Origin of the sequence: Robinsoniella sp. KNHs210, from assembly GCF_000686105.1 — a bacterium.
Lineage (GTDB): Bacteria > Bacillota > Clostridia > Lachnospirales > Lachnospiraceae > Robinsoniella > Robinsoniella peoriensis.
In genome coordinates this window covers 519,044-576,714 of sequence record NZ_JMLZ01000002.1, presented here as the reverse complement: position 1 = coordinate 576,714, position 57,671 = coordinate 519,044, and the positions used below count along the sequence as shown (strand labels likewise).

Sequence of the window (57,671 nt, the reverse complement as noted above, 5' to 3'; positions counted from 1 at the left end):
GCAAAAGCAATCATTCCACGCAGTTCTGTGTATAGAAAACTTAGTATTCTGCCGTGAATTTCTCCCAGTTTACTTACCGCATATTCCGGATTTCCGTAACTGTTATCGTAATGCTCCGGAAGTATGTCTTCATATAATGAATGATTCAGTTCCTCCCACTGTTCACAGCTGTATGCATTCAGTTCCCCGCTGCATAATTTTTCAAACAGAACTTTTATTTCCATGATAAAAGACGCCATTTTTTGAAAATAATCAATAAAGGGCGCCGCTACTGTTTCTTCTGCTGCTATTTGAGCGATACGCTCCATGGAAAGATCATAACGCTCCTGATAAATTTTCGCTTCTTCCAGGTCCATAACATCCTCCTTAACTCCATTAATACCTCTCAGATCGGGAATTTTATTTTCCGGACCTGATATTTCCATTCGCAATATTCCGGTCTATAATTTCTTCGCAGAAATCCCAAATTGCCTCAGAACCTTTATGGGTATCTTTATTGCGATCCATAATCTGCATTTCTTTTACTTGATGCTCTCTCCAAGCCTTGCCTTTTGATGCATCATTTAACATCACCGGCTGTACTTTATCCAAAGTCAGGGCAAATTTTGCTTCCGGCGTCTTGGCCGACTCAAATTCTTCCCACAACTCCCGCATATAAGCAGCCTGATCCTCAGGAAGGAGGTTGAAGATTCTGTCTGCCGCTTTCACTTCACGCTCACGCTTCGTCTCATTTCCTTTTTCATCATAAGCATAAGTATCGCCGGCATCTATTTCCACGATATCATGTATCAATACCATTGTAATCGTTTTTAAAACATCTATTTCTTCATTGGCATGTTCGCTTAAGACCGCACACATCATAGCTAAGTGCCAGGAGTGCTCCGTATCATTTTCATGCCTGCTGCCATCTGAAATATAACTTTGTCTTGTGATTTTTTTTAATTTATCCACTTCCATTATAAAATTCATCTGGGCTTCTAATCTGTTCATTTCATTCGCCTACTTTCCTACTCCAATCAAAAATATTGCTACCCATCCCAGAAATATTACACCATTCAAGATTGCTCCAAGCTTCGGAAAAAAAGATATGGAATTCTTTTCCGTCAAACTCAAAAATCCAAGAATTAAACCTGCAAAAGACATGATCATAGCGGTAAGTCCAATCGCTCCCAGGTACTGTCCCCCCTGTCCTCTGAAATAAAAGGACAGATAAGCCAGTACACAGAAGATCAAAAAGGATACACCGCCCAGGACTGAAGCTGTAATTCCACGCTTTGAATGTTTTTTTTCAGCAAATGAATACATTGGTTTCCTAGCCATATATATTTCTCCTCACTCTGTTACAAACACAAAACACCAGATAACCAATCATACCACCGATGGTATTCAATAAAAGGTCGTCTACATCAAAACTTCCCACCTTTGAAATAAGCTGGATGCATTCTACAATCAAACTGAACTGAAAACTCAGCAGAACAATTACCACAAAATGTCTCGTTTTTCGGTTCAGCACCGGAAAAATCGCTCCAAATGGCACAAAGCACAGTACATTTCCAATAATATTAGTAAACACCGCAAAAAATCCCAGCTGTTCTCTATATATCCAAAAGCGTTTAATTTCCTTTAAGGGCTGTAAGTTATAACTGTATTCCCGTTCTGATAATACTCTGCCATAACTTTCTGCAAAAAACAGGAAGTATGTCAGTAAGATAAGGTAGATCATAAATAATACTACGCTTATCCACTTAATCTTTCTTTTAGTTTCCTTTTTCACGAAAATACCTCGATACTAGAACATTACATTCTTTTTTGCCCTCAAAAGCTTTGCTCCATGTACAATTAACAAGATTCCACTTGCAATCCCTGTTACCATAACAGTAATGCCAACCACAATATTGCCTGCTCCTACACTGCTCATTGTTTTGTAAATCTTCTCATTCATGGTATAGCCTCCTTTTATATTGCAGCGCTGACCGCGCCTAATTATTCTGCTCCGTACTGTACATAATATGCATCAATTGCAGCTTTTAAGGCGTCATCAATAATAATTTTGCCTTTATATTCTTTGTTGTACAGATGTTCTACTACCTCTGCCATTGTAACAATAGCAGTTGTTTCTAGTCCGTATGTCTCCTGAATTTCCTGAAGAGCGCTTTTGCTTCCCTGTCCTTTTTCCATACGGTCTACAGAAACTACTAATCCCAGCGGCGTTACCGCTCCCTGTGCTTTGATGATTGGTAGTGTTTCCTGAATAGACGTACCTGCAGTGGTAACATCTTCGATAATTACGATCTTATCACCATCATTAATCGGACTGCCCAAAAGAATTCCTTTGTCACCATGATCTTTTACTTCTTTACGGTTAGAACAGTATCTGATATCTTTACCATAAAATTCACTAATTGCCATAGTAGTTGCTACGGTAAGCGGGATTCCTTTATATGCCGGTCCAAATAATACGTCAAAGTCAAATCCGAATTTTTCGTTGATGGCTTTTGCATAGTATTCTCCCAGCTTACGTAGCTGTGCGCCTGTCCGGTAAAAACCTGTGTTTACAAAAAACGGGGTTTTTCTTCCACTCTTCGTTACAAAATCACCAAATTTTAATACCTGGCAATCCACCATAAATTCTATAAACTCCTGTTTGTATGCTTCCATTTCATTATTCTCCTGTCTGCCTCTTGGCTTGCTATTTTACTGCTCCTATTAATTCTCGTATATCGTCGATTTTATTCTCAATCAGATACTCCTCAATGCCTTTTACTATCTCTGCAGTTGCTGTGGGATTATTAAAATTTGCCGTTCCCACTGATATGGCAGTCGCACCTGCAAGTATAAACTCCAGTGCATCTTCCGCAGTGGCGATTCCTCCCATACCGATGATTGGAAGCTTTACGGCATTTGCTACCTGATAGACCATGCGGACTGCAACTGGTTTTATCGCAGGTCCGGAAAGTCCGCCTGTTTTATTTGCCAGTGCAAAGCATCTTTTTTGTACATTAATCTTCATCCCGGTCAGTGTATTGATCAGGGAAAGTGCATCTGCACCTCCCGCTTCGGCAGCCTTCGCCATCACGGTTATATCTGTAACATTGGGACTTAATTTCATGATAATCGGCTGCTTTGCTCTTTTCTTTACTTCCCTGGTAATGTGTTCAACCGCTTTTGGATCCTGTCCAAAAGCAATACCACCTTCTTTTACATTCGGACAGGAGATATTTATCTCCAGAAGGTCAACCGGCTCTTCTGCAAGGCGTTCTACCACCTGGCAATAATCTTCTGTAGTTTTTCCACATACATTTACAATAATCTTTGTTGAAAACTGCTTCAGAAACGGAATATCTCTCTTGCAGAAAGTCTCCATTCCGGGATTCTGCAGCCCTATGGCATTTATCATTCCTCCATAGGTCTCTGCAATACGTGGAGTGGGATTTCCAGCCCATGGAACATTTGCCACACCCTTGGTCACTACCGCTCCCAGGGTATTCAAATCCACAAATTCGCTGTATTCCGAACCGGAACCGAATGTCCCGGATGCAGTCATAACAGGGTTTTTAAATTGCACCCCGGCAATTTCTACACTTGTATTTAACATAATTTCGCTTTTTCCTCCAATGCCGCATTTACTGCGGCTTTATATCCGGTACTGCGAAAGTGAATTTCTTTCGCTTTTTCCTCCAATGCCGCATTTACTGCGGCTTTTATAAATCTATTTCCGTTGATAAAAATACTGGTCCATCTTTACAGATACGTTTATTGTGTACCTGGGAGTGTTCATCCAATTCTTTGGACTGGCATACACATGCAAGGCAGGCACCTATTCCACATGCCATTCTCTCTTCTAATGAGAGCCAGCATTCGATACCATTTTCCTCTGCATATGATTTCAGTGCACGCAGCATCGGGGTTGGCCCACATGCGTAGATCACATCTGCCGTAAGTCCATTTTCTTTTATTGCATCCAGAACATTTCCCTTAGTGCCCGCACTTCCATCTTCGGTTGCGATATATACTTCTGCATAAGTATTCAATTCACCGGTTAAGAACAACTCATCCCGGTAACCCACGATGGCTTGTTTTTCCCCTTTTAATTCTTTTGCAAGCTGCACCATTGGAGGAATACCGATACCGCCGCCAATTAAAAATGCTTTCCTGCCTTCTTCCATACGGTCCAGGGGAAATCCATTTCCCAGAGGCCCCATAATTTCAATCTGGTCGCCTTCTCCTAATCCGGAGAACTCATCAGTGCCTTTTCCCACTACGCGATAGACAATGCGCAGCGCTTTTTTTTCTTTATTTACTTCACAGATACTGATGGGTCTTGGCAGCAGACGGCTCCCATCCCTGCTGAATACCGATATAAACTGTCCTGGTTTCGCGTGTTCCGTAATCTGTTCAGAATCCAGCCACATGCTGTATACATCCCCGGCAATTTTTTCCTGGCTTATAATTCTGCTTTTTTCTTTTATTTTTTCTTTCACTTTTTCTGCCATGTTAACTCCTTTCTGTTCCCTGGTAGTCCATAAAGCTTGAATTCCCAATAAATGCTAGTGCTCCACAGAACAGTAATGATAGTGACAGTGCTGAATATTTTGTAAGCCTGCAAGGCGAAGTATGGAAGCGGAGTGGTTCCTCCGCTGACTGACGACAACGCGGCAAATGGCAAAACAGGCAGTGCTGTCACTATTGTTACTGTTCGGATGGAGTACTAGAGCGTGTCTGAAAATTGCTTTCTGACAGCTGCGCGTCACAGTTTGTGGGAGATTTGTCCCGAATGAAGGGTGCGTAGCGGACTACGTAACCTGAATTTGGGGCAAATATGCCGCAAAGTGGGGCGTGCAGATGGCGGGAATGAATTTTAAGAAACGCTCTAGAGCTTGTCTGGTATCTTCCTTATTATATGATTGCTTTATCCGCGGTTCTTTAAAGCACCGTCAATGTCTGCTACCATATCTTCTACTGCAGCCCTGGAAGCTTCACCGAAGTTTTCTGCTCCGAATTTCAAATATTGTTCCTGCTTATAAGCAGCTATGATTCCCCTGGAGGAGTTTACGATAGCACCCAGACCATCTTCATTAAAGAAATGTACCAGATCTGCGCCTTTTCCACCTTGTGCTCCGTAACCGGGAACCAGAATATAAGCTTTCGGCATTATTTTACGAAGTACTTTTCCCATTTCAGGATAAGTTGCGCCAACTACAGCCCCAACGTAGCTGTAAGAATCGCCCATGCATTCTTCGCCCCATTGAGCTACTTTTTCGCCCACTAGTTCATAGAGCGGCTTCCCGTCGACCAACTGGTCCTGGAATTCCCCGCTGGATGGATTGGAAGTTTTCACCAAAATGAACAGCCCTTTTTTCTCTTCTTTGCAGACATCGATAAATGGCTTGATTCCATCTGACCCCAGATAAGGATTAACAGTTGCAAAGTCTTCATCAAAGGCTGTATATGTTTTACTTCCCACCTGTACTTTTCCAAGATGACCCACTGCATATGCTGCAGATGTAGAACCGATATCTCCTCTTTTTACATCTCCGATTACAACCAGGTCTTTTTCTTTACAATAATCTACGGTCTTTTTAAATGCTTTTAATCCTTCAATACCAAACTGCTCATACATGGCAATCTGTGGTTTTACAGCAGGTATGATATCATAAGTATGATCTACAATCTCTTTATTAAACTGCCAGATAGCCTCTGCAGCGCCTTCTAAGGTCTCTCCGAATTCTGCATATGCCTTGCTTTTAATATGATCCGGAATATAGCCTAACATCGGGTCTAATCCTACTACAATCGGTGCATGTGTTTTCTGTATTTTGCTTATTAATTTCTGAATCATTTCTTAAAAATCCTCCTGTTTTCCTGATTATTTATCCTTAAATACAATCTCACCGTCACAGATCGTAACTTTTACCCTGCCGGTTACTTTTCTTCCATCAAACGGTGTGTTCTTCCCTTTTGATGCAAATTCTTTTTTATTGATAGTATAAGCTTCATCCGGATCGATTAATACGATATCTGCGGCTTTTCCTTCTGCCAGAGATCCGCGGTCCGTAAGACCCGCTATCCTCGCCGGATTATAACTCATTTTCTCTGCCATCTGCATAGGGGTAATGATATCCTTTTTTACCAGTTCTGTAACCGTTAAGGCTACCGCTGTCTCTAGGCCTGTAATCCCAAATGGCGCACGTTCTATAGATCTGCTCTTTTCTTCTTCACTGTGTGGAGCATGATCTGTGGCAATTACATCCATAATATCATTCTTTAATCCCAGCAATAATGCTTCCTTATCCTCTTTTGTACGAAGTGGCGGATTCATTTTGTAATTTGCGTCATTTTCCTTAATATCATCGGAAGTAAGGGTGAAATGATGGGGACATACTTCTGCCGTTACCCGGATGCCGTCCGCTTTTGCCTCTTCTACCATTCTCACACTGTCTTTGGTAGAACAATGGCAGAGATGAAGTGCTGCTCCTGTTTCCTTAGCAAGAAAAATATCTCTTGCTACAATAACGTCCTCCACCGCATTTGTTATTCCTTTTAGATGCATTTTTTTGGTATGGCAGTCAGCGTTTACAACGCCTCCTTCTACCAGATCAATATCCTCACAATGAGCAAGTACCGGTATATTTCTAGCTGCAGCAATCTGCATCGCTTTACGGTAAAGTCTGGAATTCATAACTGATTTTCCATCTTCACTGATTGCAGGTGCACCTGCATCAATCATCCCTTCAATATCAGCCAGTTCCGTTCCCTCCTGGCCTTTTGTAATCGCACCTACCTGAAGCACATGGATTACCGAATTCGTTTTTGCTTTATTCATTACATAACGAAGTCTTGTTTTATCGTCGGTTACCGGCTTAGTATTGGGCATGGCAAGCACTGTTGTAAATCCGCCCTTTGCTGCGGCTAATGCTCCTGACTCAACTGTTTCTTTATAAGTATATCCCGGATCTCTTAAATGCACATGCATATCGATTAGTCCGGGCATTACATAATATCCGGCAGCATCAATCGTTGTGTCTGCTTTTTCTTTCAGATCCCTGCCTACTTTTTCAATCTTGTCACCTTTAATCAGGATGTCACACTGGTCATCCAGCTTCGTATCCGGGTCAATCACCCTGCCGTTTTTAATTAATATACTCATCTTGGGATTCCTTTCCTGCAACTATTCGAGCTTTAAAATTCCCGGGACTGATACCGGTCAAATTGAAAACTGACCCATTCCCAGGACAACTGAATAATGACTTTTCTCTTCCTTCTGCCTTTTTATCAAATGAATAACAAAATCGCAGAATTTTCCATGATGGATTTATTTTATCATAATCACCAATAAGCCGCAAGTAGTTACAAAAAAAAGCAAGAACCCCATTATCAGTGTTCTTGCCCCTTTCCCCCTATTTTGTTTTCAGACTTTTGAATTTATTTTTATATTTTCTGGACATTAACTTTTTCTGTAACTTATATTCTTTCTTATGCAGCCTGCCAATCTGCTTTGCATCAGCATCCAGAACCTTCTTCATTTTGTCAGACTGCATCCTGGCACTGTTTCTTACAGACAATGCAATAATCAATACACCAAGAACTGCCTGTATAACAAGCACAAGCTTTTCTTCCATCTCTTCGTTCAGCTTCATAAATAATCTCCTTTGCAAATTATTGTCATATTATAGATATTAGTATACTTACTCCATAGTTTCCTTATGTAATGGATATTCTATTCCTGTTTTCAAACACACTTTTATACTACAGCGAAAAATTTCTTGAATTTGGGTTAAGCTGATTAATGACGCTTTGTAGATGTAGGCAGTGTACTGAAAGAGAAGGGGGCGGACCAGGACATTGCATAATTATTTTTCTGAATTTATGATAGCATTTCTTAAATGAAAAAACAAGGGATTGTTATTTTCCTTGAAATCCCTACCTCGCAATGTTATGATAAGGAATAGAAGAATTTAATACACTAAAGGACTATAAATCATGCAAAAATGGGGTGAAAAGCCTTATCGTTCCCTTGATTTTCATTTAAGGGAACTGTTCGGTGAAAAAATATATAAAGTCTCTCTGAACGGAGGGATGACCTGTCCCAACAGGGATGGTACTCTGGGCAGCCTTGGATGCATCTTCTGCAGTGCCGGTGGCTCCGGTGATTTTGCGGCAGACCGCACACTTTCTATCCGGGAACAAATTGAATCACAGAAAAAGGCTTTGCAGGGTAAGAAACCTGTAAAACGTTATATCGCTTATTTTCAGGCATACACCAATACTTATGCGCCGGCAGATTATCTGGAGAAAATCTTTACAGAGGCCATCACACATCCGGACATTGCTGCACTCTCTATCGGGACCAGACCGGACTGTCTGGGTCCGGATGTACTGGAATTGCTGGGACGATTGAATCAAATCAAACCCGTCTGGGTAGAATTAGGATTACAGACCATTCATCCGAATACTGCCAGGCTCATCCGAAGAGGTTATGAATTATCCTGTTTCGATCAGGCTGTTTTACAGCTACGCCGTTTACATATTGATGTTATCGTGCATACCATTCTGGGCCTGCCCGGTGAAGGAACCGCTCAGGTACTGGAGACTATTTCTTATTTAAACAGAGCCGGGATTCAGGGGATAAAACTGCACCTCCTTCACATACTGAAAGGAACTGAACTTGCAGGGCTATATAAAACGGGCGGATGTTCTGTTATGACACTGGAAGAATATGTGGAACTCATCCTATTATGTTTAGAGCATCTTTCTCCCGAGATCACGATCCACCGCCTGACCGGAGATGGTCCCAAAGACCTGCTTCTGGCTCCCCTTTGGAGCAGTAAAAAGCGAACGGTATTAAACACGATCCATCAGGAATTAAAAATAAAAAGTACCTGGCAGGGGCGCCTGTATCTGCAGGAATCTATATAAGAAATCTATATAACGAATCTATATAAGGAATCTATATAAAAAATCTATTTAAGGAATCTATATAAGGAATCTATTTAAGAAGGAGTAATCTATGTCAGAACCGTTAACGTTATACAAATTAATTATTCTGGATATGTTAAAAAAAGTTAATTTTCCCCTGTCCAACAGTCAGATCTCCGAATTTATACTGGACAAGGAATATACGACTTATTTTACGCTTCAGCAGGCTATCTCCGAACTGGTTGATTCCGGACTGGTTCATGTGGAAACCATCCGCAACACTTCCCAGTATCATCTGACTGATACCGGAAGGGAAACCCTGGAATATTTCGAATACAAGATTTCAAAACCTATACAGGATGATATCGATGAGTATTTAAAACAGCATAAAATGGAATTGCGCAATGAAGTATCAATCGTAGCCGATTATTATAAAAATACAAATAATGAATATGAAGCCCATTGCCAGGTAAAAGAGCGCCACTCTGATTTAATCGATATTACCGTTACCGTTCCGCTAAAGGAACAGGCAATTGCCATTTGTGACAACTGGCCGAAAAAGTGTCAAAGTGTCTATGAATTCATTATGAAAGAATTGATGTAACGGAGCGGAACATGTATACTATTTTAATTGTTGAAGACGACAAATCACTGAGTAACGGGATTGCACTTGCACTTCGTGATCCGGAGCTTACTTTTGTTCAGGCATTTGATATTCAAAATGCAGCCGAACTTTACAAAACCCAAAATATTGCCCTTGTCATTCTGGATCTGAATCTTCCGGATGGCAGCGGGCTTGATTTTTTGCGGTCTGTCCGCCAAAGCTCTGATACCCCTGTTCTGATTTTAACTGCAAATGATCTTGAGATGGACATTGTTACCGGACTGGAAAGCGGCGCAGATGATTATATTACAAAGCCTTTCAGCCTCATGGTGCTGCGTGCCAGAGTAAATACACAGATTCGCAGGCTTTCCGCCAAAGAGCCGGGGGATGGCTGCAGGCGATCCTCCTGTATTTCTACCGGAAGTTTCTTTTTTGATTTTGATAACATGATATTTCGAAAGAATCAGGAACGCATTGACCTGAGTAAAACCGAACAGCGCCTGCTGCGCATACTTACTGAAAATAAGGGCCTTACCCTGTCCCGTGCCCAGCTGGTTGATAAAGTCTGGACCGATGGCGCCCAATACGTAGATGAAAACGCTCTCTCGGTCACGATTAAACGTCTTCGTGACAAGCTGGAAGATACCCCGGCTTTCCCACAATATATAAAAACTGTCTATGGGATAGGATATACCTGGCAGGAGGAATCCAATGGATAACCGGTTGATCATTTGTATAATCGCTGCGCTTTCTGCAATTGTGGTATCTGCCTGTCTGGTCATCATGAACAGAATACAGACCCGGCACCTGATCGACCAGTTGAACGAAATGCTGGATGAGGCTGCAAGCGGAAAATTTCAGGAAAAGATCTACGATGAGTCGCTTATGTCCGCACTCAGTGTTAAAATGCATGCATTTCTTACCCAGACCCTTACTTCATCCGGGAATCTGCAAAAAGAAAAAGAGAATATTAATACCCTGATCTCTGACATTTCACACCAGACAAAAACACCGATATCTAATATTCTGCTTTATTCCCAGCTGCTTCAGGAATTGCAGCTGACTTTGGATGCCCGGGAATATTCCGGTCAGATCACTGAGCAGGTAGAAAAGCTGCGTTTTCTGATCGATGCCCTGATACGCACCTCCAGGCTGGAAAATGGAATTATAACGGTAACGCCAGCCATGAATCAAATCCACCCCCTATTTACCCAGACACTCCGCTTCGCTGACCAGTCTCTGTCTGCCAAAAGCCTGCGGCTTCTGATCCATCTGGAAAATGAAACGGATACTGCTTTTTTTGATATGAAATGGACCTTGGAAGCACTTCACAATCTGGTTGATAATGCCATTAAGTACACAAAGGAAGGGGATACGATTCTTCTTAGCGGAATGCCGTATGAATTATTTTACCGCATAGACGTTACGGATCACGGAATTGGGATCCGCGAGGAGGAACGCAATAAGATTTTTACACGTTTCTACCGCTCTCCTTTCGTCTCAGACCAGGAAGGCGTAGGGCTGGGCCTTTATCTTTCCAGGGAAATCATTACCGCACAGGGCGGATATATAAAGGTAAAATCCCAGCCTAATTCCGGCACCGTATTTTCCATCTTTCTTCCCAAAGGTCAATCACAGAGCGTGCCTGAAGCTCAGGAACCTGATTGAAAAATCACAGTACAAGTCTCAAATCTTTCCATTCTGTTATATTTCAGAAAGAAAGTGGAAATAACTTCATGCTATAGTCTGTATATAAGAACTCTTATATGCAGGCTGTTTTTATTTAATAGAAATTGCACTGCTCCAATCAGAAAGGAGATTCAAATGAATATACTTGAAACTACCCAGTTAAAAAAGATTTATGGAAAGGGCGAAACAGCCGTCAGAGCTTTAGACGGGGTTGATCTTACCATAGAAAACGCATCATTTACGGCTATTGTCGGCACCTCCGGAAGTGGAAAGTCCACCCTGCTTCATATGCTTGGCGGGCTTGACCGGCCTACCAGCGGAAAAGTGCTGGTGGACGGGAAAGACATTTTTGCCTTGAAGGAAGAAGAGCTCACGATTTTCCGCAGGAGAAAAATCGGTTTTGTTTTTCAGAATTACAATCTGGTCCCCGTGCTGACTGTTCTTGAAAATATTATGCTGCCAATCGAACTGGACGGCAAAAAACCGGACAATGAATATATAGGCAGGATTATTTCCCTGCTGGGCCTGAAATCCAAACTGGATAATCTGCCGAATAACCTCTCCGGCGGACAGCAGCAGCGAGTTGCCATTGCCCGGGCCCTGGCTTCTAAACCAGCTATTATCCTTGCAGACGAACCTACCGGAAATCTGGACAGCAAAACCAGCTCAGATGTACTGGGGCTTTTAAAAATTACCAGCAGCCGGTTCAACCAGACAATTGTTATGATTACCCACAATGAAGAAATTGCCCAGATGGCTGACAATATCATACACATTGAAGACGGTAAGATCGTAAGGGGGCAGCCGGCATGTTAAAAGTCAAAAATAAAAAGGCCGTTCAGAGAATCGCCTGGAAAAGTTATCATTCTAATAAAACCAGGAACATAATAGCGATATTTGCCATCATGCTGACCACGATGCTCTTTAGCGCACTGTTTACCATTGGAATCACCATGAATGCTTCCTCAGAAATGCAAAGTATGCGCCTGACCGGAGGAAAAGCACATGCCAGCTTCAAAAACCTGACCGAGGAGCAATTGAACCAGTTAAAAACGCATCCGCTGATCAAAGAAGCAGCCATAACCAGAATTTTAACCGGACTGCGGACCGATGCTTATAAAAAATATCCATATCAGGCTGAACTCCGATACGGGAACGATGCCGCAGCAGATGTATTTTTCAGCAAACCGGAAGTTGGGCATATGCCGGAAACAACAGATGAACTGGCGACCGATACTGCCCTGCTGGATTTCCTTGGCATAGAACATAAGCTTGGTGAAAAGGTAACACTTACCTATCCTCTGGGCAATACCGAGGTGACCCATACTTTTACCCTTTGCGGTTTCTGGGAAAAAGATACATCCATCATGCATACACAGGTCTGGCTGTCAAAGGATTTTGCAGCCCACTCCATCGCTGAATATCCTGATGCAGCATCTACTGATATGTCAGCTGGTACCTGGTCTCTCGATATATTATTTGCAGACAGCGGTAATATTAAAAAAGATCTGGAAACCGTCGCTAAAGATAACGGCTATACACTGGATGACCCCCAGGCCGCAAATTATCTGGAAACGGGAATTAGTACGGCATTATCGTCTGTCCGGCTGTCAAACAGTGATCTTATTCTTAATGTATCCATTATGGCGCTTGCGGCATTGATCATCCTTTTGACGGGATACTTGATTATTTATAATATTTTTCAAATTTCCATTACCGCTGATATCCGTTTTTATGGACTCTTAAAGACAATCGGCTCTACCCAGAAGCAGATCAGACGCATTGTGCGGATGCAGGCTTTTTATCTCTCTTGTATCGGCATTCCTATTGGGCTGCTGCTGGGATTTATCATTGGCGCCGGGTTATCCGATATGATTATGAATATCTTAAACAGCAGCGTTTACATCAGTCCCAATCCTCTGATCTTCATCGGTTCTGCCCTGTTTTCTATTATAACGGTGTCCATCGCATGCAGGAAGCCAAGCCGCATGGCTGCATCCGTTACACCGGTGGAAGCTACAAGATATACTGATGGAAATAAAAGATCTAAAAATGTGCGAAAATCCAAAATTGGCGCCAAAGTGCTGCGTATGGCAATTGCGAACCTGAATCGAAACCGGAAAAAAACAATTCTGGTTGTATTATCCCTGACACTGAGCCTCCTGCTTTTGAATGCAACCTATACATTTAGCGGAGGATTTAATAAGGACCGCTTTCTAAGCCAGTTTATACTTTCTGATTTCGTTGTCGGCAACGCAGATTATTTTAAAATGAGGTTTAATCAATATGACTCCCAATCCGCTCTGAGCCAGACTGCAAAGGATTCTCTCCTGAGTCAGGAAGGGATTGAAAGTTATGGAGAAGTAGGTATGTCCAGCAAATATGCCATGTCCTCAATGACCGCAGCCGGATTCGAGAAAGTTACCGGCTACCCTTTTTCATCGGAATATGGCGCTGAATCTGAAGCGGTCAGCCCGGAGGAAGAGATAGATGTCAGCCTTCGTATTTATGGAATGGATGATTTTGCAGCCGGTTACCTGAAAGTTGTGGAAGGAACCCTAGACCGCAGCCAGTGGCAGGATCCCCATTCTATCATCCAGGTCATTCCCAAGGACGACTATGGAAACTATAATAAAGATGATAAAATTTACCAGGTGGGCGATACCATGACGATCGACTATTATGAGGATTTCCCCTGGGATGAAGAAGGGAATATGATCCCTGCAGACAGTCATCCGATATCTTATACAGTAGCTGCCAGCGTACTGATTCCGGAGCCGCTGACCAGTCTGACCTTTGGGACACCTATGTTTGTTCTGTACCAGGATATTCTGAAACAGGATACGAATAACGCATATACACCAATGATCTGCATTGCAAATGCTGACGAAGCACATACCGCAGGTATTGAGTCATTCTTAAAAAATTATACGGAGCAGGTGGAACCTGATATGTCATATAAGTCCAGAACCGGCTATTCAGGCAGCTATACGCTGATCCAGACAGCCATCATTGCTGTAGGCGGCGGGCTCAGCGCAATCATAGCACTGGTGGGGATTCTTAATTTTATCAACGCTGAATTAACAAGTATCATGTCCAGAAAGAGGGAGCTTGCCATGATGCAGAGTATTGGCATGACCGGGCGGCAATTAAAGCAAATGCTGATATTGGAAGGTATCTTCTATGGCATTTTGTCCATTCTGACTGCCTCGGTTCTGAATATCTTTACCAGCCGATTCCTTTTAAGCCCCATAGAACAGATTTACTGGTTCTTCGAATATCACTTCACGATGCTGCCTATACTGATTGTGTTTCCCATTTTCCTGGCATTTGGAATTTTAATCCCTCTGCTGGCTTACCGAAAAGTTTCCCGGCAGACCATTGTAGAAAGGCTGCGAGAGAACGAATAGCAAAACATTTTAATAACAGTTACTCAACACTTTCAATAGATTCTACTATACTCATCCTGGCTATTTTCCGAAGAGGAATGCAGGTAGCTGCCAGACAGGCGATTACAGAAACTGCTGCTGCCTGCAATATAGCCATTACCGGAACTGCTGTAATCTGTATGGTATCTGTGGTGGCTGCATTTATAAAAATAGTGCAAATATAGCCGAGCACTGCCCCTATAACAGAAGCTATGACTGCATAGTAGGCACCTTCCCACAAAAATGTCTTATAAAGGGAACGGCTGCTCATCCCAATGGCGCGCTGAACGCCGATTTCTGTAATCCGGGTATGAATGCTGGTGTATGTGGTATTAATGATATTCAGCAGACCGATCATCCCAATGAAGAAAATCAATCCCCACGCCAGCCATTTCACCTGTGCGTAGCTCTCTTCCAGCTGCTGGTCTGTTTTCTTGTAAGAGATAGAATGGCTTCCGGGATTTTCCTTACAAATTTCATCAATGATCTGATCTGTCTCTGTTTCCTCTACTGTTTTCAAAAACCTGGGATATATCTCGGAATAGCTGCTCTTTCCGGTCAGCTTATCATATACCTGATCAAATACGATAATCTGCACACCATTTGTAAATCCTTCTCCGGACAAGGTTATCTGCTGGCAGTTTCCCTCTACCTGAAGCGGTAAATCAGCAATTTTGATCTGATCCCCCGGATTCAGCGCCGTCCCTTCAAAAGTCTTCCCTTCTACTGCAACCGCAATTGGATTTTTAACCAGACACGACTTTCCTTCTTTTAAATCCTCCATCTGTTTATCCGTCATCCCTGGCAATAAACTCTTCAGCCACTCCTCATCAATACCGATAATCTGAAGTGTCTCATAACTTTGTTTTAACTGAAAGCTTGCCGCAATGTCCAGGGAACCATCTTCTTTTTGATTGTAAATACTGTACTTTAAGGTCGAAACAGATTCTATATCCGCTCTTTTTTTCAAGTCATCGATTACTTTCGGGGCAAAACCGATGTTTTCATTTGTTACGGCATAATCTCCGCGGTGCATATCCTGTACACCTTTGGATGCATCTAACAATGAGGAAAAACTGGTAAGCGCCACGAAAACGGTAATACTCATTACCAATGATAGTATGGTTATGATCGAACGTCCAGGGCTTCTTTTCAGGTTCAGCCTTGCAAAAAAAGCTTCAAAGCTGCGGATCTTACGTTTTCTTCTGTTTTTTCTCTTTACTTTTGTACAGCTTCCGGCCATTGCCAGGGTAGGCGCAACATTAGCCGCATACCTTGCTGCCGGTATGGCTGCAATACAGGCAAATGCCAGTGTAATAAATATACTGATCAACAGCGGAAGTATTTTACCGGAGCTGTTTTGCCCGATCAGATTGGATAACTCCTCCTGACTCTGGGTCATAAAAATGCTTGGGGAAAACAGGGTCGTTGCTGCCTTCGTAATTCCCCCTGCCGATAAAATGCCGGCAATTGCCCCGATCGGAATTCCCAGTCCGCAAAGAAGTAACAGCTGTCTGGCAACCAGATTGTAGAGCTGTCCCGGTACAGCGCCAATTGCGCGTAAAATCCCATATTCCCGAATCTTTTTATTGATGGATATTTTCAGTATATTGTAGATCACCAGACCTGCTGCCAATAGTACCAGTATTCCCACCATTACGCCGGACATTGCCATGAAAGAAAATCCAGCCGCTTCCCGCGTATTTTCGGCCGTTCCCCGGTAAGAAATGTTAAGGGCATCCAGATATACCCAGTTATATTGAATAAGCTTTTCGTCTGCCTGGTACTTATCTGCCAGCCGATCCAGTACATTTTGAAATTCCTGCCTGGATGCCGTAATAAAATCCACCGAGTACATCTGATATTTTTCCGGCAAAAGCTCTTTAGCCGTTCCGGCTCCTACGGCGCCTGTTGTAGTACCGCTGACATAGCCGGTATAATTCGGTTTTAATATACCGCACAATGTAAATTCAGCCTGATATTGATACGGGGCTTCGCTATCCTGTAACAGGGAAATACTTAAATCCAGACGGATGCTGCTGCCTAATTTTCCTTCCAGTTCCAGAAGTTCTAAAACATCCGAAGGAAGTGCTATTTCCCCGGCTTTTTCTGGCAGCCTTCCGGATTCCAGACTGAGTGCAGAAGGGTAGGCACCCAGGTCATTCTGATCATACTCCCGTAACTGCAGATTCAGCCCGCTGTTCTCCATCCGGCTTATCCCTATCGTTATATTGGCACCTGCCCAGGATAAATCCGGTTCTTTAAGAAGACTGTCTTTCTCATTCTCCTTCAGGCTATGAAACGAAGCATAGCGGATTCCATTTAACATACTTGACTGCTGTTCCCGCAATGCCTGCAGAATACCAATGGACTGTCCCACAACCGTTGTCATCATCGTTGATAAAATAATCGCAATCAGAATCAATGCAGAAGTTACTTTCTGCGCTTTTATTTCTTTCCAAGAAAATGAATGATAAGATTTCATCCCGGTTACACCTCCGTAAGCACACCGTCAACAATGGTACACTGACGCTCTGCCATTTTTGCTATTCGGATATCATGAGTGATAATAATCAGGGTTTTTCCCATTTCTCTCCAGATATCGGAAAGAAGTCCCATTACTTCCCCTCCGCTTTTGCTGTCCAGATTACCGGTGGGTTCATCCGCCAGAATAATATCCGGTTTGGCAATCAGGGCCCTGGCTATAGCTACTCTTTGCTGCTGTCCTCCCGAAAGCTCGTTTGGAAGATGGGTAAGCCGCTCTCCGATCCCCAAAAGCTTTGTTAATTCCTTCAGATAATCCTGGTCCAAATGTTTTTTATCCAGCAGCAGAGGCATTTCAATATTCTCCCTTGCGGTCAGTACCGGAAGCAGATTAAACTGCTGGAATATAAATCCGATCTTCCTTCTGCGAAATGCAGATAACTCTTTATCTCCTGTCCGGTAAATATCCTGTCCATCATAGGATACACTGCCCTCACTTGGCTTATCCAGTCCTCCCAGCATATGCAGCAAGGTACTTTTTCCGCTGCCGGAAGGTCCCATAATAGAAATGAAATCCCCCTCCTGAACTTTTAAGTTTACTTTGTTGAGTGCCGTAACCTGATTTTCTCTGACCCCATATACTTTTGACAAGCCTTTTACTTCTATAAACATAAAAACACTCTCCTTTACTTTTCTTTGTAAGGAGAGTGTATCAGGCAAATCTCAAAAATTGCTCAAGGTTTCCATGATGTTTGAAATTTTGTTTCCACCAGCGCACCTGCGGGCTGGTCTTCACTGTTTCCCTTTAGATTCTGAATCGTAAGCTGACCGCCGTGCTTTTCACACAAAAGGCGGCTGATATAAAGACCCATGCCAAAATGTTCCTCGCTGTTTTCTTCTCCGCGCAGAAATGGCTTACCACCCTTTTCCAGTATTTTTTTTGGAAATCCCCCGCCGTCGTCCCGAACTGAAATCACAAGGCAACTGTCCTCTATCGCAATTTGTACCGTGATTTCCTGTCTGGCATAACGTCTGGCATTGGAAACCAGATTTTCCAGTACTTCCTGAATCAAAGATGTATCCAGCCATACGGTCTGTTTTCGGCTGTCCATGTTTTTATTATCCGGATTATTATATTGAAACCGAATATTTGGAACCAGCATCTTCAGTCCCTTTTCCAGCATTTGCGTAAACTGACCCAGATCTGTCTGTTCCGGTTTACAGGCTACCGCTTCCAGTCTCTGGGCTTTGCTCATGGCTTCTACATAGATTTCAATGCGTTGACTGTATTCTTCCATCAAACCGACAGTAGAATCCAGATGCTTCAGATCCGTATTTTGTTGTTCCATCCCCTTGCGCATCAGTTTTGCGCAGCCTTTTAAAACCGTAACCGGATTTCTCAGATCGTGGGCAAATGCAGCATTCAAACGCTTACGCTCTTCCATCTGCCTCCACATTTCCCTGTTGTTCTTCTGAAGTTCTCTGCGCATGGATTCAAAAGCCCCACACAACTGCCCAAGCTCATCCCCTGAAGTCTGCTGCACCTGAAAATCCAGGTCGTTATGCATGATCCGCCTGGCACCATCCTGTAATCTGCCAATAGGATTCTTTAATTTTACCCGGTAGAAAGTGACATCTGCAATAATCAGAGAGGCTATCACAAAAAATACCGGCAGGAAAATCTGAAGAAAATCCCATATCTGAAAAGCAGGCTGCTCAGTACTGTAATTCTCAGTCACTTTTACATCAACGGTTCCCTCCTTCATCTGCGCCACGATATTGTCCCCCTCCTGACGGCGCATTGCAATACATCCCGCAAAGGCAATTCCCCCAAGAATCAGTGCAATGCATAAATAAAATAAGGTAAGGCAGAAAAATGCTTTTTTTAAACCCATTTGTTTTATCCGTTCCATTTATATCCCATCCCCCAAACTGTATCGATATAATTGTGAAGGGAGTACACGCCCAGCTTGGAACGGATTTTTCTCACATGTTCCATAATGGTATCACTGCTGCCCCCGCCTTCCACACCCCAAACCAGCTCATAGATCCGCTCCCGGTCAAATACCTGTCCGGAATTCATGGAAAGAAGCTCAACAATATTAAACTCTTTTTTTGACAGGGAGACTGCATTCTGGTTTACCGTCACTTCCCGTTTGGAATAGTCAATTACCAAATCCGAAAAAAAGCGAACCGTCGACTGTTCCTGTCTTCTCTGCTCTCTTCGTAAATGGGCATTAACCCTGGCACCCAATTCATCCAGGTCAAATGGCTTTAAAATGTAATCATCCGCTCCTGCCCGAAAGCCCATGATCTTATCCTGGCTTTCAATTCTTGCCGTTAAAAATAAGATCGGACAGGAAACATGCTCCCGAATGCGCTGACACACGGTCAAACCATCCAGTCCAGGCATGTTGATATCCAGCAGTATGATATCCGGCTGACAGGATATCTTCTTAAGCGCCTCTTCCCCGTCATAGGCGGTATAGACCAGATATCCGCATAGTTCAAAATAGTTTTTCATCATGGTTACGATGCCTCTTTCGTCATCCACGATTAATATTTTCAAGTTCATTGAAATTCCTCCTTATTGCCTTTATGTCCAGCGCATTTTCTTTATTGTATCCTATAATCCTCAAGATTTTCTCAAAATATGCTGTATCTGTTACAAACAGCCCCCCGGAATACCCGAAGTCTTCTCATATTGCTTTTTTTATATAAATAATTATACTCTATGGATAGGACAATCTCAATCACTTAGATTTTGGTAAAGGTTGAATTTATGAAGTTATTCTAAATCAGCAAAACCCAGAAGAAGGAACCTTTTTATGGGTTCCTCCTACTTTTATCAGCCTGCTGTTTACTCTTTTTTATCCTGAACATCTTCCTTATGATCCGGATATTTCACCGGACAATAAGGTTTACATTCCATACCGTCCCTGTCTGTACAGACACCGGGACAAAGTTTACATTTTGGCAGATTCGGGCAACTGTAGTCCACGTACTTAGGTGTACATTTTCTAGGACACACAGAGCAATTTGGTCTGCATGGTTCTGGTTCCTGTTTGTTCTGCGTAGTAAGCATCGGCATATACCTCTCTGATTTCTTACTATATGTTATTCTGACAGCCATATTCGGTTACGCAGGCACCTGTCATAATACTATTTTTATTTCCTTTTTCAGACAAATATCTCGAGAAGATTTACCGATACATATCTCATATCTGCCCGGTTCCGTACAAAATTTCCTATTATTTTCATCGTAATAATGAAAACTGCTTTCATCCAGCCAAAAGCTTACCTGCTTTTCTTCTCCCGGATTTAATGATACTTTTTCAAATCCTTTTAACTCCTGATACGGTCTCTCCACTTTTGATTCCAGGCATCTGACATATAGCTGCACCACTTCTTTTCCACATTGGGCACCAGTGTTTTTAACATCCATGGAAACAGACATACAGAAAGCGGAATTATTTTGATTGATTTCCAGATTGCTGTATGTGAATTCCGTATAAGACAAGCCATAACCGAAACAAAATTGCGGTTCTGTCTGATAAGTGTCATAATAGCGGTATCCTACATAAATTCCTTCCCGGTAGTGTACTTTTTCCTTACCCGGAAATTCTCCCAGGCAATGTGCCGGGCAATCCAGGTGGCTTTTGGGAAAGGTTTCTGCAAGCCTGCCGGATGGATTGACTTCTCCAAGCAAAACTTCAGCCAGGGCATTACCTCCCTCTATACCTGCATACCAGTTCCAGACCAGTGCTTTTGCCTGATGGACCCAGGATTTCATTTCCACAGGCGCACCCGCATTCATGATAATCACAGTGTTTGGATTTACTTTCAGCACCTCTTGAATAACCTTGTCCTGTTCATAGGGGAGCTGCATATCTTCCCTGTCATAGCCTTCTACGTCATAATCGTGATTCAGCCCGCCGATAAACAGAACCTCTTCATACTCGGCTGCTGCTTTTACTGCTTCTTCCAGCAGCTTTTTTCTTTTCTGCGACAGACCTGTATTTTCAGCCGCTTTGCCTTTGGTGTTATTGCTGTCATTCAGGCTTGCTTCCTGCCAGTTTACTTCTCCTGTCACGTCTTTTTTCTCTGCATAGTATCCTTTTACATATTTAATCTCTGTATTGCCTCCAATCCTGGACTTTAAGCCCATGAGAGGCGATATTTCATATAATGCTTTGATTTCCGCACTCCCGCCTCCATTGGAATGAATCCGATCGCCGTTATCACCGATTACCAGCAGCTTTTTCAGATTCTTTCTCTGAATTGGAAGTCGGTGATTATCATTTTTAAGCAGCACAATGGATTCCCTTGCTGTTTCCAGCGCCGTCTGTCTGTGCCCGTGCGTATTATAGCATCCGCTTTTTCTTTCCCCATCCAGCATGTGCAGGCGTTCCATCATCCGGAGAATCCGGCGGACTTTGCTGTCTGCAAAAGATTCCTTAATTCTTCCCTCCTGTATTTCTCGATATAATGGATCTGCAAGGCAGTATTCATCAAATTGATCTGTAACGGACATTTCTATATCGAGACTGCTTTCTGCTGCCTCTCTGGTATCGTGTACGGCTCCCCAGTCAGAGATCACTGTTCCGTCATAGTCCCATTCTTCTCTTAAGACTTCATCCAGAAGATATTTACTCTGGCAGCAATGTTCTCCCCGGACTTTATTATAGGCTCCCATCAGAGAATAAGCACCCCCGCGCTTCACTGCATCATAAAATGCCGGAAGATAGATTTCCCGCAGAGGACGTTCCCCGATTTCCACATCTACCCATAATCTTTCGGTCTCCTGGTTGTTAAGTGCAAAATGCTTTACGCAGGCTGCTACATCGGACTCCTGAATTCCCTGTATCAGTGGTACTGCTTCTTCCTTTGTCAGATAAGGATCTTCACTCATGTATTCAAAGTTTCTGCCACAGAGCGGGCTTCTCTTTATATTAATACCAGGCGCCAGTATCACATCTTTGCCTCTGCCTCTGGCTTCTTCCCCCAGTACCTGTCCCATCCGGTAAGCAAGATCACGGTTCCAGGTTGATGCAAGGGCGCTGTTGCATGGAAGATAGGTCACATAGTCGTCTGAATTTCCCACTGCAATCCATTTTTCGTTTTCGAATTCATTGCGCACTCCCATTGGTCCGTCTGACATCTTAAGGGAAGGAATGTTTAGGCGTTCTACACCTTTCGTACAGAATAATCCATTACCGTGAATCATTCCCAGCTTTTCCTCTAGTGTGAGCTGTTTTAGCAATTCTTCTATTTTACTGCCTGTTTTCATTGTTCTTTTCTGACTCCTTATCCCTGAGCGCCGGTCAATCTGCCTCTTGGGATTTCCTTATCTTATTTTATCTGTTCTAAAAATACGAGAATTTCTGCAGCATCTGCCACCGGCATTAATACAGTGTCCCTGCCTTCCAAAAATGCATGTGCCCCTTTTACTTCTTTGACCGCCTGATTAACCAGACGAATGCTGTATGGCTTTGCTGATTCGGTGATGAACTTTATGGTATCCTGATTTTTATCCGCTGTTATTCTTCCATCTAATTTTGCATCTGGTCCATAAACCTCTGCTGATACATGACCTTTTAATGTATATATCTTAAATTCCACGTCCTTGGCATAATCATAATCCGCTTTTGTATCGCAGGCTCCGATCGGAAGAATCGAATTTTCCCGCACCATAAGGGGGATACTCAGATAATCCTGCTTCTCTGTTACCCATCTGCCTCCTGTCACTTCTTCTCCTGTCAGATAATTGGTCCAGGTTCCTTCCGGCAGATAATATTCCGCTATCCCATCTTCCCGAAATACAGGAGCACAAAGCAAATGGCTTCCCAGCATATACTGCCGGTCCAGATAATGGCAGTTCCTGTCATTTGTAAACTCCAGTACCATACTTCTCATAAGAGGTACTCCGCTTCTTGATGTTTCTACCGCACCCCAAAACAGATATGGCATCAGGCTTGCTTTTAACTTTGTAAAAAACCGAACTACATCTACCGCTTCATCATCATAAGCCCAGGGAACCCGGTAGGATGTACTTCCATGGAGGCGGCTGTGGGTTGACAGCAATCCAAAAGCTGCCCAGCGTTTATAGACATCCGGAGTTGAAGTACTTTCAAATCCACCAATATCATGGCTCCAGTATCCAAAACCGGACATGGTGAGCGACAATCCTCCTCTTAAGCTTTCTTCCATAGACTCATAGTCAGACCAACAGTCTCCGCCCCAGTGTACCGGGAATTTCTGACCTCCGACCGTAGCGGAGCGGGCAAATAAGACAGCTTCGCCTTTTCCTCTTTTTTTCTCCAATAATTCATAAACCGTCTTGTTGTAGAGATAAGTATAATAATTATGCATTTTCTCAGGATCAGAACCATCATAGTAAGCAACATCCGTTGGAATTCGTTCTCCAAAATCCGTTTTAAAACAGTCCACTCCCATATCCAATAGATCTTCCAGTTTATCCTGGAACCAGCTGCATGCCATTGGGTTTGTAAAATCCACTGCTGCCATCCCAGGCTGCCACATATCCCACTGCCATACGTCCCCATTTGCGCGCTTAATAAAATATCCCTGTTCCATTCCTTCGTCGAAAAGTGCCGACTCCTGTCCGATATATGGATTAATCCAGACACATATATTTAATCCCTTTTCTTTTATCCGTCCCAGCATTCCTTCCGGATCCGGAAAAATGCTGTGATCCCATATGAAATCCGACCAATGGAATTCTTTCATCCAGAAACAGTCAAAGTGAAATACTCTAAGCGGAATCCCTCTTTCTGACATACCGTCAATAAAACTCATTACAGTCTCTTCATCATAATTTGTGGTAAAGGAGGTAGAAAGCCACAGTCCAAAAGTCCAGGGCGCAGGCAGTGACGGTTTTCCGGTCAGATCTGTATATCGCTTTAGTACCTCTTTCATTTCAGGACCGTTGATTACAAAATAATCCAGAGTCTCGCCGGGTACACTGAATTCTACTTTTGTCACTTGTTCCGTAGCGGTTTCAAAAGAAACTCTTTCTGGATGATTTACAAAAACACCATATCCCTTATTTGTGAGATAAAAAGGAATATTTTTATAAGACTGGTCAGTACTGGTTCCCCCATCCTCATTCCAGATGTCAACAGACTGCCCGTTTTTTACAAAAGGAGTAAAACGCTCACCCATACCGTAGACCAGTTCTCCCACGGACAGGCTTAACTGCTGACGCATATAAGCATCGTCACTCCCCTGATCATAAGCAAATCCATTCCACCGGGTCTTCATATATGCCAGATCTCTGGAGGCGCTCCCGGTAAGCTTTTCCTCATCCCTTATGTATGTCATAGACCAGTTTTCCTTTGTAATCACCAGTCCCAGACTCCCGCTCTTTACAATCAGCTGATCTTCATCTTCAAACACATCCAGTTTCTGCTGATTCTGCAGGTTGAGTTCAAAATCAGGTCCTTTCCTGCATACCCCTTTATGATGCGTTGTCTGTACTCTGAGAATCTCCGGCATAGGGGAAGAAATCTCCACCGTAAGGTTAATTCCCCCCAGGGTATCACCTCTGTGATTAATTCTTCCCGTTGGTGCACATATGGTAACCTTTTTATCCTCTTTTTTTATAAAATAAGCCTGTTGCGGAGTAAAACACTCACATCCTTCTTTTTGCAGCCAGCATCCATTACTAAATTTCATAGTCCGTTCTCCTTTTCAACTCTTATCAAGCATTTAGCGCGTATTTAAAAAATGCTTTCTGACAGCTGTGCGTCACACGTTGTGGGAGATTTGTCCCGAATAAAGGGCTGGCAGCGGACTGCGTGACCTGAATTCGAGGCAGATATGCCGCAAAGTGGGGCGGGCAGATGACAGGAATAATTTTTCAAATACACTCTTAGACCACATTATAGCGGACTTTTATTTAACCGGATACCATTAGAATTCCAGATAAAACACTCTAAAAATTAGAGTATTTTACCTCCAATAATGACGCTGTACGTGTGTTTTGTTTTGTTGTACAATAAATATAAAGTAATAAATGCCTGAAATTTATAGCAGATACCCCCTTTTTAATGACTTCTCCTGCAGAAAGGATTCACCGATGAAATTAAAAGACAAACTGCAATCCCTGTTTTCAAAAACCAAAGTTCAAAGACAGCTTTACACCATATTCTTTGCCGCGATCCTGATACCGGTTACGGTGATTGGGATTATTCTCCTCCTGAATACCCAGAAGCTGTTGACGAATCATTATGAGAACCAGATTGAATCGGACAATCTGCGTATTAAATCCATTATGTTTGACTTAACAACTAACATTTATAATCTGTCCGAAGATCTCACCTTTGATGCCAATCTGCAAAAACTTCTTGGCACAAATTATCCTTCTCCTGTGGATTCCCGGACGGCATGCGGTAATTATAAGAGAATCCAGTCCATTTTGAAAAATGAAACCTCCTTGGCAGATTTAAAGATCTATACTCTTAACAAGACGATTGAAGACTATGACCGGATTCTGTTTGCATCGGATGAAACCCGGGAAACTGACTGGTTCCAAAAAGCTTCCCGGCAGTCTAATATATTCTGGAAAGTAAAAAAACGCACAGACCAATTCTCCAATGAATACTATGAACTGACTTTATACCGGAAAATTCCCCTTCCGGATACGAAAAGCTATGCTGTTCTTGCCATGACAATAAGTACCAATTACCTGAAAAACAGGATTGAAAACAATACGCTGACTACGATCCTCTCCGTCAATCAGGAGCCTGTATTTTACAGCAGCGACCGCAGCTTAGTAGGCGCTCCCCTTGGTGTACCAGTTGATTACAGCAACGGCTTTTATCAATATCTGGGAGAAAATGAATTAAACGCTGAAAAATGCCTGAGCGCAGTTTCCACACTGACTCCCTATCAGTCAGACGATATCCTGTATCTGACTTCATTGAATTTCCAGGCATATCCCTATATTAATAAGGTCACCCTGACTTATGGCATTATCATCCTGCTGATCCTCTTCGTTCCAACAGGGATTATCTATTTATTTACCAAATATTTCAGTGCCCGTGTCGTAATCCTGCGAAGCGCTATGCACCAGGCAAGTAACGGGGACTATGATATTATTGATTCATTTAAAGGGGATGATGAATTATCAGAAGCTTTTCAGGATCTGAAAGTAATGATTGAAAAAATAAAAGACAACGAATCCCAGATGTATGAGGCTCAGATCAAAGAACAGGAAATCACCAACCGGCAGCAGCAAATGGAGTTCAAGATGCTGGCAAGCCAGATCAATCCCCACTTCCTCTACAATACACTGGAGACGATCCGCATGAAGTCCCTGACTGCCGGAAACCGTGAAGTAGCTACGGCTATTAAGCTGTTAGGAAAATCCATGCGCTATGTCCTGGAAAATACCGGTACCTCATCCACCACACTGAAAAAAGAAATGGACTATATCGAAACCTACCTGTCCATTCAGAAGCTGCGCTTCCATGAACGTGTAAATTACAAAATTCAAATTGAACCGGGAACTGATATTTCGGATTTTCAGATACTGCCGCTGCTATTGCAGCCTATTGTTGAAAATGCCATTTTACATGGTTTAGAAGGAGTAGAAGAAAATGGACAGATTATTATACACATAGGTACAATGGACGACGAATATCTGTGCATTGATATTTTTGATAATGGGGAAGGCATGACTGCACAGGAACTGGAAAAAATGATTTCCAATATTAATAACCATGATAAAGCCTCAGCCGACAGCATCGGGCTTTACAATATCAACCAGCGGATTAAGCTTTGCTATGGATCCTCTTACGGATTAACGGTTAAAAGCCGCAAAACAGAAGGGACCCTGGTCTCTCTTCAGCTTCCGCTCACTAATATACAGGGGGAATGATGTATGAATGTATTAATTGCAGATGATGAATCAGCCGTATTGGAAGGGCTGAAATATATAATTGACTGGCAGGCACTGGGCTTTACCATTTGCGCAGAGGCAAAAAATGGGGAAGAAACATTGGAAAAAATTTTACGGCTTCAGCCGGAACTGGTTCTTTTGGATATCCGTATGCCCAGACTTTCCGGTCTGGAAGTGGTTAAACGCTGCCGGGAACAATCCTACAACGGAAAATTCATCATCTTAAGCGGATATTCTGATTTTTCTTATGCCCAGACAGCAATGCGGCATGGCGTAGACTTCTACCTGACAAAACCAATTGATGAAGATGAACTGGAAAATGCGGTTAAAAGCGTGAGGGATGCCCTACTGGAAGAGCATAAAAATCATACTGTCATGCTGCAATACCGTGAAAAAGCCCGGGATACTATTCTGCGGGATCTCCTGCTTAATCAGGTGGATTATTATTCCATTGACTATTCGGACCTCCATCTGGACTGCAGTGTATACCAGACAATTATCTATGAAAATTATAACCAGGATACGTTTCAAACCGCCTGGGACTTTGCCAGTCTGTTAAGAGTGACGAATCAGGATCATAACTCCTTTGAGCATATTCAGCTGGATGGGCAGGATATTATTCTTTTAAAAGGGGAATTTGCTATAGAACGCTTTGAATATCTGCTTGCCCATTATGATAAAAATCCTCAGAAAGGTTCTCCCCTGGACTCTCTTTTTCTGACCTATGGAAGAAAGGTTTACCGCCTGGAACAAGTTTACCTTTCCTTTGGGGATGCGTTATCACTCTCAAAGAGACGCTTTTTCTGTGAACAGAACCAGCATGTTCTGGGCTTTTTGCAGCTTCCTCTGGAAGACCAGTTTACCTGGCAGATTAAACCGAAAGAATCTGTATCTTATGACCAGCGCCTTGCCGATTATATTAAATCCCACAACCGGGTGCTAATTGCAGATACTTTAAATGAACTGGAACAAAATCTGTATTATGCCGTGGACGATGTGACCGGTATCAAACATTTTCTGGCTGATATTTACATACAGATTAAATCCATTCTGACCCATACATACAGCAACATCGAAATCCCCTTTCCAACCAATGCCGCTATTATAGAACTCATCGAAAACAAATATTATCTCTATGAGATCATACAATTTTTCTCAGAACAATTTGAAATGTGCATGAACGCCGTAGGAAGCTCTTCCAGCGAGAGTGTCCTGGATGATATCCTGCACTACATCACACATAATTACCGTGAGAACCTGAAGCTGGAATCCATTGCCCCACTCTTCGGCTATAACTCCTCTTATCTGGGAAAAATATTCAATAAAAAAGTCGGCGAAAGCTTCAACTCCTATATCGACCACGTCCGGATCGACTGCTCAAAAAAACTGCTTCTGGAAAATACCCTGAAAGTATATGAAATCGCAGAACAAGTCGGCTACAAAAATGTAGACTACTTCCACAAGAAATTCAAAAAATACGTAGGCATAAGCCCAGCGGAATTCCGAAAAGATCCTGGCATTTTATAACCGCGGCGCCGTCCCATCCCAGAGCGTGTTTTAAAATTGCATTCTGACAGCTTTGCTTCATAAACGGAATACCGGAAAGGGTACGGGAAGGGCAGTGACAACGCCCTTTCCGTACCCTTCCTATCTTAACAAATCATCCATTCCCAACATTCCCAGCTTACTTCCAGGAAAATCCAATTCCGTCTAAAAATGCTTTGGCTACAATCATATGTCCCTGCACATTAGGATGCACACGGTCTCCCGAGATAATGTAGGAAGAGAGTTCTTCCAGGAATGTATCTATTTTTTTCTGAACATCAATAAATAACAGCCCGTGTCTGTCTGCGGTTTCTCTGGCAATTTCAGCATAAGCATCAACCATAGTACGCATTTTATCCTGTCTGTTTGGTTCAATCATAAAAGGGCTCATAATAAAAATTTCTTTTACTTTTGGCTTGGTATCCGTAATTAATTCATCATACACCCTTTGGTATTCCTCCGGATCCACCAGCTCCAGCTGCTGCAACGGTCCATCAAAATGTCTCCACACATCGTTAATTCCAATCATGACAGATACATAATCCGGTTTTAAATCCAGTACATCCTTTTGCCAGCGTTTCTTCATATCCACGATTGTATTGCCATTGACCCCTTTATTTACAACCATAATGCCGTAAGAAGGTGCAAGTCCTGTCAGACATGCATTTACTAGATTCACATATCCGTCACCATAGGATCCTCCTCCCGCCGGAGTTGCCTCATAGTTTCTTCCGCAATCTGTTATCGAATCCCCAATCATTACTAATCTGCTTCCTTTTTCCAGTCTCATAAAGTCCTCCTGATTTCCTGTTTTCCTTTTTCCTTTTTCTTGTTCTTTTTATGTGTCACTAATCCTGCCTTTTTAAGATCATAACTTCCCTGCCCGGCAGCAGGATAAATTCCCCTTCATTATAAACCTGTCCGATGAGTAATTCCAGATATTTTTTCTGGACAGCTATCTTCTCTTCCTCTATACCGTGATTCATCAGGAAGATATAGGATCCGTTCTCATTCCTGCGTTCCGCCGCTTCTACTTCCCCCGGCGTCTCCATCACAGGATGTATTCCCGCTTCCCTGAGTATTCCCCTTAAGAATCGGCTGTAAAATACATTGTCTGATCTGGTTCCTACATAATATGCCATCCCTTGTCCAAAAGAATTACTGGTCAAAACAGGAGTTCCCCTGTAAAAATCCGATTCATAAACACCAAGTACCTCTGCCCCTTCTGCATGGATGATATCACACAGTATTTTCGCCGGATATTTCTCCTGACCAAAAGAAAACCTATTTTCCTCGCCAAAAGGAAGTGCATCCGTCTCTTCTACCCAGATCCCTAAAATATCTCTAAGTCTGCCAGGATATCCTCCTGTAATTACCAGGTCATGTTCATCTGCAATACCACTGAAATAAGTTACAATTAATGTTCCTCCTTTGTCGGTAAAGCTACGGAGTTTCTCATCCACTCCCGGTTTTGTCATGTAAAGCAGAGGTGCAATCACAACTTTATAATGACTCAGATCCGTCTCGGTTCCCACAATGTCCGTAGAAATATTCATTTGATGCAGCGCTTCGTAATAGCTGCGGACTTCGTCATAATATTTCAGTTCACAGCTGGGCCCTGCTGAATATTCCAATGCCCACCAGTTTTCCCAGTCAAAGAGTATCGCCGTTTTTGCCGGTGTCCTGCCGCCCAGCAGTTCGCCGCTCAGCTTCGCCAGTTCTTTTCCAAGAACTGCTGCTTCCCTGAACACACGGGTGTGTTCATGCCCTGCATGATCAATCACTGCCCCGTGGAACTTTTCGCATGCCCCGATACTCCTTCTCATCTGAAAGAACATAACTGCATCTGCTCCATGAGCAATCGCCTGATAACTCCAAAGACGCATGATACCCGGTCTTTTCAGCGCATTATATGCCTGCCAGTTAGTGACACTTGGCGTCTGCTCCATAAGCACAAAAGGATTTCCATCCTTCAGCCCTCTCATACAATCATGGGAAAGCGCCATCTGTGCCTTTGAATCCTGATTGGACGGATAGCTGTCCCAGGAGATAAAATCCATTTTTTCAGCCCATTTCCGGTAATCCAGATTCTTATAAAATCCCATTAGGTTTGTTGTAACCGGTATATTCGGTGTATGCTTTTTAACCGCCTGATACTCTGCTTCAAAGCATCGCTGCATACTTTCGGAATTGAACCTGCGGTAATCCAGAGAGATTCCCTGAAACATGGTTCGGTCATCCCCAAAATGTTCACTTAGCAAATTGGGCAGTACAATTTCATCCCAGTCATAAAAAGTATGCCCCCAAAACGAAGTATTCCACGCCTGGTTCAAAGCATCCAGTGTAAAATACTGTTCTTTCAGCCATTCCCGAAATGCCTTCTCGCATTGCCCGCAGTAGCACTCCCCACCGTATTCATTGGATATATGCCATGCCACAATATTCTCATAGCCCTGATATCGTTTTGCCAGTTCCTCAGCCAGACGTACCGAATATTTCCGGTATGTGGGACTATTGGGACAGGAATTATGCCTTCCCCCAAATTTTCGTTTCCTTCCGTCCGACTCTGTGCGCAGAATATCCGGATAACGTTTTGCCATCCATGCAGGATGGGCACCGGTAGACGTAGCCAGACACACTTTTATGCCATTTTTCCTTACCAGTTCCATTATTTTATCCAGGCTGTCAAAACAATAGCTTTCTTCATCCTTCTGAAGCGACGCCCAGTTAAATACATTTAACGTAACAATATCAATCCCCGCAAGGGCAAACAGGCGCATATCTTCTTCCCAGACAGTTTCCTCCCACTGCTCCGGATTATAGTCACCGCCATACAAAATTTTTTCTACTTTATCATTATATGTCATTTTTCCCTCCTAAATTGTAAAATAGTAAGTAAACTTAGTTACTCTCCAGTGATGACAAATTTATAAAACTCATTGGGTGCAAGCTTCGCCAGATGCCATTGGTAACGCTGATTATTATAATAAGCCATGTAGTCATCAATGACAGACTGTACCTCTACAAAGCTTACGCATTCAGCCAGTTTTGCCTTGATATGGTCCTTCATATGGCCAAAGAAACTCTCCTGGGGCGCATTGTCCCAGCAGTTGCCACGCCGGGACATGGACTGGCGCAGCTTCTTGTTGTAAAGTATATGAAGAAAACTTTGGCTGGTGTAATGGCACCCCTGATCACTGTGGATGATTGTTTCTGCTTGAAGTGAGATCCCATGATCGGCCACCAGTTTATTGACCGTTTCAAGAACAAAATCCACTTCCAGGGAATCACTGAGCACATAAGAAAGTATCTGCCTGGTAAAGGCATCCAGGATGGTTGACAGGTAGGCAAAGGATCCGCTATAGGACAGATAAGTGATATCCGTCAACAAGACTATTCTTGGTCCATAACATTCGAACTCACGGTTTAGCAGGTTGTCCGCTACATTGCTGGTCCTTAGTGCCTTTGCCATTCTTTTATATGGATTTGGGCCTCGGTATGGACAGGAGAGGTGGAACTTTTCCATCAGCCTGCGGATCTTTTTCAGGTTCATGATCACCGGCGGGGTCATATGGAGCAGTTCCATATAGATGCCCCTGGCCCCTTTGGCATAACCATGCAGCCTGTAAGCGGCCAGAACCAGATCAAAATCCTCCCGGTCCTTCTGTTCCTGAAGCGCACGGACAGGAGCTGCCTTTATCCAGGCGTAATAACCGCTTCTGGAAACACCGGCTATGGAACAGAGTTCTTTGGCAGAAAGGGAATTCGCGCTTTGCCGGATCGTTTGCTGGATAATCTCAAATATACAGGAAGAGTCGTTCATAAGCAGTGCACCTACTTCCTTGTAGTCCTGAGTGAGGAAATTTTTTTTAAGAACTCAACTTCCTGTTTCAGATAATCAACCTCATGCCGAAGCTGTTTTAATTCATCCTTTTCGGATGGCGGCAGATCAGCAGCCGGGGAGACGGAGCTTTGCATCCTGTGAGGGGAATGTCCTTGGTGAAACCCGCCATATTTATCGTACTGTTCCCGAATGTGTCTGGCAATGCTCCATACCCTGCGGTCCCCAAGGACGGCAGGATCATAGCCATGATCTGCGAGGATCTGCCGCGGAATCTCCCCTAACTGGTATTCCGAGTAAAAGATCTCCTTGAACTCTCTGGTAAAGGTTAATTGGAATTTGGACACCTTGTAGGTGTAAGGATTTTGACGAAGCAGCAGCATTTGTTCATTGGTAAAAGGGTTTTTGGTCATGGTATTCCTCCTGTTCTTAGATAAGAATACCATAAGCCAAGAGAGGTGTCTAAGCCAAAAGAGGCCTCAGCAATCATCCAAGCCAGTTGTCCCAGAAGCAGGGTATACCAGCAAGGCATGTCCACAATTGGGGTTCTGAAAGGTGAGGGGGTGTCCATTTATATGGAACTAATGGGAAGGGATGTCTAAAAAAATGGGAGCCCCGCTAAATGATGTGTCCACACTTATGGGTACATTATAAAATGCTCAGATCTGCTATACGCCTTCCAAACGCCTGCCATGGTCCGCCCCCTTCTCTTTCCGGGATGCAGTTTATTGATACAAAGCTGGTTTTCTCAGCATGGTTGGGCCCCGGGGTTGTGGCATGCTGTACGGTATTGGCATAGAACACTTAAAAACCAATAAACCAGCTGGATGTTATCACTCTGTACTTCCGTAACACACTCTGCTGCATCCAAAAACGAACAGACCGTCACACCCCAAGGGTCTACACCAGGCTGAGAAAACCAGCTTTGTGTCAACGAATGCTATCTCGGAAAGATGGGTGTGGGAAACTGGTATGGGCGGAGGAAGCGTAGAGCAGAGCTGAGTATTTACTTACCTTTCCGAAGTGTTTTTTGGCGGATAGTATTCGACTGGCTCCCATCGGATACTAAGCGGGTACTGAACCGAGAAATGCATCAGGATTTCTCGGTGAATGCCCGCGTGCCGCCAAAAAGCGCTTCGGAAAGGTTAGAAAATACCAGTTCTGCGGCCAGCTGACGGAGCCCATGCCAGTTTCCCACACCCATCTTTCCGTACACTACCTACATCTACAAAGCGTCCCCTTCCTCAGCTAAACCCCAATTTAATAAGTCCCATACTATTTTTCAGACACCGGTGCTGCATTTAAAATTTCCGTTCTGGTGACTGCCTGGTCTTTTGCATTTTGCATATCCACGGCAAGCACATCCTCATATCCGAGTCCCAGAACTGTATCCTGCATTTCTTTCAGCAAGCTGTTAAATTCTTCTTCCCCTGATGCAAAGATCATCTTCCAGGAATAGTCCACAATGGATGCTTTGCACTGGCTTCTCAGCGTTGTAATGTTGGAATCTTCTTCCGGTGCAATATAGCTGCTTCCCGGAGCTACCATAATCTGATCGTGGCTCTCCAGATAGTCTAAGGTTGTTTTCGCACCCATCTTCTCCTGCCAGTCTGTATCCAGTTTTGTTTTATTCTCTTCCAGTACGGAGTCCCATAACAGATAATTGTATGCCGCATTGGAATTGGGATCGATGTCTACTAATGAATTTGTTTTATAATTCAGGGCAGATACGCCGTCCTTCCAGGAACCGCCGCCCCATTCTTCCGGCACCGCTACATCATTGCTGGGAAGCGCCTGCTTTCCAAAATCTGTGAGGCATGGCTTTCCATCTTTCATTTCCCATGTGAGACCTTCCGGTCCTGCTGCGCCGGATGATTGTCCGTTAATCTCTATACCTTCCGGAGAATATAACCAGTCAATGAAGTCAGCCAGTCTCTGTGGATCTTCTGCTTTACTGCCGATAGCCATTACACTATTGGAATTGCCTTCTGCATAACATCCGTAAGAAAAGATTTTCATGTCGTCGATTGGTGCCAGCATAAATCCTTTTCCCTCTTCTTTACGCTCCGGAGTATTGTACATATTCTGTCCAAGCCATGGCCATGGGGCATATAAGACTTGTCCGTCTTTATATTTTGTTCCAAGGGTATCGTAATTCTGTGTCGTGGATTCCGGATCCACAAGCCCCATCTGATTTGCATCAAAGAAGAACTTTAACACACGGACATACATGGAATTATTGTCAATTATACTCTGGTAGTCGGAACCATCCGCTTTAGCCAGGACAAATCCCTGCTCGTCATAACCATAGAAACAGGTTGGCTGTTTTGCATTATTCATCATATTGCCGTCCCAGTCCTTGAATAAAGATATAGCATACGTTTTTTTACCGGAGTCGCTGACAGGGTATACCTCCTGCATTTTTTGCAGAACAGGAAGCATATCCTCTAAGGTCTTCATCTGTGGATATCCTGCCTCTTTGTATGCATCCCATCTGAAATACGGTCCAAACGTAAGATCCAGGCCTTCACTTGGTGTATCCGCCGGCTGTGTGGATATTTCACTTGGAATCGCCCAGGTTCCTTCTTCCTTCACCAGTTTATTGGTTTTGTCAATTGCCGGCTGATAATTTTTAACAACATCTTTATCCTTCAGTAAATCCGACATGTCCATTAAAAGTCCTGCCGTAACCAGATTTTGTAATTTTCCATTTCCAGTTCCCGTAATAATTAAATCCCCAAGATCCCCTGCTGCGGAACGTGTCTGAAACAGGGTATCTCCTCCGCCTGCAACATTTGGTGCAATGATATTCAGTTCCATATTAAATTTATCCTTGACCACCTTTGCAAACCATCCCGACTGTATCCCCTGGTAATTAGCCAGACTGTCAAATACATCAACGGTAATAAAATCTTCATATTTACTGTTTGAGACTGCTTCTTCTCCTGCTGCCGTACTGCCTCCTGATGAATCTGCCGTCCCCTTGCTTTTGCCACCGCAGCCAGCTAACACAGATGCTGTCATAGCCATACATAAGAGTATACTGATTAATTTCTTTTTCATATCCTACCTCCATATTTTTATTATATTTTATATTTAATTTAAGCGCAAATAAACTTCATTTATTCCCGCGGGCAACGAGCCTGATGGGCACGCGGCACGCTTGCCGGTCCGCCTGGCAACTGCTGACCGGGGCACTATATATTATCCCTTTACCGATCCGATCATAATTCCCTTTACAAAGTATTTTTGAAAAATCGGATAAACAAATAAAATGGGCAGTACTACAATCACAGAAACCGTCATCCGGATTGAAGTAGGTGTCTGCTGGGTTGCCAGGGCTGCCATATTCAATGCCGATCCTGCATTATTTTTTACCATTGCCGCCAGGGAATTTGCCTGGTTAATATACTGGTACAACAGATATTGCAGGGAATAGAGCTTTTGATCCGTAATATAAATCAGAGTATCCTGAAAGGAGTTCCACTGGGCAACTGCTGCAAATATTGCCACTGTCGCAAGAATCGGCGTACATGTGGGCAGTATGATCTTGCAGAAAATTTTGATAATTCCGGCGCCGTCGATTTCCGCTGCCTCCTGCAGGGATTTGGGTATAGATTCAATGTAGGTCTTAACCAGAATAATATTAAACGGCTGTACAATCGCCGGTATCACATATACCCAGAAGGTATTGGTAAGATGCAGGGTTTTCATCGTGATAAACATGGGTATCAGCCCTGCATTAAAATACATGGTGATGACTAAAAAACGATACCAGAGTTTTCTGTGCCACATTTTTTCCTGGGTAAACATAAATCCCAGAAAAGCCGATGCCAAAACAGTCAGTGCTGTCCCAAGCACGGTTCGTGCCAGAGAGATCAATGCCGCCAGCGGCAGGCCTTTTAACTGCAAAACCTGAATATAATTCTCTAAATGTACTTTTTGCGGCAGAAAATTAATCATCCCGTTGGCACTTAGGTCATTGGCACTGATTGTATTTATAATAAGATAATAAAAGGGGTAAGCACAAATAAGCGTCAGCAGCCCGAAAATCAGATAATTAAATATATTGAATGTTACATCACCTTTTGTAAGATGTTTTTTCTTTTTTATTTCTTTCATCTCTTCTCCTTCCCAACATTAAATAATAGATTCTCCCCTGGTCTTCTTTGAAACAAAGTTGACAATTACCAGAAGCGTTACACTCACCAGGCTTTTCAGCATACTGATGGCGGTGGCAAGGGATAAACTGTTACCTGTCATGCCAATGTTATAAACGTAAAGATCTAATACCTGAATATGTGCTTTGTTGAACGAATTCTGGAACACAAAGTACTGGTCCATTCCATTGTTCAGAAAATTGGCAATGGACAGCATAAGCAGTACAAAGAATGTAGGCATCAAAGCGGGAAGTGTAATATTGCGCATCAGCTGGAAACGGTTTGCACCGTCCACTCTGGCTGCTTCGTACAATTCCGTATCCACACCTGCGATAGATGCCAGATACATGATGGAGCCCCAGCCCAGGCCTTTCCAAGTATTCCACAAAATCATCCAGAGCCAGGTATGAGAATCACTGTCTAAAAATTTTAAAGGATCTGTGATTACACCCATATGCTGCAGCATGGTGTTCACCATACCACTGTTGGAAAACAGACTGAATGCCACAGAATAGACAAGTACCCAGCTGATAAAATTGGGCAGCGTGGTGAGGGTCTGTACCAGATTTTTAAACCACTTGCATTTAATCTCATTTAAAAATATCGCAAATCCGATTGGCAGTATGGATGTTGCTATCCCCAATAAACTCATTGCAAATGTATTTTTCATTACCTGCATCAGCTGTTCCATCTGGGTCTTATTTGCAAATAACGTCTGAAACCACTGCAAACCTACAAATTCACATTTAGACAGCGGAAGGGGTGGTTTATAATCAAAAAATGCGTAGATCCAACCGTGTAACGGAAAATACGAAAACAAAAAGCACAGGATAATAAAGGGCAGTACCCAAAAAAATAACTTTTTCCCCTGTCTGCTCTTCGCTTTTTTCTGTCTGTCACCAACTGTGGCAGATGCTAAATTCTTCTTCACTCTATTTCCTCCTATCAATTCACATGGGGCGTTTACTTGCATTTATGTTATCATCCCAAGGATTTTACGGATACCTTCAAAATTTCACATGGATCCTGTAAAAATTACACCTTTGTGGTTCTGGAGAAAAAATCTCTAATTTTATCCGTATTTTTTCTATCATTTTTCCTGTAGACCTTTTACCTGCTCCCATATAAGATAGGGCTAATAACTTATTTAATAAATAGAGGAGAAAACCTATGAAATTCAATATCAACAGTCCCATTTTTCAATTTATCAATACCCTATGTGAATTCATTCTGCTAAATATCGTATTTCTGATCTGCTGCCTGCCTTTGTTCACGACCGGTGCCTCCTTAAGCGCACTGTATCAGGTCACGATACAGGAAGCCAGGGGAGATCATGGTTATATTTTGAAAACTTTCTTCCATGCGTTTCGGGAGAATTTTAAAGCTGCCACTCTGGCTTTTTTGTTTTATTTCTTAACCGGAGCTATTCTTTTATTCAATCTGGTCTTTTGGAATGCAATCGGTACAATGGCTGCTAATGTAATATTGCTGGTGTTGACACTGCTCAGCGTTATGCTGGTAATATCCTTTCTGTATACCTTTCCATTGATTGCAAGATTTCAAAACCATATCACCGAAACAATCAAAAATTCTTACCGGATTGCCTTGGAACATCGGCTGCAGACCATTGCCCTGCTCATCATACAGGGTATTGTCATTCTTTTGTGTTTCACGGCAGCTCAGACAAAGCTGTTCATGGTAATTGTGGGCTTTGCTTTCATTGCTTATTGTAATTCTTTTCTGTTTAACAAAGTTCTTTCTAAATATGAGGATGAGGCTGTATGTTCAAAATGAACAGATATAAAAATACCGGAGAATCGCCAATTTTTTGGCAATTCTCCGGTATTTTTGAAATTCTCAATTTTAATCTTTATAACATTAATAATAAACTTTTAATCTTTTTTATATTTCGTATTTCTTATTTCACAGGAGTTATATTATTATCTTTTAATACTACATCATGGGCTCCGCCTTCTACAATACTTACGGATGATACCAGGGTCAGTCTTGCATTGCTCTGGAATTCCGGTATGCTTAAGGCACCACAGTTGCACATGGTAGAACGTACTTTACTAAGTGTTATGCTCAGGTTGTCATGGAGGCTTCCTGCATATGGTACATAGGAATCAACACCCTCTTCAAAAGAAAGCTTGGATGCTCCGCCCATGTCGTATCTCTGCCAGTTTCTGGCTCTTGCGGAACCTTCACCCCAGTACTCTTTCATATAATTACCATTTACCATAACTTTATTTGTCGGGCTTTCATCAAATCTGGAGAAGTATCTGCCCAGCATACAGAAATCTGCGCCCATAGCAAGTGCCAGGGTGATATGATAATCATGTACAATTCCACCGTCCGAACAGATTGGTACATAGATTCCTGTTTCTTCAAAATATTCGTCTCTTGCTTTTGCCACTTCGATAACGGCTGTTGCCTGTCCACGGCCGATTCCTTTTGTTTCACGTGTGATACAGATCGATCCGCCGCCGATACCTATTTTAACAAAGTCAGCACCTGCTTCAGCCAGGAAACGGAATCCTTCACGGTCAACTACATTTCCTGCACCTACTTTTACGCTGTCTCCATAATTTTTACGGATGAATTCGATGGTCAGCTTCTGCCATTCGGAAAATCCTTCTGAGGAGTCAATGCAAAGGATATCAGCACCTGCTTCTACTAAAGCTGGAACACGTTCTGCAAAATCTTTTGTATTGATACCCGCACCTACAATATAACGTTTGGAAGTATCAAGGAGTTCTAATGGATTTTCTTTATGAGAATCATAATCTTTACGGAATACAAAAGCCACCAGTCTCTGGTTGTTATCCAGAATTGGAAGTGCATTTAATTTGTGATCCCAGATCACATTATTTGCCTCTTTCAGGCTGATACCCTCTTTTGCATAGATTACATTTTCAATCGGGGTCATAAATTCAGAAATTCTGGTTGCAGGATCCATACGGCTTACGCGGTAATCTCTGCTTGTAACAATACCTACCAGCTTGCCGTTTGCAGTACCGTCATCGGTTACTGCTACAGTTGCATGTCCGGTCTCAGATTTTAAAACCAGAATATCTGCAAGCGTCTGATCCGGTCTCACATTGGAATCACTGGATACAAAACCTGCCTTATAATTTTTAACCCTGGTTACCATCTCTGCCTGCTGTTCAACTGTCTGTGAACCATATATAAAGGAAATACCACCTTCTTTGGCTAATGCAATTGCCATGTTGTCATCGGAAACCGACTGCATGATCGCAGATACAAGCGGAATATTCATAGAAATCGCCGGTTCCTCACCCTTCCTGAATTTCGTTATCGGGGTACGTAAGGATGCATTTGCCGGAATACACTGGGCTGAAGAATATCCTGGTACTAATAAATACTCGCTAAAAGTGTGGGATGGTTCGTTGTAATAGAATGCCATTTTATCTTCTCCTTCATCTGATTTTATGTTATATCATAAGACTTTTTACGGATAAATACAAGGCTTTTTACTCCCAAATTTCATTTTTCGGCAAATGTCGCAAAATTATTCCCACTTTTGGCTCTTACATGTTCATAACTAATATATCTCCAGTCTGTATCTTTGTATTTCCACTGGGTATTAAAATTTCTGAATTCCTCTTGATCATCACAATCAGGGAATCTTTGGGAAGGGTAATCTGATTCAGCGGTTTATCTGTCCATTCATGTTCACTGGAAATCGGCACTTCAACCAGTGGAATATCCGAACTGCTTCTGGATGCAATTCTGTTGGAGATCAGAATATCGCCTTCGGATATAATCGTATTGCCTTTTGGAATAATGGTATTGCCTTCTCTTTTAATCATTACAATCAGAGAATCTGAAGGCAGGCATACTTCATTGATCATTTTGTCTTTCCATGGGCTGTGTTCATCGATACAGGTTTCAATCAGCACCATATCCGTATCATCCTGATAATCATTGAAGGTCTTCATAACATTTTCATCATCGTATACCAGATTTAGTTTTTTAGCCAGCAGCGGGAGAAAACTTCCCTGGAATGTTACTGAAAGAAGGGCAATACAGAAGATAATATGAAAAATATCATTCTGCGGGTCTGCCTGATTCGTTACTGTCATGATTGCAAAAACAATCGATGCCGCTCCCCGAAGCCCTGCCCATGACGTAAATACAATTTCCCGGAACGATCGTCCAAATGGTTTCATGATACAGTACACTGCTGCCGGACGTGCTATAAAACTCATAAAGCCCGCTATTAATAATGCGGTCAAAAGGATTCCCGGAATCTGGGAAGGAAATGCCAGAAGACCAAGAAGAAAGAACAGAAGAATCTGCATCAGTCCTGATAAGCTGTCAAAGAACTGGATCAGTTCCACCTTTTGCACCATCTTACTGTTACCCATAATAATTCCTGCCACGTACACGCTCAGATATCCATTTCCACCAATAAAGGACGGAAGTGTATAAGCAGTCAAAGCTGCGGCTACAACAAAAATCGTACGCATTCCGGTAGATTCAAACCGGACTCTCTGCAGAATCAGTACCGCCAGCAGCGAAATCAGTACGCCGGCAAGAAGACCAAACATCAATTGCTTAAAAAAAATGGAAATCACCGGAACGGAAGAACCTCCGGACATAAAGGATAAAAGAATAAGAGTCATGGTATAGGCAACCGGGTCATTACTTCCACTTTCCAATTCCAGTACGGAAGCAAGGCCATTTTTCAGATTTAACTTTTTAGAACGCAAAATGGAAAAGACAGATGCCGCATCCGTAGAACCGACTACAGAACCTATCAGCATACCTTCCAGCAATGTCATGCCAAGTACGAAATGGCAAAACAGTCCTGTTATACCGGCAGTAATCAAAACACCAAAGACAGAGAGCAGAATTCCCTGTATACTGGTAGCCTTTGCCGCTGCCCAGTTTGTCTCGAACCCCCCGGAAAACATGATAAAAATCAATGCGGTAGAGCATATGGACTCCGCCATACCGAAATTATCAAATGGGATTTTGATAAATCCATCCGATCCAAAACACATTCCCAGAATCATAAAAAGCAACAGACTTGGGACTCCCAGACGACCGGATATCTTTCCCAGGAAAACACATAGCAGCAAAACTGCACTGCAAATAGCTAAAATGTAGAGCAATCGCATCACCTCTCTTAAAAATATTTGTAATATTATGTAAACCACTTTTTTATAATATCACAGGAAAACACAGCCGTAAAGTAAAATATGCAAAAATACTGGTTTTTATCCATCAGGAAAGCCCCATTGCATTCAATTGAGAACTACGCTAGAATATATTTATTAACAATCCGTCATCCATAAAATACATCTTATGAAAGGAACCGCTATGACAAAGAAGAAAGTCTTTCTTTATACATATGCAGGAATCTGTTTCCTGCTGGCAGGATGTGCTCCTGTAACCCAAACTTCAACCGAGCCTTCAACGGCGTCTTCCGGCAATATTACACAGGAGACCTTTACACTTCCTCCTGAAGTGGAAACAAATCCGATATTTATACATTCCGATGCAAAGACAGAACAAACCAAAAAAGAAACCGAAGCAGATATCCAGGCTGCGGACGGCATCAATCTGAATACGCCTGTAACCGTGACCGAGAACCAGAAAAGAAGCGTTACGTACACTGTAGAACAGGTAGAGATAGCAAAAATACCCGGTTCTCATCCTGCCATGGACATAAAACCGCCAAATGATGCTGCGGATGGGATAGCTTCTGCTGACGATACCCATTCCTATGTCTGGGTAACCTTAAAAGTCCATAACAATGATCCAGGAAAAATTGTTGAATTTATACCTGCAAACCGCCAGATACGCTTTAACCGGGCCTCGGATGGTACGCAGCCCCTAAGAAGTATAGAATCCCGGATTCTGCCTGAAAAAGGCTATTATCCCATACAGGCGGGGGAAGACCATACTTTTATACTGGGCTACGTTGTTCCCGATTCCCTTTTATCCCAGATGTATCTGGAAACAGGCGGCAGATATGGGTACACCGAAAGCTGTGACATGCGGTTTGATTTTAGCGAAGTATTTTATCTGAAATTATTTAAATGAAGAATGTAGCTCCATCCCCGGCAAAAAGCTGCTGCTTTTCTTTCCCGGCTGCGGATTTTCAAATGATCTCTCCTGCCACAATTTTTTCAACGATGTTGTCTGCATCTCCCAGATAGATGACACGTTCCAGCCTTTCCAAAAGCCCCAGTTCCTGGGGATGCCAGATGGATTCATCCTCTATAACCAGAACATCAAACTCATAGCCGGATTCAAAACTGCCTATTTTTCCAAAGAATTCTCCGCCTCCCTTTGTCGCCAGATAAAAGGCTTCCTTTACATTAAGCGGTGATGCTGACTGATCCCACATACGCCAATAGAGCTTTGATACCTGTATTGCATCTGACATAGCACGGAACATGGACATTGAACTTCCACCTGCCAGGTCGGATCCCAGCCCCACATGCAGACCTTCATCCAGATATTTTCTAATGGGGGCTATACCGGAAGAAAGATTCATATTGGACTGTGGGCAGTGTGCCACATATACTCCGTTTCTTTTGATCAATGCTATCTCCTCTTCTACAGAAGATACGCAGTGCGCCATGACTGTCTTACATCCATTCCCGAACAGGCCTGCATGTTCATATGCCTCTCCGTAAAATCCTGCAGCCGGACACAATTCCTTTACCCATGCAATCTCCCCTTCGTTTTCCGATAAATGGGACTGAACAGACAAATGCTGTGATTTCTGAATTTCGCCCAGCGTCTTCATCAGACTGTCTGAACAGCTTGGTATAAATCTGGGTGTTAATATCGGTTCTACATATTTATACTGCCCCTGCATTTCCTTAAGCCACTGCAGCGTCTGCGCTGCGGATTCTTCTGTTGTTTCACATAGATATTCCGGAGCATTCCGATCCATATTAACTTTTCCTACCATCGTGCGCAGCTTCGTTTTCTCCAGCAGATCCATCAGTATCTTTGTGGCATCCCTGTGAATCGTTGCAAATATGCAGGCTCTGGTAGTAGGGCTCTTCTTCAACTCTTCCGTAAACATACCATATGCCTTTTTAGCATATTCCTCTTTGGCATATTTTGCCTCTTCCGGAAATGTATAAGTATTCAGCCAGTCAAGGAGTTCCAGATCCATTCCAAAACCACGCAGCCCATATTGGGGCGCATGCATATGCAGATCCACAAGACCGGGTATAACCAGCCTGTCACCATAATCCTTTACCTGAATACCATTATATTTCTCCGGCAGTTTTGCAAAAGCTCCTCCACAAATACCATTTTCGCAGACAGCGTAACCATTTTCTATAAGGACCAGCTGATCCGGTGTGGTACTATATATGATATTTCCTTTTATCGCATAACTATTTTTATTACTCACCATATTCACTCCTCTTCCATTATTATTATCGATTATTTTCCATTTAATTTTCATTCATTATTATCTTCCCTGGTATTCTTTACTCAAAGCTACTTTATCACAAAAGTATCCGGGATGCAAAAAAAGAATTTTTTCATTTTAAAAACCTTCCATTTAATGTATAATAGGTTTATACATTACTAAAAACGATATTTCTCAACAAATATTTCCTTTCTTATCTTCTGACGAAAAGAGGTGTACCGATGACTGATAATGAACAAATATTTCATGATTTTACGATTGACCCATATCTATTCTATGAAGCCATAGAAAACAGTACAGATGACTATATTTATATAGTAGATATGACTCGGGATATCTCCCTTATCTCTAAAAATATGCTGCATGATTTTGATCTTCCGGGCAGAAAGGTGCATGGACTTGTTCCTCTTTGGGGTGAACTGGTACACGAAAAGGACAGACAACGCTACTTTGATTCCATCGAAAAGATGCTGAACAAAGAGACCGATGAACATAATGTAGAATATCAAATCCGTAACCGTAAAAATGAATATGTCTGGGTTATCTGCCGTGGTCTGCTAAAAAGGGATCAGAAAGGAAATCCGCTAATTTTTGCCGGAGTAGTAACGAACCTTGGCAGTAAAGGGAAAATTGATTATATAACAGGTCTGTTTGCCCAGCGGGAATGCGAAAAATTAATTACCAGGCTGATTCAGAATGAATGCCATCCCGGCGGCATACTCCTGCTCGGACTGGATGACTTCTCCAGAATCAATGCTTTGAATGACCATATATTTGGTAACACGGTATTGCGTCAATTTGCCCAGACCATCCTGCGATTTCTTCCTCCGGATGCGGATCTGTTCCGTTTTGACGGGGATGAATTCGCTATTGTATATAAAAATGCTTCCGGTCAGGATTTATACCAGCTTTATCAAAAAATACATGCATATGCTAACCGCAGACAGATTGCAGATGGAATTTCTTACTTTTGTACAGTCTCAGGGGGCATCGCAATGATCGGCGCGGACGGGGATAATTATCTTGATTTAATTAAATTTGCTGCAAGCGCTCTTGAAGTATCCAAGCAGAAAGGGAAAAATACCTGTACGTTTTTTTCTCCTGATTTAATTAAAGCAAAACTTCGTACCCTGGAAATTACGAACCAGCTGCAGTTAAGCATTATGAATCACATGGAGCATTTCCATATGGTATATCAGCCTTTAATCAGTAATGATACACTTGCAGTCGGAGGGGCCGAGGCATTGCTTCGCTGGTCCAGCGAGACTTACGGATCCGTAAGTCCGATAGAATTCATTCCTGTGCTGGAATCCGGCGGGCTTATTGTACCCGTCGGCAAGTGGGTTTTGGAGCAGGCCGTCAAAACCTGCAAAGAATGGATCTCCTATGCTCCTGATTTCGTAATGAATATTAATATTTCGTATTTGCAGATGCTGGATGTATCATTCCTTTCATACATTCGTGACCTTCTGACACAGTATCAGCTGGAACCCCGTCATATTGTGCTGGAACTGACAGAGAGTTATTTTGTCACCGATATGGAGGCTCTGAAATATACGTTCGCCCAGCTGCGAAACGAGCATATTAAGATCGCCATGGATGATTTTGGAACCGGATATTCTTCTCTTGGTATGCTGGCGCAGTCACCGGCTGATATTGTAAAAATAGACCGGATCTTTATATCTGCAATTAACCGGGAGGTTTTTAACTATTCCTTCATCAGCGCCGTGATACAGCTATGCCACAGTGTTGATATCCAGGTATGCGTTGAGGGCATTGAATACCCGGAAGAACTGGAAACCATACGTTCCATTCATCCGGACAGCATCCAGGGATTTTACTTTTCAAAACCCATAAGTGCTTCTGACTTTAAAAAAAGATATTGGGAGAACCATTAGGTCCCCCAATATCTTTTCTTATAAAATTTGTTCCTTTAACTACTTCTGTACTTTGGGACAGCAGTTCTATTCCCTCAACCATTTCATATGTTCCTGTATTTTTTTCTCATATCCATTTTCTGATGGCTCATAAAAGACTTGTCCCACCAGCTCATCGGGCAGATACTGCTGTCTGGAAAAGTGTTTTGGAAAATCGTGGGCATACTCATAACCTATGCCATGACCCAGTTTTGCCGCACCTTTATAGTGGGCATCCTGGAGATAAGGAGGTATGGTTACCTTTTTATTCTTTACCGCCTCTGTGGCATGGAATATGGCATTGGTCGCCGAATTACTCTTTGGTGCCGCAGCCACATAGAGCACCGCCTGCGCCAGGATCAGCTGGGATTCCGGCATACCGATACGCTCCACTGCCTGAGCCGCTGCAACTGCCACCTGAAGCGCCTGGGGATCTGCATTCCCTACGTCCTCCGATGCACAGATCATAATACGCCTTGCAATAAAAGTAACGCTCTCTCCCGCATAGAGCATCCGCGCCAGATAATATACCGCCGCATCCGGATCTGATCCCCTCATGCTTTTAATAAATGCCGAAATGGTGTCGTAATGATTATCTCCGGTTTTGTCGTATCTTACTACCCTCTTTTGAATACATTCCGATGCTACATCCAGGGTAATATGGATCTTGCCATCCTCACTTTTCTGGGTCGTTAAAACGCCTAATTCAATTGCATTTAGTGCTGATCTGGCATCCCCTCCGGCTATATCTGCCAGAAATTCCAGGGCATCCTCTTCCACAACAGCGTTATAAGCGCCCATTCCCCGTTCCACATCATAAACAGCACGCTCAATTAGCGTACGGATATCTTCCTTTACAAGAGGCTTAAGCTCAAAAATAATGGATCTGGAAATCAAAGCACCGTTTACTTCAAAATAAGGGTTTTCCGTGGTTGCCCCTATCAGGATCAGAGTTCCGTCCTCTACAAAGGGAAGCAGATAATCCTGTTGGCTTTTGTTAAAACGGTGGATCTCATCTACAAACAGAATCGTCTTTTTTCCATACATCCCAATCTTATCCTGCGCACCCTTTACAACCTCTTCCATGTCTTTCTTACCTGCTACCGTTGCATTGATCTGGGTAAATTCTGCGCTGGTGGTATTCGCGATAACTTTTGCAAGCGTCGTCTTCCCGGTACCCGGCGGTCCGTAGAATATAATTGAGCTTAACTTATCCGCCTTAATGGCACGATACAGCAGCTTGTCTTTTCCGATGATGTGCTGCTGTCCCACCACCTCTTCTAAGGTTTTGGGACGTATTCTGGAAGCCAGGGGCGCTTCGTTTTCCATGGTATTGCTTCGCATATAATCAAATAAATCCATATTCTTTTCTCCTGTCCGTTTCTTAAATCTATTATTCTAACAATATATCCTCAACGGTTACAAACCGGTATCCTTTCGCCTGCAGCTGATCTACAATCTGTAACGCTGCATCAACGGAAGACTGATAATAGTCGTGTAATAAAATAATAGCATTTTCTTTGGCTTTCGTCACTACCCTATTTGTAACTGTGGAAGCATTCATGGTTTTCCAGTCCAGTGGATCGATATTCCACATCACCGGCAGCATGGTAATGCGGCAGTCTAACTGATCATTCCATACACCAAACGGAGGACGGACATACTCTGTCCCTTTTCCGGTAAGTTTTCTCACCAGATCACTGGTTTTGGCAAGTTCGCCACAGGCTTTTTCCGCTGACAGCTGGTTCAGATTCACATGAGAATATGTATGATTGCCAATCACATGACCTTCATCTGCCATCCTTTTAATAATATCTTCGTGTCCTTTGATATTTTCTCCCATAACAAAAAAACTGGCTTTTACCCCCCGCTCCTTTAGACCATCCAGCAGCTTTGGCGTAAAAACAGGATGGGGACCATCATCGAAAGTCAGAGCTATCTTCGGCTTCACATCATCTGCGGCCTCTGCCTCTGTCTCTTTATCTGGTCCCCGTCCTGCTTCAGTTTCTTTTATTTCTGTTAACGGTGTCTCCCCGGAATCTTCATAAATCTTTGTATCCATTGCATCCAGACTCTCTGCCGGACCTGAACCGGACTGCCACAGATTTACCATACATAATACAAAAACCACAATTCCACCGAGGATCAATCCTCTTTCCACATATTGTTTCCACTTCTCCATATATATCCACAATCCATTGAAGTCTTAACAACAATATATGCTTTACTCGAAAAACATATGCTCCATATAAAAATCGTTAAATTCTTTGTCACTGGATAGATTAATTTCCTTCGACAGATCGACCATACGTTCCATATCCCTGTCACCATCTTCGGATATAAAATAACGAATGGCACCGCCCAGACTGCTGTTTCCTACCGTCTGAATCTTATTTGCAAATTCCCTGGGAAGCATACCGATCTGGAATGCCTTATCCGTATCTATATGGAAACCAAATCCTCCTGCCAGATAAACCGTTTTTACCTGATCATAAGTTACACCATAGCGCAGGAGCAGCGTTTCTACTCCTCCTCTGACAGCTGCCTTGGCAAGTTGGATTTCCCTTACATCTTTTTGGGTAAATACTATGTTTTTCCCATCCGGTGTTTTAGCAATTGGAAATCCGTCGTCAAAATAATCTTCATCCAAAAGCCCTGTCTCATCCACAAATTCTTCCCGTACAAGTTCCGCTGCTATCTCAATTACCCCGGTACCGCACAGGCCGATGGGCGGTTCGTTTCCAATGGTCTCCACCTCAGCTTTTTCTTTATCCAGACGGACACCGCAGACCGCACCTTTTACGCTGCCCATTCCCCAGGTAATATTACCGCCTTCAAAAGCCGGTCCTGCCGCTGTGGAAGAAACCAGTATCTTATCCTTATTTCCCAGAGCCATCTCTCCGTTGGTTCCCAGGTCAACCAGAAGGCAGATATCTTCGCTTTTAAAAAAGTCACAAAAGTACATCCCGGATACAATATCCCCGCCAACGTAAGTAGAAATTCCAGGCAGCACTGCTAATTCACAATCCAGCAGCCCACTCCCCATGATTTTTTCAAAAGGTTCTTTTATCATCTTAATGTTAACCGGTGTAAAAGGCACTACTCCAAGTGTTTCACAGGAATAGCCCATCAGAAGATGCCCCATGGTTGTATTGCATCCGATTACTACCTGCTCCACCTGCTTTGGGGAAATTCCCGTTTCTTTTATAATCTCGCGGATGCCGGTTAACAGATCCTGACGGATGGAAGCCTGCAGTTCTTTTTTCTTCCCGTCATTGGATGCCTGGATACGGGATATTACATCTGCTCCAAAACTTCTCTGTTTATTAATGGTAGAAAAAGAGTATACCACCTCCTTACTCTGTTTTCCGATCAGATTCAGGGCGATTGTAGTAGTTCCAATGTCAATGGCAATGCCAAAAGCAGTGTCATTTGATGCTCCTGAATCAGATTGTTTTCCTGAATAATCCGATACTATTTCAAAGTCTGACTCATCATTTCTGTCTAACGCAATCTTACAGTCTTCCTTGGGAAATGCCCTGCATGACAGCCGATAACCTTTTTCCAGCTCCTCTTTTGTGAATTTTTTTTCATCGGAAGGGGTTACATCAAGGCTGCCTTCCAGAAGCTGAATCTTACATTTACCACAGATTCCTTTTCCGCCGCATACCGCACTGAAATATACATCATGGGCTATCAGTGCATCTAATATACTCTGCTTTTCTGCACATGGTATCCGGTAGCTTTTTCCATTCTCAATTACTTCAATCATAACAGGTGCCACCTTTCTTAATTTACAATGCAGTGCACTGCATTTTCTACAATCGTGCTGCATCCGGAATTCCTTTTCATCATCGGTTAAGACCAGTATCAGACAGGAGGTTTTTACCGGATCAAACATATATCCTGATGTGATGCCGATCCCCAGCATTTCTTCCGCCCTGATCTGGCGGTGCATTACCTGCTGCATTTCCATAGGGATATCGTGAGGCGCTTCCAGACGCTTCTTTATACCCGCTTTTCGATTCGCACATTCTTCCCGCAAAACATCCTGCAGCGCATCTTCCATCTGAAACAGAAAACTGTCAGCCATGGCATCAATCAGCATCCCTTTCAGATAGTCTCCCTGTTGAAACATCAGGGTACTGTAGGCACTTACTTCCCTGCCAACGGTCGTCAGAACATATGCCGCCTGTTTTTCCCTGAGATTTATCTGCTTTGCTATCTCTTTTGGTACCTCATCGAATTTAATTAAAGCATGAGGATCTATTTTCCCATAAACGATCTCCTGAAGTTCCTCATATTCTTCCTCAACCTCTTCATATATAGGGTTATCTTCCTTACAGTCTAGCAACTGCAGGACTACCTTTTTATCTATCCTGACATCGAATCCATCCAGACAGATAATCTCACCCTTTCTTGTTATCTGCATATCTGTCCCTCCCGCATACCGCAGACCTGTCTGCGGTACTGCACTAATAAAGAGTGTGAAAGCGATTTTCTTTCACACTTGTCCCTCACGTATCGCCAATCTCACACATCTTATGTACGCTGATAAATGCAATCAAGGCTGTCACATAACCTCTCAGGTATGCGACAGCCTATGTAAATTTTTTTGTTTTTTATGACTTTAATTGGCTAATACAGCTTTTTTAGCAACTTCGGCGCAGGTTGCTGCATCCGGTGTATAATAATCTGCTCCAATTTGTTCTGCAAAGCTTTCATTTACTGGCGCCCCACCAACCATTACGATATATTTATCACGGAGTCCTTTTTCTTTTAACTCATCAACTACAGTCTGCATATTCGGCATTGTTGTAGTCAGAAGTGCTGACATACAGATTAAATCTGCTCCAACTTCTTCTGCCTTATCAATAAATGCTGCCGGCTCTGCATCTACGCCGATATCATGAATTTCAAGACCTGCTCCTTTTAACATCATTACTACAAGGTTCTTACCAATATCATGTAAATCACCTTTTACAGTACCAACAACGGCTTTCCCAACCGGTTCATTTCCAACTTCTACAAGCTTTGGTTCCAGAATTGCCAATCCTGCGTTCATTGCTCTGGCTGCTACCAGTACTTCCGGTACGAAAACTTCATTATTTTTGAACTTTTCACCGATGATCATCATTCCGGATAACAAACCTTCATTTAAGACTGCCTTTGGATCTAAATTTTCATCAATTGCCTGCTGTACCTATGCTTTTACATTTTTTGCTCTTCCTTTTTGTAAAAAAGCTGAAATTTCTTCAATAATTGCCATGACTAATATCCTCCTTTTATTTGCCACTACATTTTTTATTACATCAGCTCTCCGCAAAGCTTCTGTAACTTGTATGTCCACAGTATAATTCATTTCCAATTTCTTTTTTTGTAATTATTTTAGATTCAATGTATTTTTTTTGCATTATGTATGCTATAATGAAGAAAAATAAGGGATTTATTTGCGAATTGTCTATAATACACAAATTGTCTCTTTGGAATTTGTATATTTTTTACTTTAGATATCACTCTCACAAAAATTTTACCATTTAATGGCAGGGAGGTAATAACATGACGCCATATCTCTATACTGTGGTTGAAAAAGAACATTTGACAGAAATGCTGGGAGCATTCCAGGCATGCGTTAATCTTCCTATTCAGGTAATCGATGAAAACGGTAAGATCCTGGAATCCTGTGGCGCAGAGACTTGTTTCTGCAACACTTTTAAAAAACATCTGCCTAAGGATGATAGCTGCGAACTGCTGCATATTAACGCCAGTAAGCGTGCCATAACGCTAGGGGAGACCTATATATTTTCCTGCCATGCAAATCTGAACCATATTGTATTTCCTCTGCTGAATAAAAACGCCTTCTTCGGTTCTATTCTCGTAGGACCTTTTTTAATGGATGTTCCGGATTCCCTTATGATTCTGGATATCGCAAAGCGCTATGAGATCCCTACCGAATCTCTTTTGGAGCTGTATGAGGAATCGAATTCCATTAAGGTAATTACACCTGCAAATGTGACCCAGATCAGTAAGCTGCTCTACTATCTGTTCTCAAGCCTGATTTCAGACAGCCGGCAGCAATTGATCATTAACCAGGGGAAATTACATCAGCAGTCAAAAATAAATGAGTCGATTCAGATGTACAAATCATTTGGAGATGATGAAAAAGTCAGCTATCCTTATGAAAAAGAGAAAGAACTGATTACCAAGGTGAAGACAAAAAATGTACCGGAGGCAAAAGGAATCCTCAACGACCTGTTAGGTTATGTACTATTTTCCGGCGGAAACAGCATGGATATCTTAAAATCCAGGGCAATAGAGCTGTGCTCCCTGCTATCCAGGGCTGCTATTGAAGGCGGTGCAGCAACGGACAGTATTTTAAAAATAAATAACCACTTTTTACAGAACCTTCAGAACATAAACAATCTGGATGAACTGTGCTATAAGCTCCAGGAAAGCGTGGAAGTATTCACCGAATCCATGTTTAACTATATTCCTTCAAAAAACAATGAACTGATGAAGAAAGCAATTGCTTATATTTCCAAAAATTATTCTAAAAATCTTACTTTAGAAGAAGTGGCAAATGATGTACATTTAAATCCTGCCTACTTCTCTACGGTCTTTAAGCAGTCCTGCGGTTCTTCTTTTAAAGAATATCTGAATATGGTGCGGATTGAAGAAAGCAAACGGCTTCTGGCGAATACGGATTATTCCGTTATTGATATTGCTATAGCTGTAGGATTTGAGGATCAGAGTTATTTTTCTAAAGTATTTAAAAAATATACCGGTTTGACTCCAAAGCAATACCGGTAAAACATACAAGAAAAGGTGCAGCACCGGGAACTCTTTCCCTTATGGCTCTGCACCTTTTCTTAATGCTGTGATAATGCGGGTAATCCGGTATCCGGGGAACTGATGAAATACTTCCGCAAAGATGGTTCACATCTATTGAACCGTAACCCCATCAAATTCTTCCTGCTTCAATACAACACCCCGTTTTTCAATACACCTGTCTACGTATCTGACCAGTAATTCATTTCGGTAAACCAAACCGTATTTGCTCCGGATTTCTCCGCTGCTAAGTCCATTGACATCTTTTCCGTTTTCCTGGCAGAATGAGAGAATCTGCTCATCTGTATATTTTAATTCATTGTCTTCCATGATTTTAATCAATTCCCTGGATAAATTACTGATGGAATAACTTAAATATGTGGACATACTGTAGTTCTTATTTCCGTATACGATTTTTCCACTTTTTACAGAAGTCTCCCTGTCTGCATTTTCTTTTTCCATCTCTTCTTTTATCTCGTCAAATTGAACTGCTTTGCTAAGCCCTCTTTCCCTTGCCAGAATAAAAATCATCTGTTCCCTCAGGCAGTCCTGCTTTGCCTCTGCCTTTAACAACGTGGCTGCAGACATACCTTCTTCGGCTTCTCTGTTCCAGAATTCCCGGTCAACTGTTTCCCCCGGTTTCTGATATCTGCTGATGATATTTGTTCTATTTTTATCTAAATAATACTGAAACTGCTCGTTTGATATTTCTACATGATCCAGTTTCATAATATACGTATCTGTATCCTTTAAAGATATGTAAATAATACCTGCTGCCAATCCCAGGAACAGGATGCAGACAACGCTCCATCGTATATACTTCATATTATTCCACTTCTATTTCCGCCAGACCGGTACTGGTTGTACTGCCAGATACGGAGGTTATTACGAATTTAACACTCCTGGAATTTTTATTTACCGGAATCTCCAGTGGCCTTCCGTTATTGGGAAGTTCTCCCACCTCAATCTCGGAACCGTCATCGAATATCAGTTTACCGCCTGTGATCTGGTTATCCATATCCGGTCTGTCATATAATTTTATCAGGCTCATATCTACTTTATTTTGGAAATCCAGGTTGATCCATGCCCCTGCTGTTTCCTGGTTTGTTACCCATTCTGCATGTGCAAATCTCATGTGGCCATAGGGCAGTCCTCCTGCTTCTCCATCCAGGACACCATCTACTGCTTTAACGGCACTCTGGTCCAGCTTTCTGTCTGTATTGCTCATTTCTGATGAAGCCGTTACTACAGCATTCATTGCGAAACTGGTAAAATCCCTGGTCCAGAAAATCTCATTTACTTTTGCGAATGAACCAATGTAGCCGTAATACTGGGAAGTATATAATCGCAGTGCCTGGTCCTTTAAATTAAAGGAAAATGGTGTCTGTCTCATGGAATAAGGTACATTTACATTCTCTCTCTCAGACCATTGAAACATCGTCAGATCCTCCAGTCCCTGAGGCATCTTGTGTGCCTGGATTCCGGTTTCATCACTGTTCCATACCGGCCAGTTACCGTCTCCTGCGCAGGAGTGAATAATACTTTCATGCAGAGTCGGATTATAGGACGGATTATCTCTCTTTATACTCTGGATTGCCTCTATTGCAAACAAGTCCAGATAGGCGTGGTCAAAGTGCATATCATATCTGGATGGAACATAGATGTCTGTTGCATTGCTGTTAATAATAGCATCCTTTAAATCATTCACAAAATTTGCCCTTGTATATAAGGAGTGCTCTCCTGTTAATTCAAAGCGATAGTCCTGCTTGATATCCGGATTGCCATAACTGTATTGATTGCCGAATCTGCTGGTAAAAACAGTATCATCTTCAGCCGTATATAATTTATACAGAAAGCTGTCCCAGTAAGTCTGTGTGCCGCCAAGACCGCCCGTATCTGCATATCCCAGGAACATGATATTATCTTTGGTAAGCCCCAGTGCATTCAGCGCATTGATCGATTCCACGATTCTGCCCTGTCCGCTTCCCTGTCCGTTGTAGTCTCCATTGGTAGCAAGGAGTACCTTTACATTGTCGCCTGCGTCTACCGCCCGTTTGATGATTCCGCCTGCCATCAGCATCTCATCGTCCTGATGTGGTGCCAGTATTAATATATTTTTCCCGCTGGGCACACCTGCATCCAGTCCATCAAAATGGATGCCCGTAACTTCCAGGTCAGCTGAAGGATTTGTGAATAAAAACCTTACATATTTAGCCGGTGTTTCCGGTATTTTAATTTTCTCTTCCGCTGTCTGGCCCGATACCTCAGAGAGGATAGTCCAGTTCTCATTGTCGGAAGATACCATGAACTGATAATCATTTTTCGATGTATTTTCTGCAAATTCCACCTTATGGCTTCTGATATTGAATTCTCTGCCCAGATCAAGCTGCAGGTATGCCGGTTCTTCTGAAGCCGCCGGTTTCCAGGAAGTTGCAGGATCATTGTCTGTTACCGCTTCTCCCTTATAATTTTCTGCTGTACTTGACGCCTCCACCGGCTGTCCAAAAGCAAGGTCCAGATTCAAGTCCTGTCCCGCCTCTGTCGGCACACTTGTATCCACTGCAAAAGCCCTGAACTCCGGAATGATTGCCCACGCAAGCGGACGCTGGGAAGGCTTGCCTGTGATTGTGACCCTTATTTTGCTGCATTCAATATCCACGTCTGCTGTCTGTACCAGCGAAGAAGCCGGATCAGTATAGGGTGATTCCTGTGAATAATCCACTGCGGTAACCCAGTTTTCTCCTCCGTCACCGGAATACTCAATTGTGTACTTCCAGTCTTCCGCCAGGTCAATATCCTTGTCCTTTAAATCTTCCCATTCGATCTCCAGTTTTTTTACGTTATAAGTGCTCCCTAAATCCACTGTCCACCAATAGGGGAAGGAACCGGTATTTCCACTGAAGGTCTTTGTATCTCCGTCCACTGCCAGTCCCGGCGCATTACTTCCTCCCGACTGTTCCGCATTCTTGTGCAAAGCTACATTGCTTAATTGATTATCGGTGAACACCTTAAATTCTGCAAATCCACACCAATAGGTTTCAGCCGGAAGGCCGGTAATGGTCACTCTCACATACTGGAATTTGGTATTCTCCGGGAATACTCCGGTCTGGGTCTTATTCCCATTGGTATTTTCCGTCCGGTCAGTGAGCATGGTGAAATTCACTCCATCTGAAGAACCTTCAATTTTGTATTTCCACGGATTGCTCTCATCTTTTTCAAACGTTAATTCGAAATCCAGAAGATCATAATCCTGCCCCAGGTCAACCTGCCACCATTTATCCGCGCCAGGCCCGTTATTGATCCACATAGTGTCATAATTGCCATCATTTCCATTGGATGCCGGACGTTGATTATCTCCGGATGTAGTTACCGGTTTGTTCTGTGACACGTTTAACTTCGTGATATCCACATCTTCTAAGATCAGGTTGTCCAGCTTTATTTCACTGGAGCCCCCCTGGCTTTCCATCACGAGATAAACAGCCATTTCATCGTTGTTAAAATCGGTTATAAAATCCTGTTCCTCAGTTCCCACAGAAAAGGTATTGCTCTCGGATCCCGAAACAACTTTCACTGTTGCCCCACTGCTTGAAAAAGCTGAAAATCCACGGAATATTTTCCCATAGGGAATGGCAATTTTACTTACCTGGGCATCTTTTGTCAAAGTCTCCGACCATAGTTTTACATTTCCGCCGGCAGCTCCTGTAAAAAAACCACCGGTTCCAAAATCGCATCCTCCATAGATCCCGGTAAGCTCCTGTTCTTCACCACCCCTGTCTTCAAAATCGATGACAGTATGCTGGATATCGGCTTCTGATGCATTTACTCCTTCTGATACATGAACTTCTTCTGCCGCATTTACTTCTTCTGATGCATTTACTTCTTCTAATGCATTTACTTCTTCTGCCGCATTTACTATTTCTGCCGCATTAACCTTTTCTGCCGGTATAGCTGTGATTCCTCCCAGAATCAGTGCTGTTGACGCAAATACTGCTATCAATTGTTTTTCTCTCATAGCTCTTTCTCCCTTCCAGAGCGTGCATCCTAAGATGTTGGCACGCTCTGCTGTTTTCTTCTATTTTACCTTATAATTTATTGTATTGGAATAGCTACCCCAGATCTTTTCCTTGCCATACTTGATATAGGTACGTACTTTGAAGCTGTATGTTTTTCCTTTCTTCAGCTTTGGAGACTGCAGCTTTGTCTTGGTGGTTTCTCCGATTTTTTTGTAGGAGCCTTTGCCGGTTTTCATACGGATCACATATGTTGCATTCTTCACGCTGGTATATCTCAGTACCGCTCTGCCCCGGGTAGATTTCTTTACTGATTTCAGCTTTGCAGCACTTGGCTTTGTTACCCCAGTCAGGCTGGCAGAATTCTTTCCGGTTCCACCTGCATTTACGCCTGCAACCCGGTAAGTATAAGCAGTGCCTTCCTTCAGTCCGGTTATCTTCACGCTATTATCGTAGGTACGCTTTACCTCTTTCCACTTCTTACCTTTTTTATTATAGAGGTAAACCTTGTAATAATCGGCGTCTTTATTCTTTTTCCAGGATATTTTCAATGAATTATTGGAAATAGCTGATGTTTTAACATTTGTTATTTTCCCTGGTTTTTTCACTTTTGCATCTTTATATTCTACCGTCACCAGACACTTCTTCACAAATCCTCCGTCTGCCGATTTAACGGTGATCTCGGATCTGCCATTTTTCAATGCCGTTATTTTGCCGGTGTTGGATACCGATACGGTTTTTGGCTGGGATGAACTCCAGGTCAGGGTTTTTTCGCTGGCATTTGCCGGGATTACCTGTGCATTGAGCTGAAAGGATGCACCTTTTTTGGTAATCTTAAGGTCTGTCTTATCTAAGGTAATTCCGGTTACTTTCACAGGTATTGCAACATTTACCTT

General features: G+C 42.8%; 51 protein-coding genes (2 of these 51 running past the window's edge). 13 read left to right on the top strand and 38 right to left on the bottom strand.

From position 1 onward, the window contains the following. From CD03_RS0109360 to CD03_RS0109320, 8 genes are all read right to left on the bottom strand, one after another. Positions 1 to 356: the start of an aminopeptidase gene (locus tag CD03_RS0109360; RefSeq protein ID WP_081820454.1), read on the bottom strand. 1,720 nt of this gene lie to the left of the window's left edge; the window shows 356 of its 2,076 coding nt (coding positions 1-356); it begins with the start codon at positions 354 to 356; its stop codon lies off the left edge, out of view. A 43-nt stretch (positions 357 to 399) separates the two neighbouring features. Next, positions 400 to 990 carry an HD domain-containing protein gene (locus tag CD03_RS0109355; protein WP_027293416.1) on the bottom strand — a complete coding sequence of 197 codons (591 nt, stop codon included), beginning with the start codon at positions 988 to 990 and terminating at the stop codon, positions 400 to 402. 9 nt (positions 991 to 999) lie between these two features. Further along, the gene (locus CD03_RS0109350; RefSeq protein ID WP_027293415.1) at positions 1,000 to 1,320 is read right to left on the bottom strand and encodes a DUF6142 family protein; all 321 of its coding nucleotides are present in this window, start codon (positions 1,318 to 1,320) and stop codon (positions 1,000 to 1,002) included. After that, positions 1,313 to 1,723, bottom strand: coding sequence for a VanZ family protein (locus CD03_RS0109345; RefSeq protein WP_242849073.1), 411 nt, complete (start codon positions 1,721 to 1,723; stop codon positions 1,313 to 1,315). Before CD03_RS0109345 ends, CD03_RS0109350 begins: the two co-directional genes overlap by 8 nt. Positions 1,724 to 1,789: 66 nt before the next feature. Beyond that, on the bottom strand, positions 1,790 to 1,942 hold the full coding sequence (locus CD03_RS38230) for a hypothetical protein (protein ID WP_027293413.1): 153 nt from the start codon (positions 1,940 to 1,942) through the stop codon (positions 1,790 to 1,792). Between the two features lie 41 nt (positions 1,943 to 1,983). Then, a complete protein-coding gene (gene pyrE / locus CD03_RS0109335; protein ID WP_027293412.1) occupies positions 1,984 to 2,658 on the bottom strand; it encodes an orotate phosphoribosyltransferase in 675 nt (224 codons plus the stop codon). A 31-nt stretch (positions 2,659 to 2,689) separates the two neighbouring features. Next, positions 2,690 to 3,595 (bottom strand): dihydroorotate dehydrogenase, encoded by a 906-nt coding sequence (locus CD03_RS0109330; protein WP_027293411.1) that lies wholly within the window; start codon positions 3,593 to 3,595, stop codon positions 2,690 to 2,692. Between the two features lie 106 nt (positions 3,596 to 3,701). Further along, positions 3,702 to 4,493, bottom strand: coding sequence for a dihydroorotate dehydrogenase electron transfer subunit (locus tag CD03_RS0109320; protein WP_044289265.1), 792 nt, complete (start codon positions 4,491 to 4,493; stop codon positions 3,702 to 3,704). A gap of 247 nt (positions 4,494 to 4,740) precedes the next feature. On the opposite strand from CD03_RS0109320, the gene CD03_RS39890 reads away from it, so the two are divergent. Next, positions 4,741 to 4,806 (top strand): DUF6783 domain-containing protein, encoded by a 66-nt coding sequence (locus CD03_RS39890; RefSeq protein WP_442969733.1) that lies wholly within the window; start codon positions 4,741 to 4,743, stop codon positions 4,804 to 4,806. Between the two features lie 103 nt (positions 4,807 to 4,909). Here the strand turns inward: CD03_RS39890 and pyrF are convergent, their stop codons facing one another. The 3 genes from pyrF to CD03_RS0109305 form a co-directional block, all read right to left on the bottom strand. Further along, a complete protein-coding gene (pyrF, locus tag CD03_RS0109315) occupies positions 4,910 to 5,839 on the bottom strand; it encodes an orotidine-5'-phosphate decarboxylase (RefSeq protein WP_027293409.1) in 930 nt (309 codons plus the stop codon). A 27-nt stretch (positions 5,840 to 5,866) separates the two neighbouring features. Then, positions 5,867 to 7,147, bottom strand: a complete 1,281-nt coding sequence (locus CD03_RS0109310; protein ID WP_027293408.1) for a dihydroorotase — start codon at positions 7,145 to 7,147, stop codon at positions 5,867 to 5,869. A gap of 250 nt (positions 7,148 to 7,397) precedes the next feature. Next, positions 7,398 to 7,637, bottom strand: coding sequence for a hypothetical protein (locus CD03_RS0109305; protein ID WP_027293407.1), 240 nt, complete (start codon positions 7,635 to 7,637; stop codon positions 7,398 to 7,400). Between the two features lie 343 nt (positions 7,638 to 7,980). Between CD03_RS0109305 and CD03_RS0109300 the strand changes: the two genes are divergently transcribed. From CD03_RS0109300 to CD03_RS0109275, 6 genes are all read left to right on the top strand, one after another. Then, on the top strand, positions 7,981 to 8,916 hold the full coding sequence (locus tag CD03_RS0109300; RefSeq protein WP_027293406.1) for a TIGR01212 family radical SAM protein: 936 nt from the start codon (positions 7,981 to 7,983) through the stop codon (positions 8,914 to 8,916). A 91-nt stretch (positions 8,917 to 9,007) separates the two neighbouring features. Next, on the top strand, positions 9,008 to 9,520 hold the full coding sequence (locus CD03_RS0109295) for a DUF4364 family protein (RefSeq protein ID WP_027293405.1): 513 nt from the start codon (positions 9,008 to 9,010) through the stop codon (positions 9,518 to 9,520). Between the two features lie 11 nt (positions 9,521 to 9,531). Further along, the gene (locus CD03_RS0109290) at positions 9,532 to 10,239 is read left to right on the top strand and encodes a response regulator transcription factor (protein ID WP_027293404.1); all 708 of its coding nucleotides are present in this window, start codon (positions 9,532 to 9,534) and stop codon (positions 10,237 to 10,239) included. Further along, positions 10,232 to 11,188: a sensor histidine kinase gene (locus tag CD03_RS0109285; RefSeq protein ID WP_027293403.1), complete on the top strand. Its 957-nt coding sequence runs from the start codon at positions 10,232 to 10,234 to the stop codon at positions 11,186 to 11,188. The genes CD03_RS0109290 and CD03_RS0109285 overlap by 8 nt, the downstream gene beginning before the upstream one ends. Positions 11,189 to 11,344: 156 nt before the next feature. Continuing rightward, positions 11,345 to 12,025: an ABC transporter ATP-binding protein gene (locus tag CD03_RS0109280; RefSeq protein ID WP_027293402.1), complete on the top strand. Its 681-nt coding sequence runs from the start codon at positions 11,345 to 11,347 to the stop codon at positions 12,023 to 12,025. Continuing rightward, a complete protein-coding gene (locus CD03_RS0109275; protein ID WP_027293401.1) occupies positions 12,019 to 14,619 on the top strand; it encodes an ABC transporter permease in 2,601 nt (866 codons plus the stop codon). Before CD03_RS0109280 ends, CD03_RS0109275 begins: the two co-directional genes overlap by 7 nt. 19 nt (positions 14,620 to 14,638) lie before the next feature. Here CD03_RS0109275 and CD03_RS0109270 read toward each other — a convergent pair whose 3' ends face one another. The 8 genes from CD03_RS0109270 to CD03_RS39460 form a co-directional block, all read right to left on the bottom strand. Continuing rightward, positions 14,639 to 17,122, bottom strand: a complete 2,484-nt coding sequence (locus CD03_RS0109270; RefSeq protein WP_027293400.1) for an ABC transporter permease — start codon at positions 17,120 to 17,122, stop codon at positions 14,639 to 14,641. Positions 17,123 to 17,127: 5 nt separating this feature from the next. After that, positions 17,128 to 17,793, bottom strand: a complete 666-nt coding sequence (locus tag CD03_RS0109265; RefSeq protein ID WP_027293399.1) for an ABC transporter ATP-binding protein — start codon at positions 17,791 to 17,793, stop codon at positions 17,128 to 17,130. 62 nt (positions 17,794 to 17,855) lie between these two features. Next, on the bottom strand, positions 17,856 to 19,016 hold the full coding sequence (locus CD03_RS33025; RefSeq protein WP_197041650.1) for a sensor histidine kinase: 1,161 nt from the start codon (positions 19,014 to 19,016) through the stop codon (positions 17,856 to 17,858). A 5-nt stretch (positions 19,017 to 19,021) separates the two neighbouring features. Then, complete coding sequence (locus CD03_RS0109255) at positions 19,022 to 19,696, bottom strand: response regulator transcription factor (protein ID WP_027293398.1); 675 nt, start codon at positions 19,694 to 19,696, stop codon at positions 19,022 to 19,024. Between the two features lie 285 nt (positions 19,697 to 19,981). Then, on the bottom strand, positions 19,982 to 20,152 hold the full coding sequence (locus tag CD03_RS0109250; protein WP_156042842.1) for a hypothetical protein: 171 nt from the start codon (positions 20,150 to 20,152) through the stop codon (positions 19,982 to 19,984). Positions 20,153 to 20,275: 123 nt separating this feature from the next. Further along, entirely contained in the window at positions 20,276 to 22,411 is a 2,136-nt protein-coding gene (locus tag CD03_RS0109245) for a beta-glucosidase (RefSeq protein WP_027293396.1), read from the bottom strand. 62 nt (positions 22,412 to 22,473) lie between these two features. Next, positions 22,474 to 24,819: an alpha-xylosidase gene (yicI, locus tag CD03_RS0109240; protein ID WP_027293395.1), complete on the bottom strand. Its 2,346-nt coding sequence runs from the start codon at positions 24,817 to 24,819 to the stop codon at positions 22,474 to 22,476. A gap of 44 nt (positions 24,820 to 24,863) precedes the next feature. Then, a complete protein-coding gene (locus CD03_RS39460; protein WP_334291643.1) occupies positions 24,864 to 25,013 on the bottom strand; it encodes a DUF6783 domain-containing protein in 150 nt (49 codons plus the stop codon). Positions 25,014 to 25,222: 209 nt separating this feature from the next. Between CD03_RS39460 and CD03_RS0109235 the strand changes: the two genes are divergently transcribed. Continuing rightward, on the top strand, positions 25,223 to 27,025 hold the full coding sequence (locus tag CD03_RS0109235; RefSeq protein WP_027293394.1) for a sensor histidine kinase: 1,803 nt from the start codon (positions 25,223 to 25,225) through the stop codon (positions 27,023 to 27,025). Between the two features lie 3 nt (positions 27,026 to 27,028). After that, positions 27,029 to 28,573 carry a response regulator transcription factor gene (locus CD03_RS0109230; protein WP_027293393.1) on the top strand — a complete coding sequence of 515 codons (1,545 nt, stop codon included), beginning with the start codon at positions 27,029 to 27,031 and terminating at the stop codon, positions 28,571 to 28,573. 157 nt (positions 28,574 to 28,730) lie between these two features. On the opposite strand, the gene CD03_RS0109225 is transcribed toward CD03_RS0109230, so the two are convergent. The 8 genes from CD03_RS0109225 to CD03_RS0109185 form a co-directional block, all read right to left on the bottom strand. Beyond that, on the bottom strand, positions 28,731 to 29,381 hold the full coding sequence (locus tag CD03_RS0109225; RefSeq protein WP_027293392.1) for an SGNH/GDSL hydrolase family protein: 651 nt from the start codon (positions 29,379 to 29,381) through the stop codon (positions 28,731 to 28,733). A gap of 58 nt (positions 29,382 to 29,439) precedes the next feature. Beyond that, positions 29,440 to 31,458: a beta-galactosidase gene (locus CD03_RS0109220; protein WP_027293391.1), complete on the bottom strand. Its 2,019-nt coding sequence runs from the start codon at positions 31,456 to 31,458 to the stop codon at positions 29,440 to 29,442. Positions 31,459 to 31,496: 38 nt separating this feature from the next. Beyond that, a complete protein-coding gene (locus CD03_RS0109215) occupies positions 31,497 to 32,414 on the bottom strand; it encodes an IS3 family transposase (protein WP_027293390.1) in 918 nt (305 codons plus the stop codon). A gap of 11 nt (positions 32,415 to 32,425) precedes the next feature. Further along, the gene (locus CD03_RS0109210; protein ID WP_027293389.1) at positions 32,426 to 32,845 is read right to left on the bottom strand and encodes an HTH domain-containing protein; all 420 of its coding nucleotides are present in this window, start codon (positions 32,843 to 32,845) and stop codon (positions 32,426 to 32,428) included. 680 nt (positions 32,846 to 33,525) lie between these two features. After that, positions 33,526 to 33,648: a hypothetical protein gene (locus tag CD03_RS38845; RefSeq protein WP_255348072.1), complete on the bottom strand. Its 123-nt coding sequence runs from the start codon at positions 33,646 to 33,648 to the stop codon at positions 33,526 to 33,528. A gap of 59 nt (positions 33,649 to 33,707) precedes the next feature. After that, entirely contained in the window at positions 33,708 to 35,495 is a 1,788-nt protein-coding gene (locus CD03_RS0109195; protein ID WP_027293388.1) for an extracellular solute-binding protein, read from the bottom strand. Between the two features lie 141 nt (positions 35,496 to 35,636). After that, entirely contained in the window at positions 35,637 to 36,554 is a 918-nt protein-coding gene (locus CD03_RS0109190; RefSeq protein WP_027293387.1) for a carbohydrate ABC transporter permease, read from the bottom strand. Between the two features lie 18 nt (positions 36,555 to 36,572). Continuing rightward, positions 36,573 to 37,523, bottom strand: coding sequence for an ABC transporter permease (locus CD03_RS0109185; RefSeq protein ID WP_027293386.1), 951 nt, complete (start codon positions 37,521 to 37,523; stop codon positions 36,573 to 36,575). A 239-nt stretch (positions 37,524 to 37,762) separates the two neighbouring features. Between CD03_RS0109185 and CD03_RS0109180 the strand changes: the two genes are divergently transcribed. Next, positions 37,763 to 38,386, top strand: coding sequence for a YesL family protein (locus CD03_RS0109180; protein ID WP_027293385.1), 624 nt, complete (start codon positions 37,763 to 37,765; stop codon positions 38,384 to 38,386). A gap of 124 nt (positions 38,387 to 38,510) precedes the next feature. On the opposite strand, the gene CD03_RS0109175 is transcribed toward CD03_RS0109180, so the two are convergent. Beyond that, entirely contained in the window at positions 38,511 to 40,019 is a 1,509-nt protein-coding gene (locus tag CD03_RS0109175; protein WP_027293384.1) for an IMP dehydrogenase, read from the bottom strand. Positions 40,020 to 40,143: 124 nt separating this feature from the next. Then, a complete protein-coding gene (locus CD03_RS0109170; protein WP_044289263.1) occupies positions 40,144 to 41,739 on the bottom strand; it encodes a potassium/proton antiporter in 1,596 nt (531 codons plus the stop codon). Positions 41,740 to 41,941: 202 nt separating this feature from the next. Here CD03_RS0109170 and CD03_RS0109165 point away from each other — a divergent pair, with 202 nt between their 5' ends. Then, positions 41,942 to 42,667: a hypothetical protein gene (locus tag CD03_RS0109165; protein ID WP_027293382.1), complete on the top strand. Its 726-nt coding sequence runs from the start codon at positions 41,942 to 41,944 to the stop codon at positions 42,665 to 42,667. A gap of 58 nt (positions 42,668 to 42,725) precedes the next feature. Here the strand turns inward: CD03_RS0109165 and CD03_RS0109155 are convergent, their stop codons facing one another. Further along, a complete protein-coding gene (locus CD03_RS0109155) occupies positions 42,726 to 44,003 on the bottom strand; it encodes an amidohydrolase family protein (protein ID WP_027293381.1) in 1,278 nt (425 codons plus the stop codon). Between the two features lie 239 nt (positions 44,004 to 44,242). Here CD03_RS0109155 and CD03_RS0109150 point away from each other — a divergent pair, with 239 nt between their 5' ends. Next, the gene (locus tag CD03_RS0109150; RefSeq protein WP_027293380.1) at positions 44,243 to 45,919 is read left to right on the top strand and encodes a bifunctional diguanylate cyclase/phosphodiesterase; all 1,677 of its coding nucleotides are present in this window, start codon (positions 44,243 to 44,245) and stop codon (positions 45,917 to 45,919) included. Positions 45,920 to 45,985: 66 nt separating this feature from the next. Here the strand turns inward: CD03_RS0109150 and CD03_RS0109145 are convergent, their stop codons facing one another. The 5 genes from CD03_RS0109145 to CD03_RS39175 all read right to left on the bottom strand — a co-directional run bounded on the left by CD03_RS0109145 (position 45,986) and on the right by CD03_RS39175 (position 51,299). Further along, entirely contained in the window at positions 45,986 to 47,299 is a 1,314-nt protein-coding gene (locus tag CD03_RS0109145; RefSeq protein WP_027293379.1) for a replication-associated recombination protein A, read from the bottom strand. A 31-nt stretch (positions 47,300 to 47,330) separates the two neighbouring features. Further along, on the bottom strand, positions 47,331 to 48,119 hold the full coding sequence (locus CD03_RS33020; protein WP_027293378.1) for a polysaccharide deacetylase family protein: 789 nt from the start codon (positions 48,117 to 48,119) through the stop codon (positions 47,331 to 47,333). 42 nt (positions 48,120 to 48,161) lie between these two features. Next, on the bottom strand, positions 48,162 to 50,369 hold the full coding sequence (locus tag CD03_RS0109135; protein WP_052377745.1) for an ASKHA domain-containing protein: 2,208 nt from the start codon (positions 50,367 to 50,369) through the stop codon (positions 48,162 to 48,164). A gap of 198 nt (positions 50,370 to 50,567) precedes the next feature. Beyond that, complete coding sequence (locus tag CD03_RS33015) at positions 50,568 to 51,128, bottom strand: corrinoid protein (RefSeq protein ID WP_330377476.1); 561 nt, start codon at positions 51,126 to 51,128, stop codon at positions 50,568 to 50,570. 12 nt (positions 51,129 to 51,140) lie between these two features. Continuing rightward, positions 51,141 to 51,299, bottom strand: a complete 159-nt coding sequence (locus CD03_RS39175) for a hypothetical protein (RefSeq protein WP_330377167.1) — start codon at positions 51,297 to 51,299, stop codon at positions 51,141 to 51,143. Between the two features lie 197 nt (positions 51,300 to 51,496). Between CD03_RS39175 and CD03_RS0109125 the strand changes: the two genes are divergently transcribed. Then, on the top strand, positions 51,497 to 52,747 hold the full coding sequence (locus tag CD03_RS0109125) for a PocR ligand-binding domain-containing protein (RefSeq protein WP_027293376.1): 1,251 nt from the start codon (positions 51,497 to 51,499) through the stop codon (positions 52,745 to 52,747). Positions 52,748 to 52,879: 132 nt separating this feature from the next. Here the strand turns inward: CD03_RS0109125 and CD03_RS0109120 are convergent, their stop codons facing one another. The 3 genes in view from CD03_RS0109120 to CD03_RS35930 are tightly spaced (at most 60 nt apart) and all read right to left on the bottom strand, a layout consistent with a single transcriptional unit that may run on beyond the window. Then, on the bottom strand, positions 52,880 to 53,590 hold the full coding sequence (locus CD03_RS0109120) for a hypothetical protein (protein WP_027293375.1): 711 nt from the start codon (positions 53,588 to 53,590) through the stop codon (positions 52,880 to 52,882). A 1-nt stretch (position 53,591) separates the two neighbouring features. Beyond that, positions 53,592 to 56,777, bottom strand: a complete 3,186-nt coding sequence (locus CD03_RS35935; protein ID WP_052377744.1) for a discoidin domain-containing protein — start codon at positions 56,775 to 56,777, stop codon at positions 53,592 to 53,594. Positions 56,778 to 56,837: 60 nt separating this feature from the next. After that, positions 56,838 to 57,671, bottom strand: the final stretch of a protein-coding gene (locus CD03_RS35930; RefSeq protein WP_052377743.1) for an Ig-like domain-containing protein. It continues 2,997 nt past the right edge of the window; only the last 834 of its 3,831 coding nucleotides appear in the window; its start codon lies beyond the right edge, outside the window — the gene reads right to left on this strand; its stop codon occupies positions 56,838 to 56,840.

What these genes read in the sequence shown, in the direction of transcription:
- CD03_RS0109265 (WP_027293399.1), bottom strand. Translation starts at nt 17,793, where the DNA reads ATGTTTATAGAAGTAAAAGGCTTGTCAAAAGTATATGGGGTCAGAGAA.
- CD03_RS0109310 (WP_027293408.1), bottom strand. Translation starts at nt 7,147, where the DNA reads ATGAGTATATTAATTAAAAACGGCAGGGTGATTGACCCGGATACGAAG.
- CD03_RS0109345 (WP_242849073.1), bottom strand. Translation starts at nt 1,723, where the DNA reads ATGATCTACCTTATCTTACTGACATACTTCCTGTTTTTTGCAGAAAGT.
- CD03_RS0109320 (WP_044289265.1), bottom strand. Translation starts at nt 4,493, where the DNA reads ATGGCAGAAAAAGTGAAAGAAAAAATAAAAGAAAAAAGCAGAATTATA.
- CD03_RS0109305 (WP_027293407.1), bottom strand. Translation starts at nt 7,637, where the DNA reads ATGAAGCTGAACGAAGAGATGGAAGAAAAGCTTGTGCTTGTTATACAG.
- CD03_RS0109190 (WP_027293387.1), bottom strand. Translation starts at nt 36,554, where the DNA reads ATGAAAGAAATAAAAAAGAAAAAACATCTTACAAAAGGTGATGTAACA.
- yicI (WP_027293395.1), bottom strand. Translation starts at nt 24,819, where the DNA reads ATGAAATTTAGTAATGGATGCTGGCTGCAAAAAGAAGGATGTGAGTGT.
- CD03_RS0109220 (WP_027293391.1), bottom strand. Translation starts at nt 31,458, where the DNA reads ATGACATATAATGATAAAGTAGAAAAAATTTTGTATGGCGGTGACTAT.
- CD03_RS35935 (WP_052377744.1), bottom strand. Translation starts at nt 56,777, where the DNA reads ATGAGAGAAAAACAATTGATAGCAGTATTTGCGTCAACAGCACTGATT.
- CD03_RS0109150 (WP_027293380.1), top strand. Translation starts at nt 44,243, where the DNA reads ATGACTGATAATGAACAAATATTTCATGATTTTACGATTGACCCATAT.
- CD03_RS0109285 (WP_027293403.1), top strand. Translation starts at nt 10,232, where the DNA reads ATGGATAACCGGTTGATCATTTGTATAATCGCTGCGCTTTCTGCAATT.
- CD03_RS33020 (WP_027293378.1), bottom strand. Translation starts at nt 48,119, where the DNA reads ATGGAGAAGTGGAAACAATATGTGGAAAGAGGATTGATCCTCGGTGGA.
- CD03_RS0109230 (WP_027293393.1), top strand. Translation starts at nt 27,029, where the DNA reads ATGAATGTATTAATTGCAGATGATGAATCAGCCGTATTGGAAGGGCTG.
- pyrF (WP_027293409.1), bottom strand. Translation starts at nt 5,839, where the DNA reads ATGATTCAGAAATTAATAAGCAAAATACAGAAAACACATGCACCGATT.
- CD03_RS0109280 (WP_027293402.1), top strand. Translation starts at nt 11,345, where the DNA reads ATGAATATACTTGAAACTACCCAGTTAAAAAAGATTTATGGAAAGGGC.
- CD03_RS0109255 (WP_027293398.1), bottom strand. Translation starts at nt 19,696, where the DNA reads ATGAACTTGAAAATATTAATCGTGGATGACGAAAGAGGCATCGTAACC.
- CD03_RS0109180 (WP_027293385.1), top strand. Translation starts at nt 37,763, where the DNA reads ATGAAATTCAATATCAACAGTCCCATTTTTCAATTTATCAATACCCTA.
- CD03_RS0109145 (WP_027293379.1), bottom strand. Translation starts at nt 47,299, where the DNA reads ATGGATTTATTTGATTATATGCGAAGCAATACCATGGAAAACGAAGCG.
- CD03_RS0109175 (WP_027293384.1), bottom strand. Translation starts at nt 40,019, where the DNA reads ATGGCATTCTATTACAACGAACCATCCCACACTTTTAGCGAGTATTTA.
- CD03_RS0109270 (WP_027293400.1), bottom strand. Translation starts at nt 17,122, where the DNA reads ATGAAATCTTATCATTCATTTTCTTGGAAAGAAATAAAAGCGCAGAAA.
- CD03_RS0109275 (WP_027293401.1), top strand. Translation starts at nt 12,019, where the DNA reads ATGTTAAAAGTCAAAAATAAAAAGGCCGTTCAGAGAATCGCCTGGAAA.
- CD03_RS0109300 (WP_027293406.1), top strand. Translation starts at nt 7,981, where the DNA reads ATGCAAAAATGGGGTGAAAAGCCTTATCGTTCCCTTGATTTTCATTTA.
- pyrE (WP_027293412.1), bottom strand. Translation starts at nt 2,658, where the DNA reads ATGGAAGCATACAAACAGGAGTTTATAGAATTTATGGTGGATTGCCAG.
- CD03_RS0109245 (WP_027293396.1), bottom strand. Translation starts at nt 22,411, where the DNA reads ATGAAAACAGGCAGTAAAATAGAAGAATTGCTAAAACAGCTCACACTA.
- CD03_RS0109135 (WP_052377745.1), bottom strand. Translation starts at nt 50,369, where the DNA reads ATGCAGATAACAAGAAAGGGTGAGATTATCTGTCTGGATGGATTCGAT.
- CD03_RS0109210 (WP_027293389.1), bottom strand. Translation starts at nt 32,845, where the DNA reads ATGACCAAAAACCCTTTTACCAATGAACAAATGCTGCTGCTTCGTCAA.
- CD03_RS0109330 (WP_027293411.1), bottom strand. Translation starts at nt 3,595, where the DNA reads ATGTTAAATACAAGTGTAGAAATTGCCGGGGTGCAATTTAAAAACCCT.
- CD03_RS0109155 (WP_027293381.1), bottom strand. Translation starts at nt 44,003, where the DNA reads ATGGTGAGTAATAAAAATAGTTATGCGATAAAAGGAAATATCATATAT.
- CD03_RS0109295 (WP_027293405.1), top strand. Translation starts at nt 9,008, where the DNA reads ATGTCAGAACCGTTAACGTTATACAAATTAATTATTCTGGATATGTTA.
- CD03_RS0109215 (WP_027293390.1), bottom strand. Translation starts at nt 32,414, where the DNA reads ATGAACGACTCTTCCTGTATATTTGAGATTATCCAGCAAACGATCCGG.
- CD03_RS0109125 (WP_027293376.1), top strand. Translation starts at nt 51,497, where the DNA reads ATGACGCCATATCTCTATACTGTGGTTGAAAAAGAACATTTGACAGAA.
- CD03_RS39175 (WP_330377167.1), bottom strand. Translation starts at nt 51,299, where the DNA reads ATGAATTATACTGTGGACATACAAGTTACAGAAGCTTTGCGGAGAGCT.
- CD03_RS0109355 (WP_027293416.1), bottom strand. Translation starts at nt 990, where the DNA reads ATGAACAGATTAGAAGCCCAGATGAATTTTATAATGGAAGTGGATAAA.
- CD03_RS33025 (WP_197041650.1), bottom strand. Translation starts at nt 19,016, where the DNA reads ATGGGTTTAAAAAAAGCATTTTTCTGCCTTACCTTATTTTATTTATGC.
- CD03_RS38230 (WP_027293413.1), bottom strand. Translation starts at nt 1,942, where the DNA reads ATGAATGAGAAGATTTACAAAACAATGAGCAGTGTAGGAGCAGGCAAT.
- CD03_RS0109120 (WP_027293375.1), bottom strand. Translation starts at nt 53,590, where the DNA reads ATGAAGTATATACGATGGAGCGTTGTCTGCATCCTGTTCCTGGGATTG.
- CD03_RS0109290 (WP_027293404.1), top strand. Translation starts at nt 9,532, where the DNA reads ATGTATACTATTTTAATTGTTGAAGACGACAAATCACTGAGTAACGGG.
- CD03_RS0109170 (WP_044289263.1), bottom strand. Translation starts at nt 41,739, where the DNA reads ATGCGATTGCTCTACATTTTAGCTATTTGCAGTGCAGTTTTGCTGCTA.
- CD03_RS0109235 (WP_027293394.1), top strand. Translation starts at nt 25,223, where the DNA reads ATGAAATTAAAAGACAAACTGCAATCCCTGTTTTCAAAAACCAAAGTT.
- CD03_RS0109195 (WP_027293388.1), bottom strand. Translation starts at nt 35,495, where the DNA reads ATGAAAAAGAAATTAATCAGTATACTCTTATGTATGGCTATGACAGCA.
- CD03_RS0109225 (WP_027293392.1), bottom strand. Translation starts at nt 29,381, where the DNA reads ATGAGACTGGAAAAAGGAAGCAGATTAGTAATGATTGGGGATTCGATA.
- CD03_RS0109165 (WP_027293382.1), top strand. Translation starts at nt 41,942, where the DNA reads ATGACAAAGAAGAAAGTCTTTCTTTATACATATGCAGGAATCTGTTTC.
- CD03_RS0109350 (WP_027293415.1), bottom strand. Translation starts at nt 1,320, where the DNA reads ATGGCTAGGAAACCAATGTATTCATTTGCTGAAAAAAAACATTCAAAG.